We start from the raw sequence: 57,671 nt of genomic DNA on the forward strand, positions 1-57,671 counted from the left end.
GGCGGCGTGCGATTCCCGGCCATCGGAGAACTCCCCTACCTGCTCACCCTCGCCGGACACGGCTTCTACTGGTTCCGGCTCCGTCCCGGGATGGCCCCCGTCACCGCCAGGCGATCTTGAACGCCCACCGCCGTGCCCCACAGCCCGCCCGCCCCTGAAAGGACGTGTCGCCATGGCGAAGACCGCGCTGCACCGTCCGAGCGGCCAAGGTCCCGCTCCGCTGCTGACCTCGCTCGCCGGGCTGCTGCGTGAGTGGCTCCCCCGGCAGCGCTGGTTCGCGGGCAAGGGCAGGCCCGTCACGGATCTGGCCCTGGTGTCGTCGACCGAGCTGTACCCGGGGTGCCTGCACCTGCTGGTCCGAACGGAGTTCCTCGACTCCCGCTCCGCCGCGGGTGCCGGCGCTCCCCCGGCCGACGACTGCTACCAACTCCTGCTCGGGATACGGAAGGTCGTGCCGCCGCGGCTCGCCCACGCCGTCATCGGCCGGGCGAGCGCGGGCCCGCTCTCCGGCCTCATGGTGTACGACGCGCTGCACGACACCCGGGCCGCCGGACTGCTGCTGGAGCGCCTGCGCCGGCCCGGCACCGCGGGACCCCTGCGTTTCGAGCGCGACGTCCGGGTGACACTGCCGGCCGGTCTCGCTCCCCGGCTGCTGGACGCCGAGCAGTCCAACTCGTCCGTGGTGTACGGGGACTCGTTCATCCTGAAGGTGTTCCGCCGCATCCAGCCCGGCATCAACCCGGACCTGGAGGTGCCGTGCGCGCTGGCCCGGCAGGGCTGCACCCGGGTTCCCGCTCCCGCCGCGTGGTTCCGGACCTCACAGCCGCAGGAGGCGACGCTCGGCGTCCTCCAGCCGTTCCTGCCCGGGGCCACCGACGGCTGGAGCCTCGCCCTCGAATCCCTCGCCGCGGACCGGGAGTTCACCGACGAGGCCTACGAACTGGGGCGCGCCACCGCCGAGGTGCATCTCGCCCTGGCCTCGGCCCTGCCCGTCGACGCGCCGAGCCCGCCCCGCAACAGACGTCTCGCGGAGGCGATGCGCGAACGACTCGACGCCGCCGTCCACTCGGTGCCCGAACTCCGGCCGTACGCGCCCGGACTGCGCTCCGCGTTCGACGCGCTCGCGTCCCTCGACTCGGGCGTCCGGCCCGCGCAGCGGATCCACGGCGACCTCCACCTCGGCCAGGTGCTCCGCGCCGGGCAGCGGTGGTCCGTCATCGACTTCGAGGGCGAGCCGGCCCGTCCGCTCGCCGAGCGCCGCCGCCTCCAGTCCCCCGTTCGCGACGTCGCCGGAATGCTGCGATCCTTCGACTACGCCGCCCGGTCCCGTCAGCCCTGGCGGCCCGAGTGGGCGGAACGCTGCCGCGAGGCCTACTGCGCGGGCTACGCCGCCGAGGCGGAGTGGGATCCCCGCGAGGAACCCGAGCTGCTCCGCGCCTACGAGACGGACCGAGCCGTGTACGAGGTGCTGTACGAGGCGCGACACCGCCCCGACTGGCTGCCCGTGCCGATGGCCGCGGTCGGCCGCCTCGCCTCTGCCGAGGTCCGATGACCAGTTGTCCCATTCCGTTCCCCTTCCCCCCGAGGAGGCTGAAGTCGTGACAGCCCGCATCGCACCGGCCGGCGTACGGCCGGCCGCTTCCGCCCCGATGGACGCGCCGGACCGCGCGCGTCTGCTGTCGGGTGCCCACCACGACCCGCACGCACTGCTGGGCGCGCATCTCGTCCCGGACGGCGTCGTGTTCCGGGCACTGCGCCCGTTCGCGCAGTCCGTGGCCGTGGTGGTGGACGGGCTGCGCACCGAACTGGAGAACACGGGCGACGGGATCTTCTCGGGCGTCCTGCCGCTCGACGCGATCCCCGCCTACACGCTGTCGGTGACGTACGACGGCACCCCGTTCGAGACGCAGGACCCCTACCGCTTCCTGCCCACCTTGGGCGAGCTCGACCTGCACCTCATCAGCGAGGGCCGGCACGAAGAGCTGTGGCGGGCCCTCGGCGCGCACCTCATGACGGTTGACGGTGTGAGCGGCACCCGCTTCACCGTGTGGGCGCCGAACGCGCAGGGGGTCAGGGTCTGCGGCGACTTCTGCCACTGGGACACCAACGCCGGCTTCCCGATGCGGTCGCTCGGCTCCAGCGGGATCTGGGAGGTGTTCCTCCCCGGAATGGGCGAAGGCGCCCGGTACAAGTTCGACATCACCCGCCCGGACGGGACCCGCACGCTGCGCGCGGACCCGATGGCCCGGCGCACCGAGACGCCCCCGGCCACGGCCTCCATCGTGACGGAGTCGCACTACGAGTGGAACGACGCCGAGTGGATGGCGGGGCGGGCCAAGTGCCCGGTGCACGTGGCGCCGTTCTCCGTGTACGAGGTGCACCTGCCGTCCTGGCGCGCGGGCCTCACCTACCGCCAGCTCGCCGAGCAGCTGCCCGCCTACATATCCGACCTGGGCTTCAGCCACGTCCAGTTCATGCCGCTCGCCGAGCACCCGTTCGGCGGATCGTGGGGCTACCAGGTGACCGGCTTCTACGCCCCCACCGCACGGCTGGGCACCCCCGACGACTTCAAGTACCTCGTCGACGCCCTGCACCGGGCCGGCATCGGCGTGCTGATGGACTGGGTGCCTGCACACTTCCCCCGCGACGACTGGGCCCTCGCCGAATTCGACGGAACCGCGCTCTACGAGCACGCCGACCCACGGCGTGCCGCCCACCCCGACTGGGGCACCCTCGAGTTCGACTACGGACGGCACGAGGTCCGCAACTTCCTCGTCGCCAACGCCGTGTACTGGTGCGAGGAGTTCCACATCGACGGCCTGCGCGTCGACGCGGTCGCCTCCATGCTCTACCTCGACTACTCCCGCGAACCCGGGCAATGGGTCCCCAACGAGCACGGCGGACGCGAAGACCTGGACGCGGTCGCCTTCCTCCAGGAGATGAACGCCACCGTCTACCGCCGCAACCCCGGCGTCGTCACCATCGCCGAGGAGTCGACCGCCTGGGACGGCGTCACCCGTCCGACGTCCGACGGGGGTCTCGGGTTCGGGCTGAAGTGGAACATGGGCTGGATGCACGACTCGCTGGAGTACATCCAGCGCGAGCCGATCCACCGCAAGTACCACCACAACGAGATGACCTTCTCGATGGTGTACGCCTACAGCGAGAACTACGTCCTGCCCATCTCCCACGACGAGGTCGTCCACGGCAAACGCGCACTCGTCTCCAAGATGCCCGGGGACTGGTGGCAGCAGCGTGCCACCGTGCGCGCCTACCTCGGCTTCATGTGGGCCCACCCCGGAAAGCAACTCCTGTTCATGGGACAGGAGTTCGCCCAGGGTGCCGAATGGTCCGAGGCGCACGGCCCCGACTGGTGGCTGCTGGATCCCGCCTACCCCGCCGAACCCGACCACCGCGGTGTCCGCGACCTCGTCCGCGAGCTCAACACGGTCCACCGGCGTGAACCCGCGCTCTGGCAGCGCGACACCGACCCTTCCGGGTTCAGCTGGATCACCGCCGACGCGGCGGACGACAACGTGTTCGCCTTCGTCCGGTACGACGCCGACGGCACCCCGCTGCTCGCCGTCTGCCACTTCTCGCCCGCCGTGCGGCACGGCTACCGCATCGGCGTCCCCGAGGACATCCCCGCCTGGCAGGAGATCCTCAACACCGACCACGCCCGATACGGCGGCAGCGGCATCCACGCCTCCCACCCCGTCAAGACGGAGTCCGAGCCGTCGCACGGACGTCCCACCAGCATCGAGCTGACCCTGCCGCCCCTCGCCACCGTCTGGCTCCGCCCCGCCTGAGGGCCGCGCCGCGGGGCGGAGCCGGGGACGCGGCGAGGTTCAGGACGAGGACGGCTTGCCCGCGGTCTCCAGCCAGGTGTGGAACAGGTGCCCGAGATCCTTGCCGGACTCCCGCTCGCAGAGGCGCACGAACTGGGCCGTGGTGCCGTGACCGTCACGGTGTCCGGCGGCCCAGTTCCGCAGGATGCGGAAGAAGGCACGGTCACCGACGGCGCTGCGCACCTTGTGCAGGGTCATGGCGCCGCGCGCGTACACGGGCGTGTCGAAGATGTGCGCGCCGCTGCCGGGGTCGCCGGGCGGGAACGCCCACAGATCACTGTCGGCGGGACTGGCGTACAGGGAGTCGAACGTCTTCTGCGCGCTCCTGCCGCCGTGCTGCTCGGTGTAGAGCCACTCGGCGTACGTCGCGAAGCCCTCGTTGAGCCAGATGTCCTGCCACCGGGTGAGGGAGACCGAGTCCCCGAACCACTGGTGGGCGCTCTCGTGGACGAGGGTGCCCAGGTCGGGCGCGGAGTCGTACACGGGTCGCGTCTGGGTCTCCAGCGCATAGCCGACCTGGGGTGCCCGGTCGACGATGGCGCCGGCGGCCCGGAACGGGTAAGGCCCGAACACCTCGCTCTCCCAGGCCAGTACCGACGGCAGCTTCTTCAGGACCGGCGCGGCGGCGGTCGCCTCACGTGGGTCGACGGCGTTGTAGACCCTGAGCCCGTCCCGGGTGGTGTACTGCTCGACCTTGAACTTCCCCACGGTCGCCGTCGCCAGGTAGGCGGCCATCGCTTCGGACTGCCGCCAGCGGAAGGTGGTCCGGTCGTGGGAGGTGCGCTGCCCGCGCAGGAGGCCGTTCGCGACGGCGGTGTAGCCCTTCGGGACGGTGAGGGTGAAGTCGTACGACGCCTTGTCCGTGGGGTGGCTGTTCGCGGGGTACCAGGTCATGGCTCCCTGGGGCTCGCCGGCCACGAACGCGCCGTCGTCGGTGGGGATCCAGCCGTCGAGGGAGCCGTCGGGGTCGGTGACCGGTTTCGGTGTGCCGGAGTAGGTGACGGTCACCTTGAACTCCTGCCCCTCGCACAGGGCGTGCCGGGGTGTGACGACGAGTTCCTGGCCGTCGCGGCGGAAGGCGGCCTTGACGTGGTCGACGGTGACGCCGGTGACCTTCAGCCCCTTGAGGTCGAGGTCGAAGCGGGTCAGGCGCTGTGTCGCACGGGCGGTGACGACCGCCTTGCCGTCCAGGTGCCGGCTGTGCGGGTCGTAGCCGAGGGTCAGGTCGTAGTGACGGACGTCGTAGCCGCCGTTGCCCGCGAGGGGAAAGTACGGATCTCCGGCGCCGGCCCGGCCGACGGTCCCCGCGGCCGCAGGTCCGGCCGCGGCCAGCAGGGCCGCTACGGCGACGGGGACGGTGGCGACAACGGCTTCCCGGCGAAGGACTGTTGAGCGTCTTGCGGCCTGCTGCGGGCGTGGCGTCACGTTCGCTCCTTCGGGTCGACGGTGATCACTCGCGCGCACAGCCTATGAGTCTCCTCGGCCGGTATCCCCCTCAATCAGGTCAAGTTACGGGCGGGCGTGGGGCCGGCGGGGGCGGAGGTCGTGGCCCCGCCGACGGCGGGCTCTGGCCCGAATGCGGGCCGGCATGGTGAAGTGTGCTCGTCAGGCGGTTCGACCGTCCTGGTCCTGACGGGTCCTCGGCCCGTCGGGACGACCCGCACAGCACAGCACAGCAGAGGAGTTCCTCGTGACCGGAAACGCGCACGACTGGCCGCACGAACCCGTCTCGGTCGGGCTGGTCGGCGCGGGGCCATGGGCACGCATGGTCCACGCGCGCGTGCTCGCCGCCGGGCCCGAGACACGGCTGACCTCGGTGTGGGCCCGGCGTCCCGAGGCCGCGCGGGAGACGGCCGCACCCTACGGAGCCGCCGTGGCGGGGACGTTCGAGGAACTGCTCGACACCTGTGAGGCCGTCGCCTTCTCCGTGCCGCCCGACGTGCAGGCGGAACTGGCGCTGCGGGCGGCGAAGGCGGGCAAGGCCCTGCTGCTGGAGAAGCCCCTGGCCCTCGATCTGCCCGCGGCGCGGGAGCTCGTGGACGCCATCGACAGCGCGGGGGTCGTCTCCCAGCTCGTCCTGTCGAACCGCTATCACCCGGAGACCCGGCGGTTCCTGGCCAAGGCCCGGGAGCTGGACGTCTCCGGGGCGAGGTCGTGCATGGTGGGCGGCGCCTTCCTGGGCGGGGACTTCGCGACCCCGTGGCGCCTGGAACACGGGGCGCTGCTGGACATCGGGCCGCACATCCTCGATCTGCTGGACGCGGCCCTCGGTCCGGTCCTCCGCGTGCGTGCCACCGGGGACCCCCGCCGGTGGGTCGAGCTCACCTGCGAACACGAGGGCGGCGCGGTCAGCCAGGCCTCGCTGTCCGGTTCGGTCGAGGTCGAGCGCGGCATCACGCGGATCGAGTTGTTCGGCCGGCATCCCGAGCTGGTCTTCGACGGCTCGGCGCTCGACCACGAGGAGTCCTGGCCCGTGCTGCGCCGCGAGTTCGCCACGGCCGTACGGACGGGACGGTCCGGCGAACTCGACGCCCACCGAGGGCTGCGTCTCCAGACCCTGATGGCACAGGCCCTGGACGAGGGCCGGTAGCGGGGGCCGACGGCACGGTCGCCGTCGGCACGGCTGGGCCGGCGGCACCGTACGAAGAAGGGACCGGCCGGCACGGGAGGCGGAGGAGGGCCGCCGTTCAGGCGAAACGGCCGCCGCCCGAGCGTGCGCCGCGCGAGGCCTGTCGAGAACACAGCTGTGAGACTGCCGCTGATCGCTCCCATGCTCGCCACGCCCGGCACGCTCCCGCCCAGGGGCCAGGACATGCGCTGGGCGTACGAGACGAAGCAGGACGGCCAGCGCGCCGTGGTCTATCTGCCCGGGGACGGCAGTGTGGTGCTGCGCGCCCGGTCGGGTGAGGACATCACCGCCGCGTACCCGGAGCTGCGTGTGCTGGGTGACGTTCTGGGGAGAACACCGGCGATCCTGGACGGCGAGATCCTCGTCCTGGACGAGCGCGGGCGTGGCGACTTCCAGCTGCTCCAGTCCCGTATGGGGCTCGCCGGATCACCGGGCAAGGCGGCTCGCCGTGCCGCGCAGGCCCCCGCGCACCTCGTGCTGTTCGACGTCATGCACCTCGCGGGGGACCTGACCCGACTGCGCTACGCCCGACGGCGCGAGGAACTGGACGGGCTCGCTCTCGCCGGACCGTTCTGGTCGACGCCGGTCGCGCTCGTCGGCCACGGCGAGGCGGCCCTGCGGGCGACTCGGGAGAGTGGTCTGGAGGGGCTGGTGTGCAAGCGGCTGGACTCCGTGTACGAGCCCGGGGTGCGCTCGCGCTCCTGGATCAAGATCCGCAACATGAGGACCGAGGACGTCCTCGTCGGTGGCTGGGCACCGGGCAGGGGGCGGCTGGCCGGGCTTCCCGGTGCCGTGCTGGTGGGACAGCGCGACGCGGAGGGCGCGTTGCGCTACGTGGGCAGCGTGGGGACCGGCTGGAGCGAGACGGAGCGCGCCGAGCTGGCCCGGCTGCTGCGGGCCGCCGCGACGGACCGCTGCCCCTTCACCCCGGTGCCGCCGGTGACCGGGGCGCACTGGGTGGTGCCACGGCTGGTGGGCGAGGTCCGCTACAGCACCCGCACCAGGGCCGGTCTGCTGCGGCAGCCGTCCTGGCTGCGGCTGCGCCCCGACCTGGCTCCGGAGGACTCGGCGGCCGACCTCCCTCACGACAGACGGACATGACCGCCCGACGGGGCGGTCATGTCCGCTGCGCGTGGCCCGTTCAGGTCCTGCCGGGGCCGCCGCTTCCGAAGGAACCGCTGGATCCGGGAACCCAGCGTTTGCGGTGCTGATCGTCGGCGTGTTTGCTGCCCGCGGCGTGGAGGTTGTACGGCATCAGCCGTTCGCTCTCGTCCACGGCCTGCGGGACCTCGTCGGGTTCCCGCATCTCCCGGATCTCGTGGATCGCCCCCTCGGCGGGCAGCTTGGGCTGCTCCTCGGGGGTGGGCGGGTCCAGCTCCTCGCGCCGCACGCTGATGCCCATCCGGACGGCCCAGACGAGCGCACCTGCGATGACGAGACCACCCACGAAGGCGGCGATCGCGTTCACCGCGGAACTGGCTGCGATCACTTCATAGGTCGCGGTGTTCATGTTGCTCGTGTACCCCCAATGCCAGGGGAAACTGCGGTACCTCCGTCAACGACGGTCATACCATTGTATTCCGGTTTGATTCGGACGATATGCCCATTCAAACCGGACGTGATGACCACCGCTCGCTCCGGTACGCCGACCGGGTCACCCCGGGCGGTGCGCCACCGCCCCGAACATGGTCACGGACATGTGCAGAGCCCCCTGCGCGGCGGCCTCGGTGAGGTCCTCGTACAGGCGGTCGCGCTGCACCTCGGTGACGAGGCCGCGGCGTACGGCGGACTCGCCCAGCATGCGGATCAACGGCCAGGCGACCGTGGTGTGGTCCTGGAGCAGTGCCTGCGAACCCCGGTCGTCGACGACCAGCCCGGCCGCCGCCAGCCGACCCACGAGCTTGCGTCCGGAGTACGGGTCGGCCGCCGCCGAGAGCGCGCCGGAGGTGACGGCCGCGACGGTCTCCGGGTCCCCGGGGTGCAGGATCGTGGTCGCCCAGTCGGTGTCGAGCAGGGCGACCCGCCCGCCGGGACGCAGGACACGGGCGATCTCGACGACGGCCTTCTCCGGTTCGAGGAGGTGCTGGAGCACGCGCTCGCACCACACCACGTCGATCGAGGCGTCGGGCACGGGCAGGGAGAGCGCGTCGCCGTCCAGGAAGCGGGCCCGGCCGCCCGGTTCCGTGCGCTGCTCGGCCACCGCGCGCAGCCCCGGGTTGGGCTCGATGCCGAGTGCCGCGCCGCCCGGCGCCGCGGCGTCCGCCAGGTGCCGGGTCTGCGAACCGGTGCCCGAGCCGATGTCGAGCGCCCGCTCCCCCGGCCGAACGTCCAGTGCCGTGTGCGCCCAGGCGCGCAGTCGGCGGACGCCGTCATTGGCGTCCTGCGCGTCGAGCGCCCCCACCAGCCGGTCGACGCCCGTCGAGGCACCGATGTTCGGCGCGTGGAACTGCGATGTAGGTCGTGTCGCCCCCATGGCGATCACTCTAGAGCCACCCCGGCCCGCTGTGGCGTCAGATCGTGTAACGCCTCAGGGCGGGGGTCACCGCGGCCAGGCCCAGCACGGCGGCGATCACCAGCAGACCGCCGCCCGCGACCGCGGCGCGCGGTCCGAAGAGCGAGCCGGCCGTGCCGTGCAGGACGTCCGCCAGACGCGGCCCGCCCACGACGACGACCGTGAAGACGCCCTGCATCCGCCCGCGCATCTCGTCGGTCGCGGCGGACAGCAGGATCGCGCCGCGGAACACCATGGAGACCATGTCGGCGATCCCGGCCGCGGCGAGGAACGCCACCGCCACCCACAGACTGGTGCTGAGTCCGAACCCGGTGATGGCGGCTCCCCAGGCCGCGACCGCGACGATGACCATGAGGCCGTGCCGCCGGGCGCGGGAGAAGGTGCCCGACATCAGGCCCCCGATCACGGCACCGATGGGGATCGCCGCGAACAGCAGGCCGAGCGCGAGCCCCTCCCCGTACGGCGCGTAGGTCTGCGCGGCGAGTTCCGGGAACAGCGCGCGGGGCATGCCGAAGACCATGGCGATGATGTCGGCGAGGAAGGACAGCAGCAGCACCTTGTGGACGGAGATGTAGCGGAACCCGGCGGCGACCTCGCGCCATCCCGCCCGCCTGGACGGCCCGTCGGTCAGGGGCGGCAGGGCGGGCAGCCGCACCACCGCCCACACGGTGACGCACAGGGCGAGGGCGTCGATCAGGTAGAGCTCGGGCAGGCCGATGACGGGGATGAGCGCGCCGGCGAGCAGCGGCCCGGCCACCAGGCCGGTCTGCATGACGGTGGAGCCGAGCGCGTTGGCCGCCGGCAGTTCCTCTGCCGGGACCAGCCGGGCGATGGAGGCGTTGCGCGCCGGGGAGTTCAGACCGAAGAACGCCTGCTGGAGGGCGAGCAGCACCATCAGGACGAGTACGGAGTCGAGTCCGCTGACCGCCTGTGCCCAGAACAGCAGTGAGGTGACGGCTATGCCGGTGTTGGTGACGAGGAGGAGCTTGCGCCGGTCCATGCTGTCCGCGATGGCGCCGCCCCAGAGCGCGAAGACCACCAGCGGCAGCAGGCCGGCGAGGCTGGCGTAGCCCACCCAGGCCGAGGAGCCGGTGATGTCGTAGATCTGCTTGGGCACGGCGACCGCGGTGAGCTGGCTGCCCACCGCCGTGACGATGGTCGAGGACCACAGCCGACGGTAGGCGGGGCGGCGCAGCGGCCGGGTGTCCATGGTCCACCGGCGCCATCCGGGCCGATTCGGCGGCTGTGTCGCCGGGGCCTCGTCGTGTGTCCCGGGGCCGCTGTCCTTGCTGCTTTCGCTCGTGTCCACACTCGTCCTGATTGCTCGATACATCTTTCGCTTCAGGGATCACTATGGCCGAGCGGGAACGGTTCGTGTCCTCCGGGGGACGGAACGTTCAAGGAACCGGGTCTCAGGCCCCGGCGATCAGGAGGCCACCGGTGGCGATCATCGTCGTGGCGACCAGGCCGTCCAGCACACGCCACGACGCGGGCCGGGCCAGCCACCGGCCGAGCAGCCGGGCGCCGAAGCCGAGCGCGACGAACCAGCACAGGCTCGCCGTCGCCGCGCCCAGCCCGAACGTCCAGCGCAGCGGCCCGCGGTCGGCCGCGATGGAGCCGAGCAGGAACACGGTGTCGAGGTAGACGTGCGGGTTGAGCCAGGTCAGCGCCAGGCAGGTGAGCACGGCACGCCGTCGTGAGTCCGCCGGCGCGGCCGACGGCTGCAGGGCCGAGGGCCGCAGTGCCCTGCGTGCGGCGAGGAACCCGTACACGAGGAGGAAGCCGCCGCCGATCAGCCCGACCGCGGTGAGCGCGGCGGGCCACGCCACGACCACCGCGCCGACGCCTCCGACGCCCAGGGCGATGAGGACGGCGTCGGACAGCGCGCAGATGGCCACCACGGCGAGGACGGCGTCGCGGCGTATTCCCTGGCGCAGGACGAACGCGTTCTGGGCGCCGATGGCGACGATGAGCGAGAGACCGGTGCAGAAACCTGCGGTCGCGGCGGTGAGAGCGGCTGTCATGCCGTCGACGGTATGGAGCACATCGCCGGGAGTACAGCTAAAGATTCTTACGTAACATTAGCGCTCGTGATGACAGATCTGCCCGTGGACCAGGTGCGCACGCTGCTCGCCGTGGTCGACGAGGGCACCTTCGACGCGGCGGCCGCGGCGCTCCATGTGACTCCGTCGGCGGTCAGCCAGCGCGTCAAGGCGCTCGAACAGCGCACCGGCCGGGTGCTGCTGATGCGGACGAAGCCGGTGCGGCCCACGGAGTCCGGCGAGGTCGTCGTGCGTTTCGCGCGTCAGCTCGCCCGGCTGGAGCGCGACGCGCACACGGCGCTCGGCATGGCCGGCCCCGGGGAGCCCACGCGTGTGTCGATCGCGGTGAACTCCGACTCGCTGGCCACCTGGTTCCTCCCGGCGCTCACCCGGGTTCCCGAGGACCTCCGCCTCTGCTTCGAACTGCGCCGCGAGGACCAGGACCACACGGCCACACTGCTGCGCGAGGGGCTGGTCATGGCGGCCGTGACCTCCTCGCCGGACCCCGTGACGGGATGTTCCGTGCGGGCCCTGGGCCGGATGCGCTATCTGCCGGTCGCGAGCCCCGGTCTCGCCGAACGGTGGCTGGGGGCGGAGACACCGCTGCGTGACGTGATCGCCGACATGCCCCTGGTGGTGTTCGACCGCAACGACGGCCTCCAGGACGAGTTCGTGCGCGCCCTGCGAGGTGGCGGCGCCGCGAGTGCGCTGCGGCACTTCATGCCCACTTCCGAGGGGTTCGTGGACGCCGTCGTGGCCGGGATGGGCTGGGGCATGGTGCCCGAGGCGCAGGCCGGACCACTGCTGCGCGCCGGGCGGCTGGTCCGCCTGGCGCCGCGCCGGATCGTCGACGTCCCCTTGTACTGGCAGCAGTGGAAGCTGGACTCCCCCGCGCTGGCGTCGGTGGCCGACGCCGTCGCGGCCGTCGCGGCCGAGACCCTCGTCACGCGGGACGGCTCCTGAATCACCGCGGGACGGCTCCTGAATCACAAGGTGCCGGACGCCTCCTGAACATCCCGGTAAGCCTGTATGTTCGCGCTGGGCACGACCGGGCGTGTCCCTGACGAGGGGTGGCGCACGACCCTGCCCCCGTACGGGCGCCGAGGTGCGGTCAGGGGCCTCGAAGGCGCATTCTTGCTGTGGTATCCCCCTGACGGTGGGCGGACGAGGGCAGACCGATGACTGGGAGCGCCGAGCGTGAGGTCCAGGCGCTGGAGAACCTGGATGCCCTGCTCAGCGGGGCCGTGACGGACGCGATCCGGGCGGCTCGCGGCTTCGCGGGGGGCGTCTATCTGCGTTCGAGCACGCCGGGCCTGCTGCGGCTCGCCGTGCTCGCGGGTCTCCCGGGCCCGCTGTTCCGGCCCTGGTGGCGCATGGACGTGCACCGGCCCTTCCCCGTCGCGGACGCCCATCGGCTCGGTGTGGAGGTCCTCCTGACGGACGCGACCGAGACCATGCGGCGCTATCCCCAGCTCGCGGCGGGCCTGCCGTTCCCGTTCGGTTCGCTGTACGTACCGGTGGTGGGGGCCTCGACGTCGTACGGCGTACTCACGGTGCTGCGGCCGTCGGCCTCGGACGCCACCGAGGTGCTGCCGGACCGGGACCGGATGACGGCGGTGGCGGACGAACTGGGCGCGGCGTTGGCCGCGTTGGACAAGGACGGGCCCGGTGTCCGGTGGGACGGGGAGCCGATGTGCACGCGGCCGCCGGCCGACGGTCCCACGGCGCGCTGCGTCGGGCGGTTCACCTGGGACCCGGTCGACGGCGGCGTCATCGCGGACGACGGTCTGTGGGCCCTGCTCGGCGGTGACCACGAGGAATTCACCGGAACGCTGGAGGCCCTCGCAGCGGCCGTCGCCCCCGATGAACCCCTCCTTTTCATGGCCGCCCTGCGCGAGACCGCCGCGGGGCACCCACCGCACCACCCGATACCGCTGTGCACCGCGAGCGGCGAGGTGCGGGTGGTGGAGCTGTGGACGTCTGGCCCGGGCCTGCTCGCGCCCTACCGGGTCAGCGGCGTGGTCGTCGAACCGGGCCCGGGCCCGGCGGCGGACCAGGCGGCGGACCTGCTGCCGGAGGCCGTCTTCGCGCTCGACCGGCTCGGGCTCATCATCTACGTCAACGAACGCGCGGCCGAGCTGCTCGGGCGTCCGCGGACGGAACTGCTCGGACGGTCGCTGTGGCAGGCGGTGCCGTGGCTGGACCGCCCCGTGTACGAGGACCATCTGCGCGGGGCGCTGCTGTCACCGGACCCGGTGCAGTTCCAGGTGCGGATCCCGCACGCGCGCTGCGAGGGCACGCCCGGACACGGCGGAGGCGCCTGGCTGACGCTCTCCGTGTTCCCCGGCCCGGCCAGCCTCACCTGCCGGCTCGTGCCGGTGGGGCGTGTCGCCGAGACCGCGGAGGCCGCCCCGCTCGACCCGGCGTCCGTGACGGCCGGCCGTGACACGGGGGACGAGCCGAGCAGCGGCGTCCCGACGACGGCGCCGCTGTACCGGCCCATCGTCCTCGCCATCGCACTGACCGAGGCCGTGACGGCCCGCCAGGTGTCCGAGGTGGTGATGCGGGAACTGCTGCCCGCCTTCGGCGGCCGTCGTCTCGCCATCTATCTCCTCCAGGAACGGCGTCTGTACCTGGCCTGGGAAACGGGCTTCCCGCAGGGGTTCCTCGCCCCGTTCGACGGGGTGGGCCTGGACGCGAAGATTCCCGGCGTGGAGACGCTCACCCACGGCCGTGCCCTCTTCTTCGAGTCGATGGAGCAACTGGCCGCGGCCTATCCGGGGATCCCGCTGGACGCCACGGAGGGGGCGCGCGCGTTTCTGCCGCTGATCGCCTCGGGACGCCCGGTGGGTTCGTGCATCCTCGGCTTCGACCGGTCCCGCAGCTTCGGCGTGGAGGAGCGTACGGTGCTGACCGCTCTCGCCGGGCTGATCGCGCAGGCCCTGGAGCGGGCCCGGCGCTACGACGACGAAGCGGCCCTGGCACGCGGGCTCCAGGAGGCCCTCCTGCCGCACCGGTTGTCGGCGCATCCCCTGGTGGAGACGTCCGGCCGGTATCTGCCCGGCACCGTGGGCATGGACGTGGGCGGCGACTGGTACGACGTCGTCGAGGCGGGCGACGGACTCGCCCTGGTCATCGGTGACGTGCAGGGGCACGGTGTGCAGGCGGCGGCCACCATGGGGCAGCTGCGCAGCGCGGTCCGGGCGTTCGCGCTCGGCGACCGGTCGCCGGACGAGGTGATGAGCGGTACCAACCGGCTGCTCATCGACCTCGACCCGGGCCAGTTCGCCAGTTGCTGCTATGTGCGGGTGGACCCGGTCACGGGCCTCGCCCGAGCGGCGCGGGCAGGCCATCCGCCGCCCCTGCTGCGCCATCCCGACGGGCGCACCGAGGTGCTGGACCTGCCCGGTGGTGTGGTGCTCGGGGTGGACCCGCGGGCCCGCTACCCGGTGACGGAACTGCGGCTGGAGCCCGAGGCGGTGCTCGCCCTGTACACCGACGGGCTGGTCGAGCGGCCCGGCACGGACATCGACGACGGCATCGAGGCGCTGCGGACGATCCTCTCCCGCGCGGGCACGCCGCACGGAAAGCCGGGTGGCTCCTCGCTCTCCCGGGCCGCCGACCTGCTCACGGCGCCCGCCCGGCAGGCCGGCGAACGCCCGGACGACATCGCGCTGCTCCTCACCACGCTCAGGTCCCCGGAGGGCGGGCCCGGATAGGCCGCGGCCGGTTCAGTGGGCGGCGTCCAGTCGCGCCCGCTGGTCCGGGGTCAGCTCCAGGTCCACCGCGGCCAGGTTCTCCTCCAGCTGCGCCACGGAGGACGCGCCGGCCAGCGGGACGACCGGCAGCTCGCCGCCGATCTGCCAGGCCAGGACCACCTGGTTGGGGCTTGCCCCCGTCTCCTCGGCGATCTCCCGCAGCACGGCGAGCCGCGCCGGGGTTCCCGGGTGCTCGTAGTCCGGCGGGAGCGGCTTGTCGTCCCGCACGTAGGCGCCGGTCAGCAGCGGCGAGTAGGCGACGAGGGTCAGGGCGGGCTCGGCGCGCAGATAGCTGAGCAGTTCGCCCGTCGCCGCGCCGAGGCTCCCCTCCGGGAACAGGTCGCTCGGCACGTCGCTCCGCGGCCGAAGGAGACTGTGGTGGTACTGCAGGACCTCGTACCCGGGCAGGCCCGCCGCCGCGGCGAGCGCGCGGGCCCGCTCCACCCGCCACACGGCGTGGTTGCTCACCCCGAGCAGTCCGACGCCGCCTTCGGCGACGAGTTCACCGAACGCCTCCACCGTCTCGCGCGGGTCGACCGTGCGGTCCTCTATGTGCGCGTACAGCAGATCGATCCGCTCCACGCCGAGGCGCTCCCGGCTGCGCTCTGACGCCTCGCGGACGGTCTTGGCGGAGAGGCCTTCGGGATTGTCCACGTAGCCCGTACCCGGGGCGAGCGGGCGCGCGCCGAGTTTGGTCGCGATGACGATCTCGTCGCCGATGCCGCGGCTGCGCCGCCAGCGGCCGAGCAGTGCCTCGCTGTGTCCGCCCTGGCTGTCGTCGGTCCAGAACGCGTAGTTGTCCGACGTGTCGATGAAGTTCCCGCCGGCCTCGACATAGCGGTCGAGCACGGCGAAGGACGTCCTCTCGTCCGTCCGTGAGCCGAACAGCATCGCGCCGAGCGAGAGCACGCTCACCTCGCGGCGGGTTCCCGGGTCGGTGCCGATGGTGCGGTACTTCATGGTGTCCCTCCCGTCCGGACCCGAAGTCCTCGGGCCCGGAGGGGAGTCTGGAACTTGAAGAGCACTTCAAGTCAAGCCCTCTTGAACGGGCCTTCCAGGGCGGCCCATTGGAGCAGCATGATGGTCTTCGCGTCGGCGATCTCCCCGGTGCGGATCATCTCCAGGGCACGGGCGAAGGGCAGTTCCACGATCTCGATGTCCTCGCCCTCCTCGTCCAGGCCGCCGCCCTCGTGCGTGCGCGTGGAGGGTCCGTACGACGCGGCGTAGAAACTCACCCGCTCGGTGACCGACCCGGGGCTCATGTAGACGTCGAAGACGTGGTGGACCTCTCCGACGGTGTGCCCGGTCTCCTCGACGACCTCGCGGCGCACGGCGACCTCGGGGTGCTCGTCCTCCTCGTCGAGGAGGCCGCCCGGGGTCTCGACCAGCATGCCGTCGGGGTGCCCGTTGACGTACACGGGGTAGCGGAACTGCCGGGTGAGCAGCACTGTTTCCCTGCTTGTGTCGTAGAGCAGGAGGGTGGCGCCGTTGCCGCGGTCGTGGGTCTCGCGCTCCTGGGTGCTCCAGGTGCCGTCGGCGTGCTGGAAGTCGAAGCTGGTGGTGCGCTCCACGTACCAGTGGCTGGACAGCAGGCGCACGTCGCGGACCTTGACGCGGGGGTTGCCGGTGAGGTCACGGCCGACGCGGTCGAGTCCGGTGCGGCCCCGGCGGTCCGGGGTGTCGATTCCTGCGGTCATCGCACGCGATCCGGGCAAAGGCGGGAGAAGTCGTTCATGTGCCCTGTCTACCATCCCGGCACGAACATCGAGGCCACACAGGGGCTTCACCCGTCTAGGCTCACGGCATGGAACAGACGGAGATCATCCTGCGCGCCATCGGCGTGCTCACCGAGACCAACGCGATGGTGCGCAGGATCGCCCAGGACGAGGAATCCGGGGTCGAGTCGGTCGAGACCCACCTGGGCGCCCTTGTCACAGAGGTGTTCCCCCGCGTCGAGGTGCCGGGCGACGCGGGGCCCGCGGAGGCCGGACAGGCCGTCGCGGACGCCTATCTGCCCGCCGCCATCTCACTCGTGGGCGCGTTCGCGTTCCTGTTCTCCGAACTCGCCGACGTCCACGACTCGGGGCGGACGGACGTCAAGACCGCCGATCTGCTGCAGGACCTCGCCCTGCGGATGTCCCGGGCGGGCGACGCGTAGGCACCCCGGCGGAGCGGGGTGACCGTGCCGGCGGGCGGTACGCGGTGCCACGGCCGGCGCGGGAGCGGCCGTCCCGGCGGATCCGGGGCGGCCGTCCCCGCGGACGTGTCACCCCTTCCGCTCGACCCGCACCCAGTCGATCTCGGCCTGCACTCCCCCGGCGGCGATGCGGTCGACGCTCGACTGCGGCAGTCCCCAGTACGGAGTGGTGACCTTGTTCCAGCCGGCCGGGTAGGCGCCGCCGAGGGCGAGGTTGAGGATGACGTACTGGTTGTGGTCGAAGACCCACTGTCCCCGCGTGGACTCCAGCTTGTTGCGCGTCGTCTCCTGGACGAGGGTGTCGTCGACGTAGAAGCGCATCGCGGTCGGGGTCCACTCCACGGCGTAGGTGTGCCACTGGTCGGCGCGGCCCCCGGCCGGGTAGGTCTGGCGGGCGCCGATGTTGCCGTCGGCCGAGTAGCCGGGTCCGTGCAGCGCCGTACTGGTCCAGTCCGCGTAGCCGATGTTCTCCATGATGTCCGTCTCCCCGGACGCCGGCCACGACACCGACGGATCGTCGACGTTGCTCCCCAGCAGCCAGAAGGCGGGCCAGAAGCCGTCGCCGACGGGCAGCTTCATCCGGGCGCTGACCCGCCCGTACGTGAAGTCGAACTTGGTGTTGGTGTCGACGCGTCCGGACGTGAAGTCGTACGTGCCTCCCCCGGCCTGGGTGCAGCCCTTGCAGTACTTGGCCTTCAGGACGAGGCTGCCGTTCTGGGTGCTGATGTTGTCGGCCGAGTCCGCATAGGCCTGCGACTCGCCGTTGACCGGGCCCATCTCCTGACCGGTCCTGACGACACGCCACTTGGAGCGGTCGAGTCCCGCGCCGGTGAAGTCGTCGAAGAACGCCGTACGGTACGTGCCCTGCTGTTCGCCGGGCAGCGCCGGGTACGCGGCGGCGGCGCTGCCTCCGGTGCCCCAGACCTGGAACTCGTAGAGGGAGTAGCCGAACTGGGCCGTCGCGGGGGCCGGGTTGTAGAACGACCGGCGTTCCTTGCCGAGCATGCGTACGTAGCGGCCGGTCACGGGCTGCGGCAGGGTGACGGTGTCGTGGCGCCCGGCCGCGTCGCCCGGAGCCTTCACATCGGCGCGGCGGGCCGCGACCTCGGCTGCCGTCGGCCGGTGGACGGTCCGCCAGGTGCTGTTGTCGTCGGAGACCTGGAGTTCGTAGTCGACGGCGTAGGCGGCTTCCCAGTACAGGTCGACGCTGCTGATGGTCGAGGTCGCGCCGAGGTCGACGGAGATCCACCGGTCGGCGTTCCAGTCGCTGGACCAGCGTGTGGAGTCGCCCTTGAGGTCGGCGGGCCAGCCGCCGTCGGTGACGAACGCCGGTGAATTGCCCGCGTGCTGGTACAGGTTGGAGTAGGCGGGGTGGTTCAGGGCCAGGTTGGAGCGGGTCGTCGAGGCGGGGGCCGGCTCGCCGCCGTAGACCTTGAAGGAGTAGAGGGAGTAGCCGTAGGGCGTGGCCCGTTCGACGCCGCGCATCCGCACGTACCGGCCGGTGACCTCCTGCGGGTAGGTGTGCGCGGTGACCGATCCCCCGGTTCCGGCGGTCTCGGTGTAGAACGGCGTCCAGTCGGTGCCGGTCTTGGAGACCTCCAGCACGTAGCGCTTGCCGTAGGCGGCCTCCCAGTCCAGGACCACACGGTCGATGCGCAGGGTGGCGCCCAGGTCGACGCGGATCCAGGCGTCGTCCGCGAACTGGCTGGACCAGCGGGTGGTGGCGTTGCCGTCGAAGGCGAGTCCGGGCGCGGTGCCTGCGTTCTCGCTGCCCGAGGCCGCGACCGCGGCGGGGTTCGCGGCGTAGGCGGTCGCCGCCCGGTCGGTGTCCCAGTTCGCGTCGGCGGCCACGGCCGCGGGCTCGGGCGCCGTGGCCGCCAGGGCCGTGCCCGCGGAGAGCAGGGACAGGGCGGACAGGGTGGCGAGGGCGGTGAGCAGGGTGCGGTGGGTACGGGTTGGCATGCGGCTCTCCTGGGGGAGGTTGGGGGTGCCGGTCCGTGCGGGACGTACTCGTGCGCGCGACAGCGCGCGGGTGCTCATGTGCGGTCGTCGATGGGACGGCGCGCCGCACCGGGAGGGGCCGGTGCCGTCGAGCCGCGGTTTCGGGGGCGTGGCCCCCGTCGGTCGGTGAGGTGCGCGGGAGGTGCCTAGAGCGCCGGTGCCGACCGGCGCGCGATCACGGTCGTGGGCAGTACGACCGGGGTGAGCGGCCAGTCCTGGCCTTCGAGGTGGGTCAGGAGGATGCGGACGGCCGCCTCCCCCGTCTCCCGCATGGGCTGGCGGACCGCGCTGAGTGCGGGCTCGGTGTGCCGGGCCACCGGGATGTCGTCGAACCCGATGACCGCGATGTCGTCCGGCACCCGGAGCCCGGCGTCGCGCAGAGCGCCCAGGACGCCGAGCGCCGCGAGGTCGTTGTGGGCGACGACGGCGTCGAACTCCCTTCCCTCGGCCGGCGGTCGGCGCACGGTCGCGCGCCCGTCCGCCCCGGTGAAGTCGCCCTCGACGACCAGGTCCAGGCCCACGCCGTGGGCGGCGCAGGTGTCGCGGAACCCGGCGAGCCGGTCGCGTACGCAGCCGAACCGCGACGGGCCGGTGAGGACCAGCGGCCAGGTCGGCGAGGGCACCGGCATGCCCACCGCGCGGCCGCGGGCGAGGCCGACGGTGCCGGAGCTGAGTACATGACCCATACGGTCGATCACCTGGCGGACCCGTGCGGCCGTTGCCCTGCCGACCTCCCCGCGCGTGTCGAGCACCCGGGAGACGGTCGCCTTGCTGACACCGGCCGCCTGGGCGACATCGGCGATGGTCACGGCCACAACTGCCTCCCGGCACACGGGGATCGCGGCTTCACGCACAGGTACCGGAACCGGAACCGGAACCGGTACCGGCGCTGGGCGGGGAGTCAACCCGAGTGTCATGGTGCCGTCAATAGTTCACGCCAAAATTTCCCGGGAGCGCTCTCACACCCCGCCCTGCCTTCGGAACTTGAATGAACCGAAGGCGGGCGCAGGTGCACCGGTCAGCGCGGTGCCGACCGACAAGGAGGCCTCGGGCGCCCCAGCGGGACGGCGACCCCCGCCACCGGGACCCGCCCGCGGCACCCCTCAGGCGTGCGGCACGACCGCCACCGGGCAGTCCGCATGGTGCATCACCGCGTGGGCCACGGAACCGATCCGTGACCCGACCGCCGAGCGGTGGGCACGCCGGCCGACGACCATCAGCTGGGCCCGCCCCGCCAGCGACAGCAGCACCTGTCCACCGCTGCCCAGTTCGACGTGCTGGGTGACGGGCACACCGGGGAACCGCTCCCGCCACGGCTGGAGCGCCTCCGCGAGCGCCTCGCGCTCGTACGGCTCCAGGCCCCCGGCCTCGTCCAGCATCTTCAGCGAGCCGGGGCTGTAGGCGAACACGGGCGGCAGGCTCCACGCCCTGACGGCACGCACGGCGGCGCCGCGCGCGGCGGCGGTCTCGAAGGCGAACCCGAGCGCCGCGGCGCTGTCGTCCCGTCCGCCCTGCTGCCCCACGACGATCTCGCGGCCGGCCGCCTCCGCCGGGGCATGGTCGTCGGCGCGGACCAGGACGACCGGGCAGGGGGCTTCGGCGATCACCTGCTGCCCGACGGAGCCGAGCAGGAAACCGACGATGGTGCCGTATCCGCGTGATCCGAGGACCAGCGCCCGCGTCGCGGCCGCCTCCGCCAGCAGCAGTTCGACGGCGGCGCCCTCCAGGACCTCCGCGGTCACCTCCAGACCGGAGTGCCGGTCGGTGAGGGAGCTCGCCGCCTCGCGCACCATGTCCTGCGCCCAGCGCGCGTGGTCCTCACGGTCGCCGCCGCCGATCACGTCGTGGGGTGCCCAGTGCCAGACGTGGACCAGCCGCAGCGGCAGTCCGCGGCGGACGGCCTCCCGGCCCGCCCAGGCCAGCGCGGCCCGGCTCTCGGGCGATCCGTCCACGCCCACGGTGATCCGGTCGGTCATGCGCCTGCCTCTCCCTCGCCGGCCCACCCGCTCGCCGGTCCCGCACTCGTGCTGACGGTCCAGTGTCCGTCACCGTCGGCGGGGCCCTGCACGGGGACACGGTTCGAGCCTGGCATGGCCCAGGGGCCGTCCGACGGCGCCCGCCCGCGACGCCGGGAACCATCGGGCGGGCTCTAGGCGGATGCGCGCACCACGAGTTCCGGATCGAAGATCACGGAGGTGGGTTCGGTGCGTACTCCCTGGATGTGCTCGGTGAGGAGCCGCGCCATCACCGACGCCATCTCCTCGACCGGCTGGCGCACCGTGGTCAGCGGCGGGCGGCAGGCCACCGCCGCGGCGGAGTCGTCGAAACCGACGACCGCGACGTCGTCCGGCACGCTTCTGCCCCGCTCCCGGAGTATCTGGCACACGCCCTGGGCCATCAGGTCGTTGGCCGCGAACACGCCGTCCACGTACGGGTGTTCGGCGAGCAGGCCGGACATCGCGGCCATGCCGCTGTCGAGCGTGAACCCGCCCTCCGCGACGGGGACGTAGGGATGGCCCCGGCGCGCCATCGTGTCGCGGAATCCGGCGAGCCGCTCCTGGCTCGCCGACACGCCCAGCGGTCCGGTGACGGTGACGATCTTCCGGCATCCCCGGTCCAGCAGATGCTCGGCGGCCATGCGCGCGCCGTCCCGGTGGGCCAGGTCGACATAGCTGAGCGGCACCGGCCGGGACGGCCGGGCGAAGAGCACCGTGGGGACCCCGGCGTCGGCGAGCAGTGCGGGCAGCGGGTCGTCGGCGTGCGTGGAGACGACGAGGGCGCCGTCCGCGCTGCCCTGCCGGAGGTCGTTCAGGGCCTGCTGCCGGGTGCGCGCGGAGTCGGCGAACATGAGCAGCGGGTGCATGGAGCGGGGCCGCAGGTGTGCCACCACTCCGGTGACGACGCGGCCGAAGAACGGGTCGGCGAACACCTGTGCCGTGAAGGCGTTCTCCTCCTCGTCGGCCACGTCGCCCGCGCCGGACACGATGAGGGCGACCGTCTCGGTCCGGCGGGTGACCAGTGACCGGGCGGCCCGGTTGGGTGCGTATCCCGTGCGCTCGATGGCCTGCCGGACCACGTCCTGGAGTGCGGGATCCACGCTGCGGACGCCGTTGATGACCCGGGACACGGTGGCACGCGAGACGCCGGCCTCCCGCGCGACGTCCTCCAGCGTGGGTGCCTGTCTGCTCATTCCCGCACCCTAACTGCCCAGCCCCGCGGGGGTATAGAGCGCTCTCCTGAAGGCCCGTTCTCCGGACCGGAGATGCGCTCGGGAAACCGCTTCGACGGCCCAACAGCCGCCTTGGGAGCACCTCTTGAACACATTCGCCGTCCGCGCAGCAGATCCGGTCGAACGCATTCGTCAGTGAACTACCGCAAAAGCGAACAGAGTTGGCGGTTGAAAAGGCATCAATCTGCGGGACTGCTGTGACAACTCTTGACGCTGTGTTCACGCGGATGAAGCATGCATCGGCAAGAGAGCGCTCCCCGCACCTTCCATCGTTCACTTCCTGAACCAGGAGAGTCGCCCCCATGCCCCGAATCCCCACAGATGGTCCCGACTCCGGCCGGTCCGCGCCGGCCCGACGGGCCGTTCTCGGAGCGATGGCCGCCACCGCCGCGGCCCCGGCACTGCTCGCTCTGTCGTCACCGGCGTCCGCCACCCCCGCCAAGAAGCCGCTGGCCCTCCCCGGCGGCGGCGATCTCGGCCCGAACGTCATCGTCTTCGACCCGTCGACCCCGAACATCCAGGGCAGGCTGGACGAGGTCTTCCGTCAGCAGGAGTCCGCACAGTTCGGCACGGGCCGCTACGCGCTGCTGTTCAAGCCGGGCACGTACAACGGGCTCAACGCCCAGCTCGGCTTCTACACCTCGATCGCCGGTCTCGGCCTGTCACCGGACGACACCACGATCAACGGCGACGTGACCGTCGACGCCGGCTGGTTCAACGGCAACGCCACCCAGAACTTCTGGCGTTCGGCCGAGAACCTCGCGCTGGTCCCGGTCAACGGCACCAACCGCTGGGCCGTCGCACAGGCGGCGCCCTTCCGCCGCATGCATGTCCGCGGCGGCCTCAACCTCGCCCCGAACGGATACGGCTGGGCCAGCGGCGGCTACATCGCCGACAGCCGCATCGACGGCCAGGTGGGTCCGTACTCGCAGCAGCAGTGGTACACCCGCGACAGCTCGGTGGGCGGCTGGGTCAACGCCGTCTGGAACATGGTCTTCTCGGGTGTGCAGGGTGCTCCGGCGCAGTCGTTCCCCAACCCGCCGTACACCACCCTCGAGACCACTCCGGTGTCCCGGGAGAAGCCCTTCCTGTACCTCAACGGCAGCGAGTACCGCGTCTTCCTGCCGGAGAAGCGCACCAACGCGCGCGGCACCACCTGGGGCAGCGGCACCCCGCGCGGTTCGTCGCTGCCGCTCAGCCAGTTCTACGTGGCCAAGCCCGGTGTCACGGCCGCCACCCTGAACGCGGCACTCGCCCAGGGCCTGCACCTGCTGCTCACGCCGGGGATCTACCACCTCGACCGGCCGATCGAGGTCAACCGCGCCAACACCGTGGTGCTGGGCCTCGGTTACGCCACCCTGATCCCCGACAACGGCGTCACCGCGATGAAGACGGCCGACGTGGACGGCGTGCGGCTCGCCGGGTTCCTCATCGACGCCGGTCCGGTCAACTCGGCCACCCTGCTGGAGGTCGGGCCCGCCGGCGCCTCGGCGAACCACTCGGCCAACCCGACCACCGTGCAGGACGTCTTCGTGCGCATCGGCGGTGCCGGCCCCGGCAAGGCGACGACCAGCATGGTCGTCAACAGTCGCCACACCATCGTCGACCACACCTGGATCTGGCGCGCCGACCACGGCACCGGCGTCGGGTGGGAGACCAACCGCGCCGACTACGGGATCCGAGTCAACGGCGACGACGTGCTGGCCACCGGCCTCTTCGTGGAGCACTTCAACAAGTACGACGTCCAGTGGTACGGCCAGCGGGGCCGCACCGTCTTCTTCCAGAACGAGAAGGCGTACGACGCGCCGAACCAGGCCGCCATCCAGAACGGCTCGGTCAAGGGGTACGCGGCCTACAAGGTCGCCGACTCCGTGACCACGCACGAGGGATGGGGCCTGGGCAGCTACTGCTACTACAACGTCGATCCGACGATCGTGCAGCACCACGGGTTCGCGGCACCGAACGTGCCGGGCGTGAAGTTCCACGACCTCCTGGTGGTCTCGCTCGGCGGCAACGGACAGTACGAACGCGTCATCAACGACACGGGGTCGCCGACCTCGGGCACCTCCACCGTGCCGTCCACGGTGGTGTCCTACCCCTGACCGCGTGACGGGGGCCCGGCCTCAGCACGAGGTCAGGCTCCCGAGCTCGACCGCGTCGGCCATCGCCTGCATCCCCTTGTCGTTGGGGTGCAGGTGATCGCCGCCGTCGAAGAACGGCAGCACGCGTTCGTGGTCGTAGGGGCTGCGCAGCGTCCGGTCGAAGTCGGTGACGGCGTCGAACAGGCCGCCGTCCCGGATGAACGCGTTGACCTCGACCCGCACCGCCTCCGCCGCCGCGTCCCATTCGGACCAGCCCTTGAAGGGAGCGATGGTGGCCCCGACGACGCACTTGCCCGCCGCGTGCGCCCGTTCCACGATCTTCCGGTAGCCGTCGATCATGTCCTGGGCGGTGACACCGGTATGGGCCTTGATGTCGTTGACGCCCTCGAAGAGGAAGACCGTGCGGACCCCCGGATGGGACAGCACATCGCGTTGCAGTCGGTTGAGGGCGCTCTGTCCGGCGCCGTCCGCGAGGACCTTGTTCCCGGAGATCCCCTCGTTGGCCACACCCCGGACGGGTCCGCCCGCCTGCTGGAGGCGACGGGCGAGGTAGTCGGGCCAGCGGCGGTTCAGGTCGCTGCTCGACTGCCAGCCGTCGGTGATGGAATCGCCGAGCGTGACGACGGCGGAGGTGTCCGGGGCCGCCCGGACGGTGACGGCGTCGAGGTAGAACCAGGAGCCGATCCGTTCGGTCCAGTTGGCTGCGCCCTCCTCCGCCGTGTGGTCGCCGGGGGCCGCGTACGAGGTCTGCATGGCCATCCCGTGCCCGGTCGCGGTGCCCTCCGCGCGGGCCGTGTGCAGGCTGACGACCAGGTCGGTCGCGGCGGGCAGCCGGCCGGGCAGCGGGTCGCTGTACGCGGTGGCTCCGGCGGGCACGGTGACGGACGCCGCGCCCCCGAAGGTCAGGCGCCGGTTGCTGCCGTGCACGAGTTCCGCGCCGGCGCTCTGTCGGCCCGCGTACACGCTGTCGAAGGTCACGGGCCCGTCGCCGAACGCGTTGGAGAGCCGGATCCGGGCCTGGTCCCCGCCGGCGCTCGTGTGCACGACGAGCCGGTAGCTGTGGTCGGCGACCGCGCCACCCACACGGTCGGCGCCGGCGCCCCAGGTGATGACGTCACCGTGTGCGGCGCGGGCCTGGGTCGAGGACGTCCGGGCCGGGGCGGAGGACGTCCGGGCCGCGGACACCGCGGTGGTGGGCCCCTTGACGGTGTGTCCCTGGACGGTGGTCGCGCACGCCGGTCCACCGAGGGCGGTGACGAGCAGCGTGGCGACGGCGACGGCCGTCCGGCGTGCTCCCGGGCGCGCCGTCATCGGTCGAACCCGCGGAGGGTGACGGACGCTCCGGGCGCCACGGTGACCTGCCGTGAGGTGCTGCCGTGCGCCACGGTCGTCGTCCCGCCGCCGACGCTGTGGATCCGTACCTCGGTCGGTGTGCCGTCGCGCCAGCTCAGGTCGACGACGAAGCCGCCGCGTACGCCGACTCCGGTGACCGAGCCCGACGTGGCCCAGGCGTCGGGCAGCGCCGGCAGGAGTTCGAGGTGCCCGGGGCGTGAGTGGACGAGCATCTCGATCATCGCGGCGGGGGTGCCGAAGTTGGCGTCGATCTGGAAGATGCCGCGGCCCTTGTCGACTTCATAGATGTCGAAGAGGTTGGGTGCCGTTCCGTTGCTGCCGTTCGTCGAGGGGCGGAGGTTGTTCACGACGAGCTGGTACGCCTTGTCGGCGTTCTTCAGGCGCGCCCAGCACAGGGCACGCCAGGCGTTCGCCCAGCCGAAGCTCTCCGTGCCGCGGGCGGTGAGCAGAGCGGTGGCCCCGTCCACGACGGCCTTGGGTGTGGAGTCGTCCGGCCGGATGCGGTCCCCGGGGAAGAGCCCCACGAGGGGTGACAGATGTCGGTGGGTGGTCTCGCCGAGGTTGTCGGGTGACATCCACTCCTCCAGCCAGCCTGTCTTGTCACTCACCCGGGGAAGGTACAGCCGCTCGCGCAGGGAGTCGATCGTCTCGGCGTACGCCTTGTCCTTCCCCAACTCCTTGGTTGCCGCGAGGTAGTTGCCGAAGAGCGCCCACACCAGTTCCTGGGCGTAGGTGATGCCCTTGGCGTCGAGCGGGCCGTGTTCGGGCGACCAGTCGCTGTCGGCCACGAGCACCTCCTGGCCGGTGTCCGGCAGGGTGGTGGTCAGCAGCCGCGCCTCCCAGAACTCGCAGGCACCCTTGAGCATCGGATAGATCTTCGTGAGGTGGGCCCGGGAGCGCGTGTACTCGTAGTGCTCCCACAGGCTGTTGCAGAGCCAGGCGTTGCCCGCCGGGTGCCACCACCAGCCCATGCCGCCGTGGACGTTGGTGGAGATGGCGACCGTCCAGCCGGCGATCTTTCCGGTCGAGTTGCGGTAGCGGTTGCGCGGGTCGTTGAAGAGGCGGTGGGTGAGGTCCGTCCACGAGGGCAGCTGGGCGAGACAGTAGTCGGTGAGCGCGTCGAAGCAGCCCGACAGTCCGGCGCGGTCGGCCATCCAGTAGTTCATCTGGAGGTTGATGTCGGTGTGGTAGTCGCCCATCCAGTCGGGGTCGTTGCCGTCCAGCCACAGACCCTGGAGGTTCAGCGGCAGACTGCCCCGTGAGCCGGAGATCATCAGATACCGGCCGAACTGAAGGTAGGCGGCCTCCAGTTCGGGGTCGGGGGCGTCGTCCCTGGCACGGGCCTGGAGGCGTTCCCAGGTGTCCAGGGCTCGTTGCTCGGCGGAGGACGTGCCGAGCGAGAGGTCCTGCTGTGCGAACAGGGCCCGGTAGTCGGCGACATGCGTGCGCAACAGGGTGGCGGCACTGTGCGCGGCGGCATCGCCGGCCTTGGTGCGGGCGAGCCGCTCCGGGTCGAGGGACGGGTCACGGTAGTGGGTGGCTGCGTCGGGCCGGTAGTTCGTGCCTCCACTCACCACCACGGTGAGGCTCCTGCAGTCGGTGAAGGTGATCCGGGGGCCGTCGACGGTCACCTTGCCGCCGCTGCCGTACGCCTTCACCGCGGCTCCGTAGCGCAGACCACCGGGGAGCGTGCCGCCGAAGGACAGGCCCTTCACGTTCTCGCCGTGCGTGCCGTCCAGGGTGACGGTGCCGCTGTAACTGCCGCCGCCGCTCTGATCGAAGTGCAGGACGATCGCGTCGTCGGGGCGGCTGGCGAACATGCTGCGCCGGTACGTGGTGCCCGAGCGCCGGTACGTGGTGGTGACGAGGCCCTGGGTGAGGTCGAGGGCGCGCCGGTAGTCGCTGACCGCGGACAGGTCGTGGTCGGGGATGTCGACGGCGAGGCGGGCGAGGAGGGTGAAGGATCCGAAGTCGTCGCGGGAGTAGGGGAACTGGCCGTCCGAGTCGAGGGTGCCGTTGAGTCCGCCGGTCCACAGCGTGGCGTCGGTGATCAGAAGGAGTTCCCGGCCCGGGTCGTTGCCCGCCAGGGCGCCCAGTCGGCCGTTGCCGAGGGGCAGGCCCTGCCGGATCATCGAGTGCTCGTCCGCGGGCGCCCGCCACCACAGTTCGTGGTGCGGGCCGGCGGTCGGGCCGGGTGCCGTGGTGGGGCGCTGCGGTGCGGCGGAGGCGGTGAAGGCGGGCAGGGTGCCGAGGACGGTGGCGGCTCCGGCCACGGCGGCGAGGGAGAGCAGGCGGCGTCTGCTGGGGTGGCTTCCGGGTGCGGTGTCCATACGTGTCTCCGGGGCAGGGCGGGGCCCCGGCCGTCAGGTGCCGGGGCCCCGCGGGTTCAGGAGGACTGAGGTACGTCGATCCGGTCGATGTCGGGCGCGTAGCCCGAACCGCTGTCGAAGGTGATCGTGTTGCTGCCCGCCTTGAGCGCGACGGGCACGCTCACGCTCTCGACGCTCCCCCAGTCGCCCGTGGACGGGAACTTGTGCGAGGTGGCCTTGTTGCCGTTCGCCGAGATGTCGGCGGAGCGGGCGTCACCGCTGACGTAGGCGACCTTGATCAGGTAGGTGCCCGCCTTGTCCACGGTCACGTCGTTGAAGCGGAGGCTGCCGCCGAGGTAGAGATTGCCGATCTTGTGGTCGCCGGAGCATGCGGAGCAGTCGGCCACGGAGGCGTTGCCGGCGAGGGTGTTCGCCGTGGCCTCGGCCTCGTACGCCGTGGCCTTGAGGGCGCCGCCGCGCGGGGTGACGGTGAACAGGCGCGAGCCGTGGGCGGGCAGGGCCTGGGTCACCTTGTCCTGGTAGGTGCCGAGGTTCTCGTGGTTCCACAGGTCCCGCACCGCGGCCTTGCCGGTGAGGCCGAGCGATGCCCAGTGAGCGGTGACGGCGGCGGGCTCGTCGGCGAGGTTGAAGAGGGCGACCGTGTAGCTGCCGTCGGCGTTCTTCGAGGCCCACACCTGCTGCGCGTCGGAGGGGGTGACCGGTCGGGCGGGCGGGGTGCTGCCCTGGTTGACGGCGATGACCTCGCGGTTGGTCAGCAGGGAGAGGCCGTAGGCGTCCAGGCGGGTGAGGTCGTCGCCGGTGTAGAGCGGGGACTTGGCGATGGCCCACAGGGTCGCGTAGCTCTGGCGTTCCGCCTTGGTGAGGCCGTCCATGGCGCCGTTGCCGACGTCCAGGGAGTCGAGGTCGTTCCAGCCGCCGGGTCCGGCGTGCCGGGTCCAGCCGGGGGTGTCGTCCCAGCGGTCGTCGACGGAGTTCTCCCAGCTGACGAGCGTGTTGCAGTAGCACTCGACGTCGGTGTCGACGCGCCAGCCGTTGGAGTACTTCTTCCAGTCGGCGGCGTGTCCGATGTCGAGCGACCAGGACACCTCGAGGTGCACGGGGCGTCCGGCGGCGGCGATGGCCTTCTGCCAGGCGGCGACGTCGGCAACGTTGTCGTACTGGTCGCCGCTCTTGCCGGATCCCGGTCCGACGCCGTCGAGCTTGAGGAAGTCGTAGCCCCAGTCGGCCAGCAGCCGGGCCTGGGAGTCGACGTACTTCTGGGTGCACGGCTTGGAGAAGTCGAGCTTGTAGGCGCTGTCCCAGCCGTTGGTGGTGCGCAGATCGCCGTAGACGATGTCGCCGGTGGTGCAGCCCTCGGCGTCGTGGATGGGCGACTTGCCGTCGTTGTAGGCCTCCTTCTCCAGGCCGACGGGCAGGTAGATGCCGGCCTTGAGGCCCTTGGCGTGGATGCGGTCGGCGACGGACTTCATGCCGTGCGGGAAGCGGCCTGGGTCGGCCTTCTGGCGGGCGTACTGGTCGAACTCGGGCTTCCACGACAGGTCGCGCCACCAGCCGGCGTCGATGTTGACGTACTCGTAGCCGTACGGCTTGAGCTTGGCGGCCAGGGCGTCGGTCTGCTTCAGGACGTTCGCCTCGGTGAGGTAGCTGTAGTCGCCGTCGGGGTTGAGGCCCGGGTACTTGGACGACTGCATGCTCCAGCTCGACCAGCCCATGTACGGCTTGGCGGCCAGGGCGGGGGCGTCGGCCGTGGGCGCGGTGCCGGGCGGCGCCGGCGCCGCGCCGGGGCCGGCGTGTGCCGACGCCGGGACGGCTGTGGCGAGGCCCGCGGTGAGGGCGAGGACGGCCATGGTTCTCAGGACGGGCATGACGGGGTACGAGGATGACCGCATGGGTCGGACCTCCTGGGACGGTGTCAGCGGGGGCGGGGGACGCGGTGGGACTCCGGCGTCGTGGCGGCTCAGCCCTTGCCCGAGCCGATGGTGAGTCCGCTGATGAACTGGCGCTGGAGCGCGAAGTACACCAGCAGCGTGGGGATCGCGGTCATCAGCGCACCGGCCGCGATCAGATTGGGGTTGGTGAAGTACTGGCCCTGGAGGTTGGCCAGGGCCGAGGTGATGGGCCGCTTGTCGCCGGTCTCGACGAGCGCGAGCGGCCAGAAGAAGTCGTTGTAGATCCAGATCGATTCGAGGGTGGCGAGGGCCGCGAAGGCGGGGCGGCACAGCGGCAGGATGATCTGGAAGAACTGCCGCCAGACGGGCGCGCCGTCGACGAGTGCCGCCTCGGAGATCTCCTTGGGGATCGTCTTCATGTAGTTGCTGAGGACGAAGGTGCAGAACCCCGACTGGTATGCGATGTGGATGGCGATGATGCCCCAGGCGGAGTTGTACAGCAGGAGCGAGTCGCTCATCCACTCCGGCAGCGGGATGAGGAGGTAGAGGCGGTACAGGGGGGTGATGAGGACCTGTGCCGGGAGGAGGTTGCCCGCCGTGAAGAGCATCAGCAGGACGATGTTCCAGCGGAAGTCGAAGCGGGAGACGAAGAAGGCGACGGCTGCCGAGAAGAGCAGGGTGCCGAGGACCGACGGGACGGTGATGAGGACGGAGTTCCAGAAGAAGTGCGGCATGCCGGACTGGTTCCAGGCGTCCGTGAAGTTGCCGAGTCCCAGGCTGTGCGGCCAGGAGAGGTAACCGTGCTTCGCCGTGTCGGAGTAGGGGCGCAGCGAGGTGTACACGGCCCACAGCAGCGGGACGAGCCAGAGCAGCGCGATGCCGCCGAGCATCAGGTGACGCCCTGTCTGCCGCCTGGGCCTGCCGGGTGCCGGCCGCGTCCGGGGTTCCTGCACGTCGGAGGCGGGCCGGGTGAGGGTCGTGGTCACTGGTCCTCCTTGCGGAACGTCTGGACGAGGAAGGTCCCGATGGCGGCGAGGGAGACCAGGAGCAGGACGACCGCGAGGGCGGAGCCGTAGCCGATGTGGCTGGACTCGCCGATGATGTTGTCGGTGATGAGGAGGGACAGCAGTTCCATGCCGGGTTTGCTTCCGACGCCGCCGCCGAGGACGTACACGATGTCGAAGGCCCGCAGGGACTCCATGACCGTGACGACCAGGATGATGACGTTGACGGGCTTCAGCGCGGGGAAGACCACGCGCAGGAACGTCTGCCGGCCGTTGGCGCCGTCGAGCGCGGCGGCCTCCTTGAGTGCCGGGTCGAAGCCTTTCAGTCCGGCCAGGTAGAGGATCATGATGTAGCCGGTGTGTCGCCAGCCGGAGGCGACGAGCACGGCCCACAGGTTGAGGTCCGGGTTGCCGAGCCAGTCGATGTGGTGGCCCGGTCCTGCGGCGTTCAGGATGCCGTTGAGGAGTCCGGTGTCCGGGTTGTAGATGATCTCCCAGATGAAGCCGACGACGGCCAGCGACAGCACCATCGGCAGGAAGATCGCGGTCTGGTAGATCCGGGTGAAGCGGATCCTCCGGTCGAGTTGGTAGGCGAGGAAGATGCCGAACGGCGTGGGCAGCAGCGCGGTGAACAGCAGCCAGATGACGTTGTGCCGGACGGCCGGCCAGAAGGGCGGGTAATTGCCGAAGATCTGCTGGTAGTTGTCGAAGCCGGTCCAGTGGATGTCGGCCAGGTCGATGCCGTCCCAGGTGGTGAAGGACAGTCCCAGGGAGGCCAGTGCGGGCAGCCAGACGAAGAAGAGCAGGGCGGCCAGCGGGATGCCGATGACGATCGCGAGGAAGACCCGGTCACCGGGGGTGAGACGGCGGGCGCGGGAGCGGGAGCGCTTGGGTGCGAGGGGGGCGGAGGACACGGTGGGTGCGGCCTTTCCGGTCCTGGTCAGCCGGTGAAGAAGCGGGAGCGCTGGGACTCGATCTTCTTCAGCGTTCCGGTGCCGTCGTCCGGGTGGCCGAGCCACTCGGTCAGGCCGGGCAGGACGACGGTGGAGATGAAGCCGGGATCGCTGTCGCGGTCGGCGAACTGGCTGATGTGCTTGGCGGAGGCGATGAGCTGGGCGGACTTCTTCTGCAGCGCGTTGTACGAGCCGGTGTCGGCCTGGGTGTTGACGGCGAGGTTGCTGGGGTCGACGCCCATGTACAGTTCCTCGGCCCCGGCGCCGCCGAGGAACTCCAGGAACTTCCGGGCACCGTCGTCGTTCTTGGGCCGGCGGCTGAGCATGAAGCCGTCGGTGGGGGCCTCGACCGCGTCCTGTCCGTGGGCGGCGTCGATCTCGGGGAAGGGGAAGAAGTCGATGTCGGCGCGGATCTTCTCGTCGGTGACCTGCTGGCCGAGGAACAGGCCGATAACGGCCATGCCGGACTTCTTGTCGAGCAGCGACTGGGCCGCGTCCTGCCAGGAACGGCCGCCGGCGCTCTGCTGGTAGTACGGGGTCAGTTCGCGCCACAGGTCGAGGACGGCGACGGCACGCTTGTCGGTCCAGGAGACCTCGCCGCGCATCAGCGACATGTGGAAGTCGTAGCCGTTGGCCCGCAGGTCGAGGTAGTCGAAGGCGCCGAGGATGCTCCAACTGTCGCCGCCGCCGTAGCCGGAGGCGACGGGCGCGAGGCCGTCCTTCTTCATCCGTTTGGCGAGCGCGATGAACTCGCTCCACTTGGTCGGGACTTGATAGCCGCGCTCGGCGAAGAGGCTCTTGCGGTAGAAGACGGCCCACGGGTAGTTGTACAGCGGAACGAAGTAGTACTTGCCGTCCTCGCCGCGGGCGAGCTGCTTGGTGGCGTCACTGAAGTTGGCGCCTATCGAGTCCCAGACGTCGTCGATGGGGCTGCAGAGCTTCTTCTTCGCGAAGTACTGCATGCGGTAGCCGGCGAACCAGGTGAAGACGTCGTCCGGGGTGCCCTGGAGATACGTGGAGATGCTCTTCTGGAAGGTGTCGTGGTCGACGGTGTTCGTCTTCACCTTCAGTCCGCTGTCCCGGGCGAACGCCTTGGTGACGGCGGCGTAGGCCGACTTGGGGGTGGCGTCGGCGCCGTTGGACCCGAAGGTGACCGTCTTCGGGTCGGCCCCCGCTCCCCCGCCGCAGGCGCTCAGCAGGGGTGCGCCCAGGGCGGCGGCGCCGAGTCCGAACAGCCCACCGACCACGTTGCGCCGGCCTGGGCCGCGCGCAGCCAGGTGAGGGCGGCTCTGCTGCGTCATCGTTACTCCTCGTGCGTGCTAGTGCGTGTCTGATCTGATGAAGGACTGGATCGCGGTGGCGGCGGCCCCGCGCGCCCACTCCTCGAACGGCAGCGGGCGGGTCTGGACGTCGCACCGCGCGGCCGAGCCGAAGGCGGCCGCGGCGAACGCGTCACGGATCTGTCCGGCGAACAGGTCGTAGGCGGCCAGGCCCTCGCCGGAGATGATCACCCGCTCGGGACCGAGCAGGTTGGCCACGGTCGCCAGGGCCCGGCCGATCGCCTCGCCCGCCCGCGCGTACACCTCACGGGCGCCGGGGTCGCCCGTATGTGCCAGGTCCAGTGCCGCGGCGGCGTCGGCCACGTCGACGCCGGTCGCCTCCCGGACCTGGGCGACGATCGCCGAGTCCGCGGCGATCGCCTCGACACAGCCGCGGTTCCCGCAGTGGCAGAGGGGACCCGCCGGGTCGATGGCGACGTGCCCGATCTCGCCGGCCACGCCGTGCGCGCCGGACACGACCCGGCCGTGCACCACGAGTCCGCAGCCGATGCCGGCGCCGACGGTGACCAGCGCGAAGTCGGACAGCCCCACTCCGGCGCCGAACCACTGCTCGGCGACGGTCAGCGCCCGGACGTCGTTGTCGACGGTGACGGGAAGTCCCGTGGTCATCCCGGCGAGTTCGGCGAGCGGCACGTCACGCCAGTCCAGGAAGGGCGAGTAGCGCACCACTCCGGCGGTGCGGTCCACGTCGCCGGAGACCGCGATGCCGAGCCCCTGGACCCGGACTCCGAAGCCGTCGGCCTCGGCGAGCAGTTCCTGGACGAGTGCCGCCGTCGAGGCCAGCACGGCCTTGGGATCCCGGCTGCGGAGGGGCAGGTGCCGGGCGACCCTGATGCGGCAGCACAAGTCGGTGAGCACGGCGATGAGTTCGTCGCCCGTGACCTTGACGCCGATGAACAGCGCCCGTCCCCCGTCCACCCGCACCGGGTTGGCGGGACGCCCGAGCGAGGGCTGCCGGGCATCCTCGTCGACGTCCTCGACGAGATAGCCGGCCTCGATGAGGGGCTTGACCGCCTTGGTGACCGCGGCCGCCGACAGACGGGTCCGCCCGGCGATCTCCGACCGGGTGAGCGGGCCGTGGGACAGCACGGTGGTGAAGATCTGGGAGGCGGCGGGGGTGTGGGCCAAGAACGCCTCGGTGCGAGAGGTCGAACGCATGGCCCGGAACCTAGGTCCCTTATTTTCTGCTGTCAATGAAAGAAACAGGATTATCTTGAGACTCCGCTGTGAGGCGAGGTCAACCTGCAAAAGACAGATACACGCGAGGTGTTGACACGCGATCGAAGGTCAGGGTTGGCTTTCGAACGTCTCATGGCACGAGCGGAACGTGAGGATCCCCGTAGATGATCTCCTTCGCCCCGGACACCGGGGTCTGGCTGCTGACCACACCGCGCACGTCGTACGCGCTGCGCGTCGACGCCTCCGGGGCGCCCTGCCATCTCGCGTGGGGCCCGAGGCTGACACTCGCGGAAGCGGAGGAACTCGCCGGGCCCCCACCCGCCGAGGTCAGCAGCTTCGAGGGAAGACCTGGCGTCGGTGAGGAACTCCCCGTGGACGGCGGGACCCGCTACGGCCCGCCGTCCCTCCAGGTCCGTTTCGCGGACGGATCCCGGGCCTTCGAGTGGCAGCCCACCGGGCACCGCGTCCACGACGGCGAACTCGCGCTGGAGTTCCGCGACCGTCGCCACCCCCTGCACGTCACGCTGCACTACCGGGTGCGGCCCGACACGGACGTCATCGAGCGCTGGACCGTGGTTCGCAACGCCGGTGACGAGCAGGTCACCCTGGTGCGGGCCGATTCGGCGGCATGGTCCCTGCCCGCGCTCGGCGACTACCGGCTCAGCCATGTCACCGGCCAGTGGTCCGCCGAGAGCCGGCTGCGCCGCGAGCCCCTCCCGCACGGCGAGACCGTGCTGACGAGTCGTCGCGGGATCACCAGCCATCACGCGAACCCCTGGGTGATGCTCGACGCCGGCGAGGCGACCGAGGACCATGGGCGCGTGTGGAGCGCCGCCCTCGCGTGGAGCGGGAGCTGGCGCGTCACCGTGCAGCGCACCCCGGACGGGCGGGCCGGATTCACCGGCGGGGCGGGGCACGACGGGACGACGGTTCCCCTCGCGCCCGGCGAGGAGTTCACCACTCCCCGCTTCGCGGCACTGTGCACGGACGGCGGGTTCGGCGCGGCCAGCCGGGCCTGGCACGCGTACACGCTGGCCCATGTCCTGCCGCACGGCGACGAGACCGCTCCGGTGCTCTACAACTCCTGGGAGGCGACCGGCTTCGACGTCGACGAGGTAGGTCAGAAGGCGCTCGCGGAGCGGGCGGCGGAGCTAGGGGTCGAGCTGTACGTCGTCGACGACGGCTGGTTCGGGAAACGGCGCAGCGACCGGGCCGGTCTCGGTGACTGGACGCCCGCTCCCGACCGCTTCCCCGACGGGCTGGGGCCGCTGGTCCGGGCCGTGCACGACCTGGGAATGGGCTTCGGTCTGTGGGTGGAGCCGGAGATGGTGAACCCGGACAGCGACCTCTACCGCGACCACCCGGACTGGGTGCTGCACTTCCCGGGCCGCCGGCGATCCGAGCTCCGCAACCAGCTCGTCCTCAACTTCGCCCGCCAGGACGTCGCCGACTGGGCCCACGACTGGCTGACCCGGCTGGTCGGCGACCACGGCATCGACTTCCTGAAGTGGGACATGAACCGGGCGTTCAGCGAGGCCGGCTGGCCCGGCAGGCCCGACGGCGCGGACCGTCTCGGTCCCGCGTACGTGCGCAACCTCTACGCCGTCGTCGACCGTCTGCGCGCGGACCACCCGGGGCTGCGGATCGAGTCGTGCAGCGGCGGGGGCGGCCGGGTCGACCTGGGCATCCTGTCCCGTACGGACCAGGCGTGGGCATCGGACAACACGGACGCCGCCGACCGGATGTGGATCCAGCACGGCTACGGCCAAGTCTATCCCGCGCGCACCATGGGCGCCTGGGTCACCGATGTGCCGAACCAGCTCACCGGCAGGACCGTTCCGCTGCGCTTCCGCTTCCATGTGGCGATGGCCGGGGCCCTCGGCATCGGAGGCGACCTCACCCGCTGGACGGAGGACGAACTACGGGAGGGCGCGGCCCTGGTCGCCGAGTACAAGCGGGTGCGCCATCTCGTCCAGCACGGCCGGATGGACCGTCTGTCACCACCCACCGAGGAAGGTGTCTGCGCCGTCCAGTACACCGCCCCGGACGCCGCGGAGACCGTACTGCTCGCGAGCCGCAGGACCGCGGGCCACGGCGCCCCGCACCGGCCGGTCCGCCTGCGCGGTCTCGCTCCGGGAGCGCGCTACCGCGACACCGCCACGGACACCGTCCACCACGCCACGGTGCTCACCGAGTACGGCCTCCAGCCGGACCTGCCGCGGGGAGACTGGTCGAGTGCGCTGATCCACCTGGTGCGGGAACCGGAGGCCTGACGTCGGTGATCGCCCGCCCGGAGCCGAGGGTGTCGCCCGCGCCCTGGGGAGGCACCGCGCTCCGCCGTACCGGCCGGGCGGGCGCTGCGGGGCGCGGCCGCCCGAGGAGCGGTCGCGGGCGGGATCAGTAGCGCTGGGCCTTGGCCAGTGCGGGAGTCAGCTGGGGCTCCGTGGGCTGCCTGCTGATCACGATGGGCTGCTTGCGGGCGCCCGGTTCGAGGTTCTCCGCTCCCACGAACCTCGTCTCCACCACCTTGCCGTCCGGGTTCTTGAAGTCGACCTGCACGGCGTACGACGCCTTCTTGTCGGTCTTGTTGGTGATGGTGACGAGCACGGCGCGCAGCCCACCGGTCTCCGCGGTGGGCAGTCCGGTCATGGCGACCTCCGACCGCGCGTTGCCGCCGTCCTTGACGTCCTTGAGCTCCTTCTCCGCGACGGCGGCCGAGCGCGCGGTCTCGGCGGAGACGGACGCCTCGAACTCCGAGGCGCGGGCGGCGGCGGAGGAGGCCGCCGCCGACGCCTGGCCGCGGGCCGACTCGATGATCGAGGAGGCGGCCGAGGCCATGGCGGAGGGCGCCGTCCCGCCGAAGGAGGCGGTGTTCGGCGGCGTCGGGCGAGGACTCACGGAGGAGCCGCCGCTGTCGTCACCCGAGCCGCACGAGACGAGCAGGGAGCCGCACGCGAGCGCTGCCGCCAGGACCGCGATCCGGCCGGTCCGGGTTCTGCCGTGGGAAGTACGTGTGGTCATGAAGGCTCGTCCTCTGGCCGCGGTACGGGACGTTCCCATGCTCGGCGCCCGGCCCGGTGTCCGCGAACCGCGTGACCCATTCGGGGTGGTGGGTCAGCCCGTGCGGCCGCCTCACTCCCGTTCGAGCCAGGTCTCCGCGATCGCCAGTGCGGCCGCCATGATGCTCAGCTGCGGGTTGACCTCGGGGCAGCCGGGCAGCACGGAGCCGTCCGCGACGAGGACTCCGCGGACCCCGCGGAGCCTGCCCTCGGGGTCCGTGGGAGCGAGCCGGGGATCGGCACCGGCCGCGACCGTGCCGGTCGGGTGGAACGCCGAGAGGTGCAGGTCGCGAGCACCGACGCGGGTGAGCAGTTCGTCGAGCTCGCCTGCGGAGCGGGCCCGCGGCGCGCTCGGGACACCGGTGAGGACCTCCTCGGCCCCCGCCGCGAACAGCAGGCGGCCCATCGCGCGTACGGCCGTCATCAGCCGGTCGCCGTCACGGGGATCGAGGTCGTAGCTCACCAGGGTGCGGTCGCGGCCCCGGACCCGGCCGGAGGGGCGGTCGGCGATCATGGCCCCGAGGGTCGCGAGACGTTCCGAGTCCTCCAGTTCGCGCCGCAGCTCGCGGCCCAGGCCGGGGAGGACGAAGCTGCCCATCCCGGGAGGGCTGGCCGTGGCCTCGATGAGGATCCCGCGGTCATGCAGTTCCTCGACCCCTGCGCTCTGCAGCACGCCCCGCCAGGACGTGACCGGCTGCGCGAAGCGCCCGGCGACGCTGGTGGCCGGGTGCACGCTGAGGTTCCGGCCCAGGCGTGGGTGCCCGCCCAGTCCGGAACGGCGCAGCAGGGGCGGTGTCTGGAGCGCGCCGGCCGCGGTGACGACGAGCGGGCTCAGGATCTCCAGCTCGCTGCCGTCGGGCCGCCGCACCCGCACGCCGGCGGCGCGCGGTGCTCCGGGACGGTCGTGGTCCAGCAGGATGCGGCGGACCCGTGCGCCCGTGACGATACGGGCGCCGGCGGCGCACGCGTCGGGCAGGACCGACAGCTGCACGCTCTGCTTGGCGCCGGTGGGACAGCCGACCACGCACTGGCACGAGCCCTTGCAGCCGGGCGCGTTGCGCCGCAGCGCGCCCGCCCGCCAGCCGAGCCGCTCTGCGCCCGCGAGCGCCAGCAGGCCGTTGTTGCCGAGCACGTCGAGCGGCTGGGTGGCCACGCGCAGAGTGCGCTCGATCTCGTCGAGTCGGGGCGGGAGGCCCTCGGCGAGCGCGAATCCGAACCGCCGGCTCCAGCGTGTGAGCACACGGTCCGGCGTGCGGTAGCAGGTGCCGGAGTTGACCACCGTGGTGCCGCCGACCGCACGGCCGACCGGCAGCAGGAGCGGCGGCCGGCCCAGGGCGAGGGTGGCGCCTCCGTCGCGGTACAGCTCGGTGAAGCGGTCGAGCGGGGCGCGGCGGCCGAAGGAGGCGGTCGAGTGGTGCTCGCCCTCCTCAAGGACGACGACGCTCAGTCCGGCGAGGGCGAACGTCCGCGCGGCCACCGCACCGCCCGCGCCGGACCCGACGACCACGACGTCGGCGGTGGAGCGCGTGGGCCAGTCCCGTGCCGGGGTGCAGTCGAGGGGCGGGTCCTCGGGCGCCCGGGCGGGTGCGGGCAGGACCGGCATCCGTTCGGTGCCGGCGGCGAGCATGACCGGCACCTTGAGGACGTCGAGCAGCGGGGAGAGTCCGGGACGCGCGGCGAGCGAGCGGAGCACGTTCTCGCGTTCGTCGGCGCCGAGCGCGGCCAGCCGCCGGCCGGCGCGCAGGGCGGCGTACGCGTCCAGGGCGGCGACCGCGGTGTGCACTCCGGCCCGGGCGGGCAGGGGCAGCGAGGCGAGCACGGAGTCGAGCCGGTCCGGCACGCGGGCGGGCCACTCCTCGTCGCCGGTGTCCGCGAGCAGCGCGGCGACGAATCCGGCGGCGGTCACCGGTCGCCCGCCTCGGCGTGCGCGGTGCGGTCCAGGACCCAGGAGGCCTCCGGGCGCCAGCGGCCCCACCAGCGTTCCAGCACGACACGGGCGTCGGCGGTCTCGCTGTTGCGGCACACCGCTCGGGCGCCGTCCGGGTCGCGGTACTCCAGGACGAGGGTCCGCTCGGCGGGCTGGTCGACCTCGACGCGGATGCGGCGCAGGGCGGTCCGGCCGGTCACCGTCCATCGCGGCAGCCCGAATCCGGCCCGGAACCGGCCGATGCCCAGCCAGCCGACGGCCGACCGTTCCGCGCGGCGCGGCCAGGTCCGGCCCCGGTGGCGCAGGCGCAGGAAGACCAGGGGCGGCAGCCGCCGCAGTCCCGGGCGGGTGGACACCGCGGCGACCAGTTCGAGGACGTCGCCGCCGCCGAGGTCCGCGTGCAGCCAGGTCCAGCGCTGGGCGTTGCCGTGGCCGTAGATGCGGGCCGAGGCGCCGGGCGCGCCGCGCAGGGTCAGCGTCCGGTCGCCGTAGGCGAATTCTCCGTCGTAGGCGGCGCGTGCGGCCGGGAGCATCTGTGCCGCGGGCAGCAGCGGACGGCGCCAGGCCCAGCGCGGGAAGGTAAACAGCGGTGGCTCTTGCGGGCGTTCGGTCAGTTTCCAGTGGAAGTCGTCGGCGCTGCCGGTCAGGTGTCCGGCGGTGACCGTCACGTCGTCGCTCGTGAATCCGTGCTCCGGCCGGGTCCAGGGGACGGGTCCGAAGCGGGCGTGCCGCACCTCGCCCTCGCGGGGGAAGGCCGCGACCCAGCCGTGGGCCGTCGGTTCGGATCCGTCGGCCGGCGCGGTCAGTTCGTGGTGCAGCCAGATCCCGGTGCCGGTCGCCGGGTCGGTCAGCGTGGTGTACCAGACCTCGGTGCGCCCGGGGGTGCCGTTCCAGCGCGGGGCGAGGAGCTCGGCCTGGGTGTCGCGCCGCGGGAAGCGGAAGCTGAGGAGGAAGGGCAGCAGACCGGTGAGCAGCGGGAAGCGCAGGACGCCCGCGCCGATCCGCGTGTCGCCCTCGTACAGCGTGAACGGCAGGACGGTCATGGACGCGACCGGGCGGCGCGGGGTGACGGACTTCCAGCCGTCGAGGGTGAGGACGCGTCCGTCGGCGGTGAAGGTCAGCCGGTAGCGGATGCGCCGGCGGGCGAGCGGTGACACCTCCAGCTCGCCCTTCGCCCCGGTGTCGTCGGCGAGCCCGGCGATCCGTGCCCGGCCCGTCAGGCGCGCCATGGTCGTCCGGTGCGGGCGGAGCACCGTGTCGGCTTCGGCGCGCAGGTCGAGCCTGAGCCGCCGTTCGCGCGGCTCGGCGTCGAGCCGTACCGTGCCGAGCATGGTCTCGGTGAACTCGGTGGCCCTCATGCGAGACCGTCCAGCATGATCCGCTCGGTGGCACGGAGGTAGGCCTCGGCCGCCGCGTGCGCCTGTCCGGTGTCGCCCGCGGTCACCGCCGCCACCACCGATGCCAGCCGGTCATGGGCGGTCTCCGGGTCGGTGAAGGGTCCCTTGAGGAGGGAACGGACGGGCAGGTACGCGTTGAAGAGCGTGTTCGTCAGCAGGACGTAGACCCGGTTGCCGGTGGCGCGGGCGAGCGCGCGATGCACTTCGACGTCGGCGAGCTGCACCGCGTCGGCGTCCTCGGCGTCCCGTACGGCCGCGAGGAGCGTGCGGAGTTCGGCGTGCTGTCTGCGGGTGGCCCTCGCGGCGGCCCGCCCGGCGATCAGCGCGCCGACGCCGCGCCGCACCTCGAAGACCTCGTGGACCCATTTGGCGTCGTGGCGTACGAGCATCGGCAGCAGGTCGGCCCCGCCGAGGCGCGCGTAGTCACGCACCCGGGTGCCGACGCCGTGCCGGGTCTCCAGCAGGCCGGCCTGGACGAGACGACCGAAGGCGTGCTTGAGCGTGGTGCGGGTGACTCCGTACCCGTCGGCAAGCTGTCGCTCGGGGGGCAGATAACTCCCGGCCGGGTGACGGCCGTCGAGTATGTCCGTGCGCAACCGGTCTTCCAGGACGTCCACGATGGTCTCGCGGGGCAGTGCCTCCACGGTTCTCCCTAAGGCGAGTGGATGAGTGGCTGATCCACTGAACCAGTGAGTGACAGGCGGGGTCAACCCCCAGACCGCACGGCCTCGTTGGGACACCCGCTGGTGAACCATCACCGGGCACCACCGCTGTCTCGTGTGAACACCGCACGAAATAAAGGAAGTTGGACCGGACCAACTTTGCGTGAATCGTTGACATGCACTCTACGCCGAGCAATTCTGAGAGCGCTCTCAGAGGAAGCGGACGACAACCGTCCGCAGGAATCCACCTCGCTGAACCCCCACGTCAAGGAGGTAGAGAGTGCCCGGAAAACCCAGATGGCGCGCTCTGGCGGTGGCCGCGGCCACCCTCACGGCGTCGCTCCTCGCGTTCGGGACACCGTCCCGCGCCGAGGCGGCCGTACCGGCGACCATCCCCCTGAAGATCACGAACAACTCCGGCCGCAGCGACCCGGTCTACGTCTACGACCTGGGGACGCTGCTGTCGACCGGCCAGCAGGGCTGGGCCGACGCGAACGGCACCTTCCACGCCTGGCCCGCGGGCGGCAACCCGCCGACTCCCGCGCCGGACGCCTCGATCGCCGGACCGGCGAACGGCCAGTCGAAGACGATCCGCATCCCCAAGTTCTCCGGCCGGCTCTACTTCTCCTACGGGCAGAAACTCGACTTCCGGCTGACCACCGGCGGTCTCGTGCAGCCGGCCGTGCAGAACCCGAGCGACCCGAACCGCAACATCCTCTTCAACTGGTCCGAATACACGCTCAACGACTCCGGACTGTGGATCAACAGCACCCAGGTCGACATGTTCTCGGCCCCGTACGCCGTCGGCGTCCAGGCGGGCGACGGGAGCACCAGGACCACCGGGCATCTCAAGCCCGGCGGGTACAACGGGTTCTTCAACGCGCTGCGGGCGCAGTCCGGCGGCTGGGCCGGCCTGATCCAGACCCGGTCCGACGGCACCGTCCTGCGCGCTCTCGCCCCAGGGCACGGCATCGAGGCGGGCGCACTGCCCGCCACGGTGATGGACGACTACATCAACCGGGTCTGGCAGAAGTACAGTTCGTCCACGCTGACGGTGACGCCGTTCACCGACCAGCCCGGCACGAAGTACTTCGGCCGCGTCTCCGGTGGCGTCATGAACTTCACCAACGGTTCCGGAGCCGTCGTCACCAGCTTCCAGAAGCCGGACTCCGACAGCGTCTTCGGCTGCTACAAGCGGCTCGACGCACCCAACGACCTGGTGCGCGGGCCCATTTCCCGCACGCTGTGCGCGGGATTCAACCGCTCCACCCTGCTGGCCAATCCGAACCAGCCCGACACGAGTTCGGCGGGCTTCTACCAGGACGGGGTGACCAACCACTACGCGCGCGCCGTCCATGCGCAGATGGCCGACGGCAAGGCGTACGCGTTCGCGTTCGACGACGTCGGCAACCACGAGTCGCTCGTCCACGACGGCAGTCCGCAGCAGGCCTACGTCACGCTGGACCCGTTCAGCTGACGGGCGCCGCGGGTGGCCGGGAGCGCGAGGGGCCCGCCCGGCCACCCGTCACCCGTCGTCGCCGGGATCCAGGCAGAGAACGGGCACCCGCTGGACGAGGTTGTTCGCGAAGCCGCCCCGGTTCCACGGCTGATCGAGAGGCTGGGTGTGCCCCTCGGCGTCGGTGGCCCGGGCACCCAGCACGTGCTGTCCGGGTGTGGCCGTCCAGGCGAGGCGCCAGGAGCGCCAGGCCCAGGGGTGACCGTCCCCCGGGCCGAGTTCGGCCGGCCGCCACGACCCTCCCCCGTCCGTGCTGACCTCGACGCCGGTCACCGGCGCCCGGCCCGACCAGGCCCGGCCCTCCAGTGCGACGGGTCCCGGCCGGACCACCCGCGTCCGGGACATGAAGTCCGGGAAGCCGGGCGGGACGAGCAGCGCGCGGGGGGCGATCCGGGTGACCGGTTCGCCCTCGTCGTCGGCGTCCTGCCGCAGCCGGTAGGCCACGGCCTGCTGGAACCCGGTGAACGGCGCGTCCGCCACGGTGATGTCCCGCAGCCACTTCACATGCGCCATGCCGTACCAGCCGGGCACCACCAGGCGCACCGGATGCCCGTGCTGCGGGGGCAGCGGGCCACCGTTCATCGCGTACGCCACGAGGACCTCGGGCGCGTCGCCGAGGGCCACGTCCAGCGGCAGGGCACGCCGGTAGTCCTGCTCGATCCCGCGCTCGACCCCGTGGTCGGCACCGGTGAACACCACGTCCACCGCGCCGGGTTCGATCCCGGCTTCGGCGAGCAGCACCCGCAGCGGCACACCGGTCCACTCAGCAGTGCCGACCGCCTCCACGAGCCACGGCTGGCTCACCGGGCGCGGGGTCAGCAGGGCCCGGCCGTTGCCCGCGCACTCCAGGGTCACCCGGCTCGTCACGGCGGGGTACTTCCTGAGCGCGTCGATCCCCAGCCGCAGGGGCCTGCGCACCCGCCCGCCGATCACCAGCTCCCACGAGCCCTCGTCCGCGTACGGGATGTCGTAGTGGGTCAGCACATAGTGCAGGCCCGGTGGCGTCACGTCGTACCTCAGGGCCTCCAGCGGGATCCCGTGGTTGCGGGCGGCGAGGGCCAGTTCCTCCTGGCTGATGCCCTCGTCGGGACCGGCCAGCCGTGCGGGTGCGCTCACATCGTCGAGGCGGTGCGCCATGACGGCATTGTCCGCCCGGGCGGCGAGCGGGCGCCAGACGGCGGGCGGCCCCGGGCCGACGGCGCGACCGGGCACGAGGTCGGGTGCCGGACCGACGCTAGGCGGCCGGTGGGCGGACCGTGCGGTCCACCAGGTCGTGCCAGCCGGACTCCAGGCGCTCCAGCGGCATGCCGCGCTGGCGGGTCAGGTGGTGGACGAGGGCCGGTTCCAGGGACCCCATCAGGGTCTGGGCGAGCAGTTCGATGTCCGCGGCCGGTGCGGCCTGGCGCAGCAGCATGCACACGTGCATGAAGCGGACGCGGTAGGGCGCGGAGCTGAAGCGCCGGGAGGGGCTCGGTTCGGCCGCGAGGTACAGGTCGAGCTGGTCGGAGGTCAGGCGCAGCGCGCGACAGCCGAAGGCGTGCAGCCGCTCCAGGGGCGACGCTCCGGGGCCGAGCGGTGCCGGACCGCTGATGAAGGCCGTCTGGAACTGCTGCTCGGTGTGGTCGAGCAGCGCCGTCAGCAGGCCGGTGCGGTCGCCGAAGCGCCGGAAGACGGTCCCCTTCCCCACCTCCGCCGCGGCGGCGACGGCCTCCATCGTCACATTGGCCACTCCGTGCCGCTCCACCAGGCGGGCGGCGGCCTCCAGCAGACGGGCGCGGTTGCGCGCCGCGTCCGCGCGCAGCTGCGGGGCCTCGGCGGGGGTGGCGAACTCCATCAGGACGGGTTCGGCGGCGGGGTCCTGCGGCGTCGGGAACTCCGGAAGAGGGGTGGACATGCACCCAGCGTAGCCGCAGCCGGGGACAACTGGACTGCGGTCCGCTTAAGTGGTACACCTTTAAACGGACCTCGGTCCGGTTTATTGCGGCAATGTTTCAGCTTCGGGAGAACACCATGTCCGTACGCATCCTCGCGCTCGTCGGCAGCCTGCGCGCCGGGTCCCACAACCGCCAGCTCGCGGAGGCGGCCGTCCGGCTCGCCCCGGAAGGCGCCGAGGTCGAGCTGTTCGAGGGGCTCGCCGAGATCCCCTTCTACAACGAGGACATCGACGTCGAGGGCGCTGTCCCCGCCGCCGCCACCCGGCTGCGTGAGGCCGCCGGCAGCGCCGACGCCTTCCTCCTCTTCTCGCCCGAGTACAACGGCACGATCCCGGCCGTGCTCAAGAACGCCATCGACTGGCTGTCCCGCCCGTACGGCGCGGGCGCCTTCGGCGGCAAGCCGGTCGCCGTGGTCGGCACCGCGTTCGGCCAGTTCGGCGGCGTCTGGGCGCAGGACGAGGCCCGCAAGGCCGTCGGCATCGCGGGCGGCACCGTCCTGGAGGACGTGAAGCTCTCCATCCCCGGCTCCGTGACCCGCTTCGCGGACACCCACCCCGCCGACGACAGTGAGGTCGCCGAGCAACTGACCGAGGTCGTCCACCGCCTGCACAGCAAGGTCGGCACGGCCAACGCCGCCTGACCGACTGCCGTCAGGGCCGGCCCGGTTCACCCGGGCCGGCCCTGACGCATGTCACAGGACTGCCCCCGTGTGTCCCAACTCGGAACGATCTTGGCGGAACGCGTCACTCCGGGGCCAGGATGCCCGCATGAAGGGTGACCTCTTTTCCAGTGACCACATGGTGCAGCCCGCCGTCGCGGCCGGCATGACCATCCAGAACGCCAAGTCGATCAGGTACGCCGTCAACGGCGAGATGCTCGCGCGCCAGGGCGCGATGATCGCCTACCGGGGCAATCTCCAGTTCGAGCGCAAGGGCCAGGGCGTGGGCGGCATGCTCAAGCGGGCGGTCACCGGGGAGGGGCTGCCGCTGATGACCGTCCGCGGACAGGGCGAGGCCTGGTTCGCGCACGAGGCGCAGAACTGTTTCATCGTCGGCATCGAGCCCGGCGACGTGTTCACCGTCAACGGACGCAACGTCCTGTGCTTCGACGCGACGTTGTCGTACGACATCAAGACCGTGAAGGGGGCCGGCATCACCGGTGGCGGTCTGTTCAACAGCGTCTTCACCGGCCACGGCGCTCTGGGGCTGATATGCGAGGGCAACCCGCTGGTCATACCCGTCTCGCAGCATCAGCCGGTGTTCGTCGACACCGACGCCGTGGTGGGCTGGTCGGCCCACCTGCACACGTCGCTGCACCGCTCCCAGTCGATCGGCTCGATGATCCGCGGTGGTTCGGGTGAGGCCGTGCAACTGAAGCTGGAGGGCGAGGGGTTCGTCGTCGTGCGCCCCAGCGAGGCGACGCCGCCGAAGACTCAGCAGCACTGAGGCACCGCGGCGCCCCGGCCGGGGAGACGACGAAAGGGTGCCCCGCCGGACGGCGGGGCACCCTCGTCGTGCGGTCCGTCAGTGCCCCGCGGCGGGGGTGTTGGCGGACGTGACGTTGACGGCGGCCCAGGCCTTGTTCACCGTCTTGTACTCGGTGCTGTCGGCGCCGTACATGTCGGAGGCGGCCTTCAGCGTGGCCTTCCGGGCGTCGTGGAAGTCGGTCGTGGAGACCATGTAGCGGGCGAGCGCCCGGTAGAAGATCGCGCTCGCCTTCGTCCGGCCGATGCCGGTCACCCGAGAGCCGTCGTACGTCGGCGAGTCGTACGTCACGCTGCCGATGGTCTTGCGGCCGCTGCCCTCGGCGAGCAGGTAGTAGGCGTGCGAGGAGACTCCGGAGCCCGCGTGGACCTCCGTGTCGAAGGCGGCGGGCGACCAGTAGTCGATCGTGCCTTCGAGCTCGTCGAGCGAGGGGTGGTCCAGCCGGCGCAGGAACTTCTGCGCGAGACCCAGCTTCTCCCCGAGGAGATAGTTCGGCGGGTTCTTCGGGTTGTCGGTGGCGAACTCGACGTTCGAGCCGAAGATGTCGGCCAGCGACTCGTTGAGGGCACCGGGCTCGCCGTACTGGTTGCCGTCCCGGTCGACGCGGGTCGGTTCGAGGCCGGCGGTGGCGTCGACGACGCCGTGGGTCAGCTCGTGACCGGTGACGTCCAGGACGACCAGCGGCTTCTTGAACATGTCGCCGTCGCCGTCGCCGTACAGCATGCAGCCGCAGACCGAGTCCCAGAAGGCGTTGCCGACCTTGTTCCCGAAGTGCACCATTCCGCGGGCACCGGCGCTGTTGTTCTTGATGCCCTTGCGGCCGAAGGTCTTCTTGTAGAAGTCCAGGGTCTTGGTGATGCCGTACTGGGCGTCGACCGCGGCGGTGGCACGACTGGAAGTGGTCCCGGTCCCCCACTTGTTGTCACCGTCGGTGAACTTCTTGCCGCGGGAGAAGTTCTCCAGCTCCTGGCCCCTGGCGTCCCGCGTCTCGGTGTTCCACCGGGTCGGGTCCTTGAGAAGGAAGCTGGTCCGCGCGGTCTGCGTGGTCTTCAGCGCCACCTTGCCGGCGAACAGGGACGAGCCGGTGCCGTTGGCGGTGGCCGGGTAGTGGGCGGCACCCGTCGCCCCGACGAGAGCGGCCGGCGCGCCGGCCGTACCGGTCTGCGGGGTCGCGTGCTCCCCGCGCCTGCGCAGGGTGTCCGCCAGGGACGGCGAGATGAACTCGTCGTTGTCGGGGACGTTGCTGCGTATCCGCCCGGTGCCCGCGTCCACGACGACCGTGCGGGAGCCGCCGGCCTCGGTGGTGTCGCTGTCCGTGACCCGCACCTGGTAGGCGAGGGCCGAGGCGCCCTCACGGGCGTCCACGACGAGTTCGGCGGTGCCCGCGTCGCCCTTGGCCGCCGTGGCCGCCTTCTGCCGCGCCTGCTCGGGCGTGAGCTTCGCCTTGGTCGTCGCCGGCTTGACGGTGTGGTCGGCGGCCCGTGTCACGCCGAGGTAACCGGACGCCTTGTCGAGGTGCACGACCAGGTCGCCACCGAGCACCGGCAGGCCCTGGTGGGTACGGACGAAGCGGACGTGCTGCTTGCCGTCCGGGTCCGTCATGACGTCCTTGGCGCGCAGGGTGTCGCCCCCGGCGACACCGGTGGCCGAGGCATGGGCGAACGCGGCGGCGCGGGCGGCGTCCACCGGCGAGGAGCCCGAAGCCGCCGCACGGGCGGGCGAGTCGGGCGCCGCGAAGACGGGGCCCGCCGGAAGCGTGGCGGCCGTCGTCACCGCGACGGCGATCGCCACGCGGCGTATGTGGGGTCTACGCACTGAGTTCCTTCGTACAGGGATGGCCGGGATCGCCGACCACCGTGGGACACGGCGCTGTCGGGCGCCGCGGGGGCTGGTCGGGCCCCGAGTCCACACCCTCACCGATCCGCCATGTACATGTAAAGAAGAAAGATCCCTTTTATTGCTTCTTGGGCGATCTCTTTACGAATGCGTTGACTTCGCGGCGACCGGCGGACGGCCAACTGCGCGCCGACCGGACAGATGTGAGAGGGAATGAGGAGGTTGCCCGACAGGGGCCGCCGGAGCGCACATGTGACCGATGTCGCAGTGAGGTCGGCTGACCGATGTCGCAGTGAGGTCGGCGCGAAGCCGCACCGACGGGGCCGACGGCTCGCCGGCGTCAGACCGTGCGGTCCGCGAGAGAGGACACCAGCGTGCGGAGCCGGCCCGCGACGTCCGGGGCGAGCGTCGCACCGGCCAGGAGCTCCTCCGCCGAGGCGAGATGGCGGCGCGCCTCCCGCTCGGCCGCGGCGCGCCCGCCGGCCCGCTCCACGAGGGCCGCCGCGCGGCGTACCCCCACGTCGTCGAGAGCGCGCTCCGAGGCGAGGAGTTGCGCCAGCGCGGCACCGCCGGGCGCCTTCAGCGCGGCGAGGACGGGAAGGGTCTTCTTCCCCTGTCGCAGATCACCGTGGACCGGTTTGCCGGTGACGGCCGGATCGCCCCAGATGCCGAGCAGATCGTCGGCGATCTGGAAGGCCACCCCGAGATGCCGGCCAGCCCTGTCGAGGACCGCAGCCATCTCCCCGGGTGCGCCGCCCAGTTGGGCACCGAGGGCCAGCGCGGCACCGAGCAGCGCGCCGGTCTTGCCCTCGGCCATCGCCTCGTACTCGGCCACACCCACCGATCCGGGCCCCGTCCAGGGCCGTCCGGCGAACAGCAGATCGTCCGCCTGACCCCGCACCAGGTCACCCAGAGCGGTGGTCAACTGCCGTACGGCGCAGACAATTCGGGCCCCGGCCGGTGCGGCGGCCAAGGTCTCCACGGCCAGTGCGAACAGCGCGTCTCCCGCGAGGACGGCGGGCCCGGTGCCGTAGGCCTTCCACACCGCCGGACGGCCCCGGCGCAGCGCGTCACCGTCCATGATGTCGTCGTGCAGCAGCGAGAAGGTGTGCACGAGTTCGACCGCGACCGCGGCCGGCACGCCCGCCTCGGCCGGACCCCCGGCGGCCTCCGCACCGAGCAGCGCGAGCGCCTGTCGTACGCCCTTGCCCTGGGCGCCGGTCGCGGGGGCTCCGCCGACCTCGCAGTGGCCCAGCGCGTAACAGGCCATCTCGGCGACCCAGGGGTGCAGGCTCCCGACCGCCTGCGTGAGGGCCGGGGCCACGAGCGCGCGCCCGCGGCGCAGGATCTCCGGGGCGCCGGGCGGCGACTGGAGGGCGGTGGGGCTCATCGGGCCACCTCCGCCGTTGCCGTCAGGCCGAGTTCGGTTCGTGCCCCTTCGACCATCCGCCGCGCGTGCCGCAGTCCGATGTGTTCCAACACACGGGCCAGGTCGGCGAGATCGGCGGCGGTCTCCGTGCGGTCGCGTCCGAGGCGGGCCAGGCACTTGACCAGTCCGAGCCGTGACAGGGCCCGGCCGCGCGGTTCGCTCATCGCCTCGAACTCCGCGAGCGCCTGCGCGTACACCTCGCGGGCCTGCTCGTAACGCCCGGCCCGGTAAAGGACGTTGCCGCGCATCTTGTGGTTGTAGGCGAGGGCGCCGGACAGCTTCATCGCGCGGCAGGACAGCTCCGCCTCGCTCAGCAGCTCCAGCGCGCGGTCCGCGTCCCCGTCCCGGACGGAGACGATGTCGGCGAGACCCCGCAGGGCCCAGGCATGGCCGCGCCGGTCCTCGGCCCGCGCGGCGATCTCCGCCGCTTCCTCGAACATGGCGTACGCGGTGTCGTAGGCACCCGTGTTGCGATGGATCTGCGCGATTCCCTCCAGGGCCCAGACGGTGTGGCGGGCCTCGCCGCGCTTGCGGGCCTCGGCCAGCAGCTGTTCGTGCAGGGCCGTCACGGCCGCGTAGTCGCCCTGGATGCGGCCGGTCTCCGCCATCCCCGCCAGCGAGTAGCCGCGCACGACGATGTCGCCCGCGCTCTCGCCGAGTTCGGCGGCGAGCCGCAGCAGCCGCCAGGCCAGCGGGAACGCGCCGCGCTGCCGGGCGAGCGTCCCACCGCTCCACAGCGCCCACGCCATCGCCGCCGTGTCACCGGCCGCGCGAGCCGTTCGATAGCTCGCCTTCCACGCCCGGTCGGCGTCCTTCACCTGCCCGAGGCGGCGGTGCGCCTCGGCGACCGCTAGGCCCGAGCGGGCCGCTTCACCGCGCTCACCCGCACGTTCGGCCGCGCGCAGTTGCTCGGTGCCGGCCGCGAGGACGTCGGTCAGCGAGGAGTTCACGGAGAGAGTGGTCAAAGCGCCCTGGTACTCCGGGGCGAAGGCCTTGCCGTACATGAATGCCTTTCCGTCTGCCACCGTTCGGCCGCGTTCGCTCGCGGCTCGGCGCTGGCGTTGTCCGCATGTCCGGAAGGGCGGCCATCGTGCGTCCCGCCGCTATACGCACGACGTATACACATCATGTATACGTGCAGCGTATAGTGCGCCGGATTTTCACCCGGGAATCCCTGTCCCACCGAGTCCGACGCGCCACCCACCCGTTGCCGATCAAGACGAAGCCGGTGCCCGCGAGGTTGCCTGGGAGCGCGAGGAAGCCTGAATCGCGTTGTGCCGGAACCCGAACGCGGCGCAGGATGGCGGGACTTGACCTCGCCGCGGATCCTCAGAACCGGCCCGCGGGACCCGCCGATCCCACCGACTCCACGGAAGCAGGCGCCGATGCCCGCAGGCCCGATGCACGCCCACGAGGCGCCGCTCGACGACGCACTCGTCAGACGGCTGCTGGCCGCCCGGTTCCCGCGGTGGGCCGAACTGCCGCTGAAACGTGTCGAGTCGGCCGGGACCGTCAACGCGCTCTACCGGCTCGGCGACGACATGGTGGTCCGTCTCCCGCGCATCGCGGCGGGCGCCGACGACGTGGTGAAGGAAGGTATGTGGCTGCCACGGCTCGCCCCGCTGCTACCGGTTCCCGTCCCGGAGCTGCTCGCCGTGGGGCCGCCCGGCGAGGACTACCCGTGGTCGTGGGGAGTGCTCCGCTGGCTCGAAGGCGAGCTTCCCGCGGTCGGCGCCCTCGACGACGCGGAGGAACTCGCCCTCGGCCTCGGCCGGTTCGTCGCCGCGATGCGGGACGTCGATCTGCCCGGTGGTCCGCCCGCCTACCGTGGCGGGCCACTGGCCACCGTGGACGCCGAGACGCGTACCGCGATCGCGGCACTGCACGGCACGGTCGACACGACGGCCGCGACCGCGGCCTGGGAGGCGGCGCTCGCACAGCCGCCGTGGACGGGCCCGCCCGTGTGGGTCCACTCCGACCTCATGCCCATGAACCTGCTCGTCCACCAGGGCCGGCTCTCCGCCGTCCTCGACTTCGCCACGGTCGGCACGGGCGACCCCGCCTGCGATCTGATCGCCGCCTGGAACCTGCTGCCCGCCTCCGCGCGGCCCGCGTTCCGCGACGCGGCGGGCGCCGACGACGCCACCTGGGCACGGGGGCGGGGCTGGGCCCTGTCCATGGCTCTCGTCCAACTGCCCTACTACCGCACGACGAACCCCGTGATCGCGGCCAACGCGGAGCACGTGATTCGCGAGGTGCTCGCCGAGCTCTGAGGACCGGTCCGCGCGCCGCCGTGCTGCCGCCCGGCCGAGCCCCGGCTGCAGCGCGACTCAGGACTCCACGAGCGACTGGGTGCCGATCACCCCGAGCAGCGCCACGCGTTCGGCGTCGTCCGTACCGGGCTCGGCCGTGTAGACCATGATGCGCAGGTCGTCACCGGCGACGCTGAGCACGTCGCAGTCCAGCGTCAGGGGACCCACCTGCGGGTGGTCGATGGTCTTCCGCGACGCCTGGTGCCGGCCGACCGCGCCCGAGTCCCACAGCTCGGCGAACCGTGCGCTCTTCGCCCGCAGTTCAGCGATCAGCCGCGCCAGGCGCTGGTCCGCCGGGTACCGGCTCGCCGTCGCCCTCAGGTCGGCGACCAGCCCCTCCTCGAACGCGCGCCGGGCCTCGGGCGTGTAGCGGGCCCGGCCGGCCGGGCCGAGGAAGGCACGCCAGACGCCGTTGCGTTCATGGCCGCGCCACCCGGAGGGGTCGCCCATCAGCGCCGCGTGCAGGGGGTTGGACAGCAGCAGCGTCCAGGCCGCGTCGTAGACCGCGACGGGCGTCCCGGCCAGCCGGTCCAGCAGACGGTGCACGCTCGGCGTGATGCGGGCGGGGACGGTGTCACGGCCCGGCGGCACGAGCCCGGCGACCCGGAAGAGGTGCTCGCGCTCGGTGCCGGACAGCCGCAGCGCCCGGCTCAGCGCTTCGACGACCTGCTCCGACGGGTTGACCGCCCGGCCCTGTTCGAGGCGGGTGACGTAGTCCACCGAGATCCCGGCCAGCAGGGCCAGCTCCTCGCGACGCAGCCCGGCCGCGCGCCGTTGCCCTCCCGCGGGCAGTCCCGCCGCCTGTGGCGGGACGCGGTCGCGCCACCGCCGTACCGTGCTCCCGAACTCCGTACTCGCCATGCCACCACTGTGCACCGCTTCGCGCCTGTCTTCCTGGTACTGGCGGTACCACCGACGCACCTGTCTGACCTGGGCTTACTGAGGTCGAAGCGGTGGTGACCTGCAAGACCGGGTTGCAGAGGCGGCCGAAGGCAGTCAGAGGAAAACCCTCTGATCTGCTCTTCAACACCACCGCCATGACCATCAGCCGCGCAGTGAAAGACGTCCGCCCGCTCCTGGAAGCTCAGGGCGTTCATCTCCCCGCTTCCGCACACGGGAAGACGTCGCCAGGTTCCTCGAGCCCGACAAGACCAAGATCAAACCGACGTGTTGATTCCCGGCAAGCCCTTAGGCCGGATAGTCGCCAGCGACCAGGTCTGCGATCAGGCTCGGGTGAGTGGGCTCCCAGCCGAACCGCTTCTGCGTCACCGCACTCGCGGATGGCATGTCGAGGGCGAACAACCGGCCTATGAGACCGAAGCTGTCTGGCGACGCCGACTCGACCGGCACCGCGAGCACGCTGCCGATGGCCTCGGCCAGCGACCGCATTGTGTCGCCTTCGTCGGCAACCGCGTGCAGGACCGTGCCGGGTGCAGCGTCCTCGAGTGCCATGCGGAACAGCCGGGCGGCGTCGAGCCGGTTGACCGCCGGCCAGCGTTGCGTGCCATCGCCGACGTACGCTGACACACCCGTTTTCTGCGCGGCGGCAATAAGCACCGAGCAGAAGCCGTAATGCGACGCGCGCTGATGCACGGAGCGCGGCAGCCGCACGACAGAGGAGCGGACCCCTTGGTCGGCCAGGTTCAGCACCATCTGTGAATTGCGGCCCCGGCCACCGACGGGACCGTTGGTGGTGTCGGGGTCCTCTTCTGTGGAGACGTGGCCCGGCATCATCGGCGTGAGTCCGGCATGCACGAACGGCTTGCCCCTGCCTGCGAGCGCGGCCGCGAGGGTCTGGATGGCTTGTGTTTCCGCTTCGATGCACGGCTCCAAATTGCTCCAGTCGTTCCCAAAGGCCAGGTTGATGACGCCTTCTGCTTGGGCGACGCCCGCACGGAGGCTGTCCAGGTCGGTGAGGTCGCCGCGGACCGGCGTCCCGCCGGCAGCGGAAACGGCCGCTGCTGCGGCATCGGAACGGACGAGGCCGAGGACCTCGTGACCAGCAGCGATGAGTTCGGGAACTACAACCGAGCCGATGCTGCCGCTGGCTCCAGTGACAAACACGCGCATGGGAGGCTCCAGATGACTGCTGCGACGCTGCGTCGCAGGAATTGGCGGCCGAGCCACTGGGGCCGGCAACGTTCGCCTCTGAAATTCCCCGGACGAGGCGACTGCATCTCCTCGGTCCGACTCAGCATTCTAGCAATGCATACATTCCGTTATGCAGCATTGCCCTCTGTGCAGGTATTGCTCCGATGAGCCCAGACCCTCTACCGACGTACGGCCCGACAGCTTCGGGAACTCCGAGGTGGTTCAGGAAAAGGGTTGTACTCGAGGGCCAGGCCACGTCCTTTCAAGAATCTTCCGGTAGATGCGCGGCTTCACTGCATGCGGATGATCGTCTTTCCGTCTACTTTCTGGGCCGGGTTGAAGGCGGCGACAGCGTCGTCGAGATTGGCGACCTGGCCGATGTGCGTCCGCAGACGTCCTTCCTGCACCCGCCGGGCGATCTCGCCCAGCTGGGCGCGGTCGGAGACGACGACGAAGTCGACCGCCAGGCCGTCGGGCGGCCGCACCTCCGGCGGCCCGGTGACGGTCACGAATGTTCCTCCGCCTCGCACCAGCCGGGCCGATCTGGCGCCGATGTCGCCGCCGAATACGTCGAAGACGAAGTCGACTCCGCCGACGTCCTCCAGCGTGTCGTCGTCGAGGTCGACGAACTCGTGCACGCCGAAGTCGAGTGCGCTCTGGCGGTGGGCGCCGCGTCCGGTGCCGATGACGTACGCACCGGCCTCTCGCGCGAGCTGAGCGGCCATCGATCCGACCGCGCCGGCGGCGCCGTGTACGAGGACGCTCTGCCCCACCGAGAGGTGTCCGTGTTCGAACAGTCCCTGCCAGGCAGTCAGGCCCGTCATCGCGACACTCGCGCCGACCGTGAAGTCGACGTCCCCGGGCAGCGGCGCGAGGTTGCGTGCCTCGGCGACGACGTACTGCGCGAGGGTGCCGTCGCGGGTCCAGTCCGTGAGGCCGAACACGCGCTGCCCGACCGACAGTCCTGCCGTTCCATAGCTGAGAGAGGTGACCACGCCTGCCACCTCGTGTCCGGGGATCGAGGGCGTCCGGTCCCGGCCGAGACGGTCGACCCAGGTCGAGGGCCACTCCAGCTCGTCCCCGGTGAACCCCGACGCACGAACTTCGACGACGACGTCACCGTAGTTCGCGCCGTCAAGGCTGGCGAGCCGCGCCGTCTCCGGGTCGGGCCGTTCAGCCAGCGTCATCCCCGCCGTTCCTGCGGCGGGGTCCATCACCACGATGGCTTTCATAGGTGTTTCCTCTTTCTGCGTGATCTCCGTCCGTCTCCGTCTGTGTCCGTCGCGACGTGGACGGGAATGGTGTGCACGCTGAGCGCCTCGATGTGCCCTCGCGTCCGACCCTGTGGTTACAGTGGTCGCGGCCGTGGTGCAGATCCCTCAGGGGCAGGCGCTGATGCGAGAGCCCCGGCTGCCACTGCGGGGAGTGGTCGGGTGGCCGTTGGTCCGATCCCGCGATGACCTTCGCCGGTATCGCCGCCGGTTCGATCGAGTGCGAAGCTGCTCCGGCCCGCCGCCAGTGGGCAGCAGGGTGAGGGACCGCTCCATTGCGGTCAACGCGGTCGGCGGATGGGACGTGTCCAGGCCCCGCCGATGTAGTGCCACGCCGATGCACAGTCCGGCCGCTCGTGACCTGCGCGCACCGTGGCCCTGCATCGGGACCGGCCGGTGCCCGGGCGCGTCATGCTGGAATGAGCACGATCTTCTTACCCCCGGCCCGTCCGGCGACCACCTGAGTGAATGCCGCCGGTCCCTCGCTCAGCGGCAGGGGTTCTGGTGCGAGTTTCAAGGTTCCAGCCGCGGCCTGCTCCGCCAACTGGGCAAGCTGCGCGGCGTTGGGCTCGATGTAGAGGTCCCAACTCGTGATGCCTCGTTCCTCCGGAGGCGCGTCCGAGGTCAGGGAGCACAGTCGGCCGCCGTCCCGCACCAAGGGCAGCGCCGGGGCCGCTGTGCCGGCGGCGATGATGAGGGCGGCGTCGAACCCGCCGCGTACCTTGGCCGGCCAGTTGGGGTCGTGGTAGTCGACGACCTCCATCGCTCCCAGACCGAGCAGACGCTCTGCGGCGGCAGCAGACGCGGTCGCGGTCACCTCGATGCCCTGGGCCGCGGCGAGTTGGATGGCCAGGGCTCCGGTGCCCCCGCCTCCGTTGGTGATAAAGAGCCGCTGTCCTCGGCTGAGGTCCAGCTCCTCCAGAGCCTGCAGCGCAGTGAGCCCGTTGACCGGCAGTGCCGCTGCGTGGGCGGCGTCCAAGCCTGGCGGGCAGGCCGCCGCGTGATCCGCGTTGATCAGAACGCGTTCGGCCCAGAAGCCGCTTCCCCCGGGCAGCGGGGCCTCGTGCGCGAGCACCCGATCGCCTACGTCAAACCGGGTGACATCCGCACCGACGGCCAGCACCTTGCCTGCGCCCTCCACTCCCAGCGCGGCCGGGAGGCGCAGCCCCACGTCCCAACGAGCGTTGATTTCCAGTTCGTCCCACGGACCGACCCCGGCGGCCTCAACCGCGACCAGGATCTGACCCGGCCCGGGAGATGACGGTTCGGGCAGTTCCAGCAGGGCAACTTCCGTCTCTGCCGTGGATACTCCGCACACCTTCACAGTGGATCTTTGTCCTCTCACGCAGTCCGGCCGACCAGGAGGTACGGGCCGGAAACCCAATTCCGACAGCAGTGCCGAATAGGGACATTCCGCACGCCTTCATGCTAGATCTTTGTTCTCGCGCCCAGTTCGACCGACCGGGTCCAGATCCGCAGCGCCTCGGGCAGCAGCGTTGCCGCCTCCTGTCCGAACCTGCTGGGACAGAGGCCGCAGCGCTCGACGAGCGATACGTCGAGGCTGTCGAGGCGCTGCGGAAGGTGCCGCCCGGCCCGATCGGTGCCGGCGAGACGACGGCCTGCCTGGAGGCGGTCTGGCACTCGTCGACGCCGACCACCACCGGTCCGTACTGAGCCGTTCGACCGCCAGGGATCGCGGGACAGCCCTTACACGAACGTGAACAACTCGTCGGTTTCGAAGCGTGAAATCGGGCTGCCGTACGCCTTCGCGGGGTCGGGGTAGCCGAGGGCCAGCAGCACTGTCGTGGTGTGTCCGGTTTCGCGGATCTTGAACGCCTTGTCGACGCTGGTCGGGTCGAACCCTTCGAGCGGCATGGCTTCGACGCCGAGCTCAGCAGCCGCCATCATGGTCAGACCCATCGCGAGATAGGTCTGCTTTTCCATCCAGTGGTTCAGGTCCTTGTAACCGTAGTTGCGCAGGTTGAGGAAGTCGCGGGTCATGGACTCCCACCGCGCCTGCTTTGCCGGGTCGGGGAACCGGCCGTCAGCCCGCTCCTTGTCGAACACCGCCTGGAGGTGGCCCTCGGGAAGATCCGCCCTGGTGGTGAGGATGACTGTGTGCGAGGCGTTCAGGATCTTCTCGCTGTTGTCCTGGAACCGTTCGCCGAGGTTGGCCGCCAGCCGCTCCTTGCCTTCGGGCGTGGCGAGGACGTAGAAGTGGTTGGGCTGCACATTCGTCGACGACGGCGTTGAGCGCAGGAACCCCAGCAGTTGCTGAAGTGTCTCCTCCGGGATCGTCTTGCTCGGGTCGAAGTACCTGGTGAGGTGCTTGTTCATGAGCTTGCCGAGATCCATGTCATCCTGCCTTTGTGTTGTGATCGCTAGAT

At 71.5% G+C, this 57,671-nt stretch carries 46 protein-coding genes; 13 read left to right on the plus strand and 33 right to left on the minus strand.

Annotation, left to right across the window (positions count from 1 at the left end; genetic code table 11):
• Positions 1–172 precede the first annotated feature (172 nt).
• Together ABEB03_RS35835 and glgB are read left to right on the plus strand one after the other, a co-directional pair.
• Complete coding sequence (locus ABEB03_RS35835; RefSeq protein ID WP_345657071.1) at positions 173–1,552, plus strand: maltokinase N-terminal cap-like domain-containing protein; 1,380 nt, start codon at positions 173–175, stop codon at positions 1,550–1,552.
• Positions 1,553–1,598: 46 nt separating this feature from the next.
• Positions 1,599–3,809 carry a 1,4-alpha-glucan branching enzyme gene (glgB, locus tag ABEB03_RS35840; protein WP_425589350.1) on the plus strand — a complete coding sequence of 737 codons (2,211 nt, stop codon included), beginning with the start codon at positions 1,599–1,601 and terminating at the stop codon, positions 3,807–3,809.
• A 39-nt stretch (positions 3,810–3,848) separates the two neighbouring features.
• Here glgB and ABEB03_RS35845 read toward each other — a convergent pair whose 3' ends face one another.
• Entirely contained in the window at positions 3,849–5,273 is a 1,425-nt protein-coding gene (locus tag ABEB03_RS35845; RefSeq protein ID WP_345657073.1) for a M1 family metallopeptidase, read from the minus strand.
• A gap of 265 nt (positions 5,274–5,538) precedes the next feature.
• Between ABEB03_RS35845 and ABEB03_RS35850 the strand changes: the two genes are divergently transcribed.
• Together ABEB03_RS35850 and ABEB03_RS35855 are read left to right on the plus strand one after the other, a co-directional pair.
• The gene (locus tag ABEB03_RS35850) at positions 5,539–6,438 is read left to right on the plus strand and encodes a Gfo/Idh/MocA family protein (RefSeq protein WP_345657074.1); all 900 of its coding nucleotides are present in this window, start codon (positions 5,539–5,541) and stop codon (positions 6,436–6,438) included.
• A gap of 156 nt (positions 6,439–6,594) precedes the next feature.
• A complete protein-coding gene (locus ABEB03_RS35855) occupies positions 6,595–7,578 on the plus strand; it encodes an ATP-dependent DNA ligase (protein WP_345657075.1) in 984 nt (327 codons plus the stop codon).
• Between the two features lie 40 nt (positions 7,579–7,618).
• Here ABEB03_RS35855 and ABEB03_RS35860 read toward each other — a convergent pair whose 3' ends face one another.
• The 4 genes from ABEB03_RS35860 to ABEB03_RS35875 form a co-directional block, all read right to left on the minus strand.
• Positions 7,619–7,987: a DUF6479 family protein gene (locus ABEB03_RS35860; protein WP_345657076.1), complete on the minus strand. Its 369-nt coding sequence runs from the start codon at positions 7,985–7,987 to the stop codon at positions 7,619–7,621.
• A gap of 144 nt (positions 7,988–8,131) precedes the next feature.
• Positions 8,132–8,950, minus strand: coding sequence for a methyltransferase domain-containing protein (locus ABEB03_RS35865; RefSeq protein ID WP_345657077.1), 819 nt, complete (start codon positions 8,948–8,950; stop codon positions 8,132–8,134).
• A gap of 37 nt (positions 8,951–8,987) precedes the next feature.
• A complete protein-coding gene (locus tag ABEB03_RS35870) occupies positions 8,988–10,298 on the minus strand; it encodes an MFS transporter (protein WP_425589351.1) in 1,311 nt (436 codons plus the stop codon).
• A 103-nt stretch (positions 10,299–10,401) separates the two neighbouring features.
• A complete protein-coding gene (locus ABEB03_RS35875; protein ID WP_345657079.1) occupies positions 10,402–11,013 on the minus strand; it encodes a LysE/ArgO family amino acid transporter in 612 nt (203 codons plus the stop codon).
• Positions 11,014–11,079: 66 nt separating this feature from the next.
• Here ABEB03_RS35875 and ABEB03_RS35880 point away from each other — a divergent pair, with 66 nt between their 5' ends.
• Positions 11,080–11,994 (plus strand): LysR family transcriptional regulator ArgP, encoded by a 915-nt coding sequence (locus ABEB03_RS35880; protein WP_345657080.1) that lies wholly within the window; start codon positions 11,080–11,082, stop codon positions 11,992–11,994.
• 215 nt (positions 11,995–12,209) lie between these two features.
• Complete coding sequence (locus tag ABEB03_RS35885) at positions 12,210–14,750, plus strand: SpoIIE family protein phosphatase (RefSeq protein ID WP_345657081.1); 2,541 nt, start codon at positions 12,210–12,212, stop codon at positions 14,748–14,750.
• Positions 14,751–14,762: 12 nt separating this feature from the next.
• On the opposite strand, the gene ABEB03_RS35890 is transcribed toward ABEB03_RS35885, so the two are convergent.
• A complete protein-coding gene (locus ABEB03_RS35890; protein WP_345657082.1) occupies positions 14,763–15,749 on the minus strand; it encodes an aldo/keto reductase in 987 nt (328 codons plus the stop codon).
• Between the two features lie 71 nt (positions 15,750–15,820).
• Positions 15,821–16,486 carry an NUDIX domain-containing protein gene (locus ABEB03_RS35895; protein ID WP_345657084.1) on the minus strand — a complete coding sequence of 222 codons (666 nt, stop codon included), beginning with the start codon at positions 16,484–16,486 and terminating at the stop codon, positions 15,821–15,823.
• Between the two features lie 107 nt (positions 16,487–16,593).
• Here ABEB03_RS35895 and ABEB03_RS35900 point away from each other — a divergent pair, with 107 nt between their 5' ends.
• The gene (locus ABEB03_RS35900; RefSeq protein ID WP_345657085.1) at positions 16,594–16,947 is read left to right on the plus strand and encodes a hypothetical protein; all 354 of its coding nucleotides are present in this window, start codon (positions 16,594–16,596) and stop codon (positions 16,945–16,947) included.
• Positions 16,948–17,055: 108 nt separating this feature from the next.
• Here the strand turns inward: ABEB03_RS35900 and ABEB03_RS35905 are convergent, their stop codons facing one another.
• The 4 genes from ABEB03_RS35905 to ABEB03_RS35920 all read right to left on the minus strand — a co-directional run bounded on the left by ABEB03_RS35905 (position 17,056) and on the right by ABEB03_RS35920 (position 22,177).
• Positions 17,056–18,948 carry a discoidin domain-containing protein gene (locus ABEB03_RS35905; RefSeq protein ID WP_345657087.1) on the minus strand — a complete coding sequence of 631 codons (1,893 nt, stop codon included), beginning with the start codon at positions 18,946–18,948 and terminating at the stop codon, positions 17,056–17,058.
• Between the two features lie 185 nt (positions 18,949–19,133).
• On the minus strand, positions 19,134–19,802 hold the full coding sequence (locus tag ABEB03_RS35910; RefSeq protein WP_345657088.1) for a LacI family DNA-binding transcriptional regulator: 669 nt from the start codon (positions 19,800–19,802) through the stop codon (positions 19,134–19,136).
• 288 nt (positions 19,803–20,090) lie between these two features.
• Positions 20,091–20,963 (minus strand): universal stress protein, encoded by an 873-nt coding sequence (locus ABEB03_RS35915; protein WP_345657089.1) that lies wholly within the window; start codon positions 20,961–20,963, stop codon positions 20,091–20,093.
• A gap of 173 nt (positions 20,964–21,136) precedes the next feature.
• Positions 21,137–22,177, minus strand: a complete 1,041-nt coding sequence (locus ABEB03_RS35920; protein WP_345657090.1) for a LacI family DNA-binding transcriptional regulator — start codon at positions 22,175–22,177, stop codon at positions 21,137–21,139.
• A gap of 341 nt (positions 22,178–22,518) precedes the next feature.
• On the opposite strand from ABEB03_RS35920, the gene ABEB03_RS35925 reads away from it, so the two are divergent.
• Positions 22,519–24,318, plus strand: a complete 1,800-nt coding sequence (locus ABEB03_RS35925) for a coagulation factor 5/8 type domain-containing protein (protein WP_345657091.1) — start codon at positions 22,519–22,521, stop codon at positions 24,316–24,318.
• A gap of 21 nt (positions 24,319–24,339) precedes the next feature.
• Here the strand turns inward: ABEB03_RS35925 and ABEB03_RS35930 are convergent, their stop codons facing one another.
• The 7 genes from ABEB03_RS35930 to ABEB03_RS35960 form a co-directional block, all read right to left on the minus strand.
• A complete protein-coding gene (locus ABEB03_RS35930) occupies positions 24,340–25,629 on the minus strand; it encodes an SGNH/GDSL hydrolase family protein (RefSeq protein ID WP_345657092.1) in 1,290 nt (429 codons plus the stop codon).
• Complete coding sequence (locus ABEB03_RS35935) at positions 25,626–28,001, minus strand: glycosyl hydrolase family 95 catalytic domain-containing protein (RefSeq protein WP_345657093.1); 2,376 nt, start codon at positions 27,999–28,001, stop codon at positions 25,626–25,628. Before ABEB03_RS35935 ends, ABEB03_RS35930 begins: the two co-directional genes overlap by 4 nt.
• A gap of 56 nt (positions 28,002–28,057) precedes the next feature.
• A complete protein-coding gene (locus ABEB03_RS35940; protein ID WP_345657094.1) occupies positions 28,058–29,890 on the minus strand; it encodes an alpha-galactosidase D in 1,833 nt (610 codons plus the stop codon).
• A 68-nt stretch (positions 29,891–29,958) separates the two neighbouring features.
• Positions 29,959–30,876, minus strand: a complete 918-nt coding sequence (locus ABEB03_RS35945; protein WP_425589352.1) for a carbohydrate ABC transporter permease — start codon at positions 30,874–30,876, stop codon at positions 29,959–29,961.
• Entirely contained in the window at positions 30,873–31,808 is a 936-nt protein-coding gene (locus ABEB03_RS35950; RefSeq protein WP_345657095.1) for a carbohydrate ABC transporter permease, read from the minus strand. Before ABEB03_RS35950 ends, ABEB03_RS35945 begins: the two co-directional genes overlap by 4 nt.
• Before the next feature lie 26 nt (positions 31,809–31,834).
• Positions 31,835–33,148 carry an ABC transporter substrate-binding protein gene (locus ABEB03_RS35955; protein WP_345657096.1) on the minus strand — a complete coding sequence of 438 codons (1,314 nt, stop codon included), beginning with the start codon at positions 33,146–33,148 and terminating at the stop codon, positions 31,835–31,837.
• Between the two features lie 18 nt (positions 33,149–33,166).
• Entirely contained in the window at positions 33,167–34,345 is a 1,179-nt protein-coding gene (locus tag ABEB03_RS35960; protein ID WP_345657097.1) for an ROK family transcriptional regulator, read from the minus strand.
• 185 nt (positions 34,346–34,530) lie between these two features.
• Between ABEB03_RS35960 and ABEB03_RS35965 the strand changes: the two genes are divergently transcribed.
• Positions 34,531–36,639: an alpha-galactosidase gene (locus ABEB03_RS35965; protein WP_345657098.1), complete on the plus strand. Its 2,109-nt coding sequence runs from the start codon at positions 34,531–34,533 to the stop codon at positions 36,637–36,639.
• Positions 36,640–36,763: 124 nt separating this feature from the next.
• Here the strand turns inward: ABEB03_RS35965 and ABEB03_RS35970 are convergent, their stop codons facing one another.
• The 4 genes from ABEB03_RS35970 to ABEB03_RS35985 form a co-directional block, all read right to left on the minus strand.
• Positions 36,764–37,387 (minus strand): hypothetical protein, encoded by a 624-nt coding sequence (locus tag ABEB03_RS35970; protein ID WP_345657099.1) that lies wholly within the window; start codon positions 37,385–37,387, stop codon positions 36,764–36,766.
• Positions 37,388–37,498: 111 nt separating this feature from the next.
• Positions 37,499–39,331, minus strand: coding sequence for a GMC family oxidoreductase (locus ABEB03_RS35975; RefSeq protein WP_345657100.1), 1,833 nt, complete (start codon positions 39,329–39,331; stop codon positions 37,499–37,501).
• Positions 39,328–40,710, minus strand: coding sequence for a hypothetical protein (locus tag ABEB03_RS35980; RefSeq protein ID WP_345657102.1), 1,383 nt, complete (start codon positions 40,708–40,710; stop codon positions 39,328–39,330). The genes ABEB03_RS35975 and ABEB03_RS35980 overlap by 4 nt, the downstream gene beginning before the upstream one ends.
• Positions 40,707–41,393, minus strand: coding sequence for a FadR/GntR family transcriptional regulator (locus ABEB03_RS35985; protein ID WP_345657103.1), 687 nt, complete (start codon positions 41,391–41,393; stop codon positions 40,707–40,709). The genes ABEB03_RS35980 and ABEB03_RS35985 overlap by 4 nt, the downstream gene beginning before the upstream one ends.
• 298 nt (positions 41,394–41,691) lie before the next feature.
• Here ABEB03_RS35985 and ABEB03_RS35990 point away from each other — a divergent pair, with 298 nt between their 5' ends.
• Positions 41,692–42,888 (plus strand): glycoside hydrolase family 64 protein, encoded by a 1,197-nt coding sequence (locus ABEB03_RS35990; RefSeq protein ID WP_345657104.1) that lies wholly within the window; start codon positions 41,692–41,694, stop codon positions 42,886–42,888.
• Positions 42,889–42,936: 48 nt separating this feature from the next.
• On the opposite strand, the gene ABEB03_RS35995 is transcribed toward ABEB03_RS35990, so the two are convergent.
• A complete protein-coding gene (locus tag ABEB03_RS35995) occupies positions 42,937–44,064 on the minus strand; it encodes a sulfite oxidase (protein WP_345657105.1) in 1,128 nt (375 codons plus the stop codon).
• A gap of 97 nt (positions 44,065–44,161) precedes the next feature.
• Positions 44,162–44,821 carry a TetR/AcrR family transcriptional regulator gene (locus ABEB03_RS36000; RefSeq protein WP_345657106.1) on the minus strand — a complete coding sequence of 220 codons (660 nt, stop codon included), beginning with the start codon at positions 44,819–44,821 and terminating at the stop codon, positions 44,162–44,164.
• 116 nt (positions 44,822–44,937) lie between these two features.
• On the opposite strand from ABEB03_RS36000, the gene ABEB03_RS36005 reads away from it, so the two are divergent.
• Positions 44,938–45,501: an NADPH-dependent FMN reductase gene (locus tag ABEB03_RS36005; protein ID WP_345657107.1), complete on the plus strand. Its 564-nt coding sequence runs from the start codon at positions 44,938–44,940 to the stop codon at positions 45,499–45,501.
• 127 nt (positions 45,502–45,628) lie between these two features.
• Entirely contained in the window at positions 45,629–46,306 is a 678-nt protein-coding gene (locus ABEB03_RS36010; RefSeq protein WP_345657108.1) for an AIM24 family protein, read from the plus strand.
• A gap of 78 nt (positions 46,307–46,384) precedes the next feature.
• Here the strand turns inward: ABEB03_RS36010 and ABEB03_RS36015 are convergent, their stop codons facing one another.
• The 3 genes from ABEB03_RS36015 to ABEB03_RS36025 form a co-directional block, all read right to left on the minus strand.
• The gene (locus tag ABEB03_RS36015; RefSeq protein WP_345657109.1) at positions 46,385–48,160 is read right to left on the minus strand and encodes a M4 family metallopeptidase; all 1,776 of its coding nucleotides are present in this window, start codon (positions 48,158–48,160) and stop codon (positions 46,385–46,387) included.
• 361 nt (positions 48,161–48,521) lie between these two features.
• Positions 48,522–49,571 (minus strand): polyprenyl synthetase family protein, encoded by a 1,050-nt coding sequence (locus ABEB03_RS36020; protein WP_345657110.1) that lies wholly within the window; start codon positions 49,569–49,571, stop codon positions 48,522–48,524.
• On the minus strand, positions 49,568–50,614 hold the full coding sequence (locus ABEB03_RS36025) for a tetratricopeptide repeat protein (protein WP_345657111.1): 1,047 nt from the start codon (positions 50,612–50,614) through the stop codon (positions 49,568–49,570). The genes ABEB03_RS36020 and ABEB03_RS36025 overlap by 4 nt, the downstream gene beginning before the upstream one ends.
• Before the next feature lie 381 nt (positions 50,615–50,995).
• Between ABEB03_RS36025 and ABEB03_RS36030 the strand changes: the two genes are divergently transcribed.
• Positions 50,996–51,883: an aminoglycoside phosphotransferase family protein gene (locus ABEB03_RS36030; protein WP_345657112.1), complete on the plus strand. Its 888-nt coding sequence runs from the start codon at positions 50,996–50,998 to the stop codon at positions 51,881–51,883.
• A 57-nt stretch (positions 51,884–51,940) separates the two neighbouring features.
• Here ABEB03_RS36030 and ABEB03_RS36035 read toward each other — a convergent pair whose 3' ends face one another.
• From ABEB03_RS36035 to ABEB03_RS36060, 6 genes are all read right to left on the minus strand, one after another.
• Positions 51,941–52,783 (minus strand): helix-turn-helix transcriptional regulator, encoded by an 843-nt coding sequence (locus ABEB03_RS36035; protein ID WP_345657113.1) that lies wholly within the window; start codon positions 52,781–52,783, stop codon positions 51,941–51,943.
• A gap of 327 nt (positions 52,784–53,110) precedes the next feature.
• Positions 53,111–53,992: an SDR family oxidoreductase gene (locus ABEB03_RS36040; protein ID WP_345657114.1), complete on the minus strand. Its 882-nt coding sequence runs from the start codon at positions 53,990–53,992 to the stop codon at positions 53,111–53,113.
• A 311-nt stretch (positions 53,993–54,303) separates the two neighbouring features.
• Positions 54,304–55,245, minus strand: a complete 942-nt coding sequence (locus ABEB03_RS36045; protein ID WP_345657115.1) for an NADP-dependent oxidoreductase — start codon at positions 55,243–55,245, stop codon at positions 54,304–54,306.
• 448 nt (positions 55,246–55,693) lie between these two features.
• Positions 55,694–56,608 carry an NADP-dependent oxidoreductase gene (locus ABEB03_RS36050; RefSeq protein ID WP_345657116.1) on the minus strand — a complete coding sequence of 305 codons (915 nt, stop codon included), beginning with the start codon at positions 56,606–56,608 and terminating at the stop codon, positions 55,694–55,696.
• Between the two features lie 104 nt (positions 56,609–56,712).
• A complete protein-coding gene (locus ABEB03_RS36055) occupies positions 56,713–56,925 on the minus strand; it encodes a hypothetical protein (RefSeq protein WP_345657117.1) in 213 nt (70 codons plus the stop codon).
• Positions 56,926–56,991: 66 nt separating this feature from the next.
• Entirely contained in the window at positions 56,992–57,639 is a 648-nt protein-coding gene (locus ABEB03_RS36060) for a nitroreductase family protein (RefSeq protein WP_345657118.1), read from the minus strand.
• Positions 57,640–57,671 lie beyond the last annotated feature (32 nt).

This window comes from Streptomyces siamensis (assembly GCF_039543605.1).
Lineage (GTDB): Bacteria > Actinomycetota > Actinomycetes > Streptomycetales > Streptomycetaceae > Streptomyces > Streptomyces siamensis.

Bases quoted from the DNA above. Each gene is read 5' to 3' on its own strand.
- ABEB03_RS35835 (WP_345657071.1), top strand. From the start codon at position 173: ATGGCGAAGACCGCGCTGCACCGTCCGAGCGGCCAAGGTCCCGCTCCG.
- ABEB03_RS35860 (WP_345657076.1), bottom strand. From the start codon at position 7,987: ATGAACACCGCGACCTATGAAGTGATCGCAGCCAGTTCCGCGGTGAAC.
- ABEB03_RS35865 (WP_345657077.1), bottom strand. From the start codon at position 8,950: ATGGGGGCGACACGACCTACATCGCAGTTCCACGCGCCGAACATCGGT.
- ABEB03_RS35875 (WP_345657079.1), bottom strand. From the start codon at position 11,013: ATGACAGCCGCTCTCACCGCCGCGACCGCAGGTTTCTGCACCGGTCTC.
- ABEB03_RS35885 (WP_345657081.1), top strand. From the start codon at position 12,210: ATGACTGGGAGCGCCGAGCGTGAGGTCCAGGCGCTGGAGAACCTGGAT.
- ABEB03_RS35890 (WP_345657082.1), bottom strand. From the start codon at position 15,749: ATGAAGTACCGCACCATCGGCACCGACCCGGGAACCCGCCGCGAGGTG.
- ABEB03_RS35895 (WP_345657084.1), bottom strand. From the start codon at position 16,486: ATGACCGCAGGAATCGACACCCCGGACCGCCGGGGCCGCACCGGACTC.
- ABEB03_RS35900 (WP_345657085.1), top strand. From the start codon at position 16,594: ATGGAACAGACGGAGATCATCCTGCGCGCCATCGGCGTGCTCACCGAG.
- ABEB03_RS35905 (WP_345657087.1), bottom strand. From the start codon at position 18,948: ATGCCAACCCGTACCCACCGCACCCTGCTCACCGCCCTCGCCACCCTG.
- ABEB03_RS35915 (WP_345657089.1), bottom strand. From the start codon at position 20,963: ATGACCGACCGGATCACCGTGGGCGTGGACGGATCGCCCGAGAGCCGG.
- ABEB03_RS35920 (WP_345657090.1), bottom strand. From the start codon at position 22,177: ATGAGCAGACAGGCACCCACGCTGGAGGACGTCGCGCGGGAGGCCGGC.
- ABEB03_RS35925 (WP_345657091.1), top strand. From the start codon at position 22,519: ATGCCCCGAATCCCCACAGATGGTCCCGACTCCGGCCGGTCCGCGCCG.
- ABEB03_RS35930 (WP_345657092.1), bottom strand. From the start codon at position 25,629: ATGACGGCGCGCCCGGGAGCACGCCGGACGGCCGTCGCCGTCGCCACG.
- ABEB03_RS35935 (WP_345657093.1), bottom strand. From the start codon at position 28,001: ATGGACACCGCACCCGGAAGCCACCCCAGCAGACGCCGCCTGCTCTCC.
- ABEB03_RS35940 (WP_345657094.1), bottom strand. From the start codon at position 29,890: ATGCGGTCATCCTCGTACCCCGTCATGCCCGTCCTGAGAACCATGGCC.
- ABEB03_RS35955 (WP_345657096.1), bottom strand. From the start codon at position 33,148: ATGACGCAGCAGAGCCGCCCTCACCTGGCTGCGCGCGGCCCAGGCCGG.
- ABEB03_RS35960 (WP_345657097.1), bottom strand. From the start codon at position 34,345: ATGCGTTCGACCTCTCGCACCGAGGCGTTCTTGGCCCACACCCCCGCC.
- ABEB03_RS35965 (WP_345657098.1), top strand. From the start codon at position 34,531: ATGATCTCCTTCGCCCCGGACACCGGGGTCTGGCTGCTGACCACACCG.
- ABEB03_RS35970 (WP_345657099.1), bottom strand. From the start codon at position 37,387: ATGACCACACGTACTTCCCACGGCAGAACCCGGACCGGCCGGATCGCG.
- ABEB03_RS35980 (WP_345657102.1), bottom strand. From the start codon at position 40,710: ATGAGGGCCACCGAGTTCACCGAGACCATGCTCGGCACGGTACGGCTC.
- ABEB03_RS35995 (WP_345657105.1), bottom strand. From the start codon at position 44,064: ATGGCGCACCGCCTCGACGATGTGAGCGCACCCGCACGGCTGGCCGGT.
- ABEB03_RS36000 (WP_345657106.1), bottom strand. From the start codon at position 44,821: ATGTCCACCCCTCTTCCGGAGTTCCCGACGCCGCAGGACCCCGCCGCC.
- ABEB03_RS36005 (WP_345657107.1), top strand. From the start codon at position 44,938: ATGTCCGTACGCATCCTCGCGCTCGTCGGCAGCCTGCGCGCCGGGTCC.
- ABEB03_RS36010 (WP_345657108.1), top strand. From the start codon at position 45,629: ATGAAGGGTGACCTCTTTTCCAGTGACCACATGGTGCAGCCCGCCGTC.
- ABEB03_RS36020 (WP_345657110.1), bottom strand. From the start codon at position 49,571: ATGAGCCCCACCGCCCTCCAGTCGCCGCCCGGCGCCCCGGAGATCCTG.
- ABEB03_RS36025 (WP_345657111.1), bottom strand. From the start codon at position 50,614: ATGTACGGCAAGGCCTTCGCCCCGGAGTACCAGGGCGCTTTGACCACT.
- ABEB03_RS36030 (WP_345657112.1), top strand. From the start codon at position 50,996: ATGCCCGCAGGCCCGATGCACGCCCACGAGGCGCCGCTCGACGACGCA.
- ABEB03_RS36035 (WP_345657113.1), bottom strand. From the start codon at position 52,783: ATGGCGAGTACGGAGTTCGGGAGCACGGTACGGCGGTGGCGCGACCGC.
- ABEB03_RS36040 (WP_345657114.1), bottom strand. From the start codon at position 53,992: ATGCGCGTGTTTGTCACTGGAGCCAGCGGCAGCATCGGCTCGGTTGTA.
- ABEB03_RS36045 (WP_345657115.1), bottom strand. From the start codon at position 55,245: ATGAAAGCCATCGTGGTGATGGACCCCGCCGCAGGAACGGCGGGGATG.
- ABEB03_RS36060 (WP_345657118.1), bottom strand. From the start codon at position 57,639: ATGGATCTCGGCAAGCTCATGAACAAGCACCTCACCAGGTACTTCGAC.